We start from the raw sequence: 57,671 nt of genomic DNA, 5'->3' as shown, positions 1-57,671 counted from the left end.
ATCGCTTTGCGCATTACCTTTTCATACAAGGTTATGCCATTTTCATCTTTTAATTGCTGAAAATCAGTACTTCCGGGATTAGAAGTTAAGGCCAAAAGAATCACCCATTTAGCTGAAAACTGCAAGAAAGGACTCACGGAATCCTCTCCCATGTAGGGTGCAACTGTCACCGAATCGAAGTCGAAGCCAGCAAAAGCTGGATCGAAGAAGGTTTGAGCGTATTTAGTAGCCGTATTTCCGATGTCTCCCCGTTTCGCATCTGCAATGGAAAACACGTCTTTAGGCATATATTCCATCGTTTTCTGCAAACTTTCCCAGCCAGCAGGTCCCAATGCTTCGTAAAATGCAATATTAGGCTTATAAGAAACTGCATAAGGCAAAGTAGCATCAATGACAGCCTTATTAAAAGAGAAAATGGGATCCTTTTCCGTTTTAAATCGACTCGGAATTAACGTGATATCGGTATCCAAACCCACGCACAAAAAAGACCTCTTCTGTTCAATTTGCTTAATTAATTCCGCTGAATTCATGTGAAAGAAGGAAAATAGGATTAATTTTACAACAAATCTATCCCTTTCCCCGCCAAAAACCAACGAATGGAATTCATTAAACACAATTTATCTGGAGTCATTGAATGCGTACCCACAAAATTTCACGATGATCGCGGATATTTTTACGAATCCTATAATCAGAAGCGCTTTGCAGCTAATGGAATACCGGAGGACTTTGTGCAGGATAATTTTTCTTACTCTACGAAAGGCGTCCTGAGGGGACTTCACTTCCAGAACCATCCCGAAGGACAAGGCAAATTAGTTCGAGTAATGACGGGTAAGGCTTTAGATGTGGTGGTGGATTTACGCCAGGACTCCCCTACCTTTGGACAGCATGAAACATTCGTTCTAGATGCAGATAAGGGCAATATGCTCTATGTACCTATTGGGTTTGCACATGGTTTTATGGCCTTAGAAGAGACTATTTTTGTCTATAAATGCACGAATTTTTGGAATAAAGACGCAGAATCAGGTATTCGCTGGAATGACCCTAATTTAGGTATCGATTGGGGTATTAAAAATCCAATTGTATCTGATAAGGACCAAATACTACCCGATTTCGACCCTAATCAGGTAATCTTTTAAAAAAAATTATATTATCTTTGCAATAATGACTCGTAAGCTGATTTTATCAAGCCCATTACTCGAAATAACCATATCTCGGTTATGCCAAGAGCTCATTGAAAATCAAATCAAAGACGTTGAAACAGTTATTTTAGGCTTGCAGCCTCGGGGTATTTATTTTGCCGAGCGTATTGCTAAAGAATTGAGTAAACACCTCGAAAAAGCGCCTAGTGTAGGAAAAATAGATGCTACGTTCTTCCGGGACGATTACCGCCGCAGAGAAACCGTATCGCCTAATTCAACCGATGTTCCCTTCCTGATCGAAAATAAGCGTGTCATTTTAGTGGATGACGTTTTAGCCACGGGCCGGATGGTTCGGGCGGCGCTAGATGCGATGAATAGTTTTGGGAGACCTGCTAAAGTAGAATTATGTGTCTTAATAGACCGTATATATAATCGTGATTTGCCTATAAACGCAGATTATGTAGGTAAAAGTGTAAATACCTTACCTACCGAGAAAGTACTCGTAGAATGGACGGAACAAGGCCATGAAGCGGATAGAATTTGGTTAATTCCTCAACAACCCTGATAAGAACTATGCTAAAGTCGCCACATTTATTAGGAATCAAAGATCTGGATGAAGAATCCATTCAATTGATTGTTAAAACGGCCAGAGAATTTAAAGAGGTCCTAAATAGACCGATTAAAAAAGTTCCTTCTCTACGTGATGTGACGATTGCCAATATCTTCTTTGAGAATTCCACCCGGACCCGTTTATCTTTTGAACTAGCGGAGAAAAGACTTTCAGCCGACACCATTAACTTCTCTGCATCAGGGAGTTCGGTAAAAAAAGGAGAAAGCTTACTCGATACGGTCAATAACATCTTAGCCATGAAAGTGGATATGATTGTGATGCGCCACGCGAGTCCAGGGGCCCCACATTATTTAGCGAAACACATTAAGGCGAATATCATCAACGCAGGTGACGGAACGCATGAGCATCCCACGCAAGCCTTATTAGATACCTTCTCCCTACAAGAAAAATTGGGAGATTTAGCCGGCAAAAAAATCGCCATCATCGGGGATATATTGCATTCCAGAGTTGCCTTATCTAACATTTATGCCTTGAAGAAACAAGGAGCTGAAGTTCGTTTATGCGGACCTAGCACCTTAATTCCGAAGCATATACAAAGCCTAGGCGTGGAAGTTTCACACGATGTAAAAAGTACACTAGCTTGGTGTGATGCGGCGAACGTCCTTCGCATTCAACTAGAAAGACAGCAAATCAAATACTTCCCTAGCCTGCGCGAATACTCACAATTCTTCGGGATTAATCGCGCAATGCTAGAAGAACTGCCTAAAGAAATCGTTTTGATGCACCCTGGACCGATTAACCGCGGGGTGGAATTAAGCTCAGATGCGGCAGATTCACCGCATTCGATCATCTTAGATCAGGTAGAAAACGGGGTTGCGGTCAGAATGGCCGTGCTTTATTTACTCGCTTCGAGAGCTTCGTAAGCCAATAACATTTTTTGGGAGGAGATATTATTTCCACAGGCATAATGACCTAGTGGACAATTTTTCTTGCCGTGGTCGCCACAGGGACGGCAATCTAGTTTCTCTGTTACTTCGATGATTTGACTATGCTCTGCTAAAGGTCCAAAGCCAAAATCAGGTATGGTAGAGCAAAAAACCGCGACAGTAGGCGCATTTACCGCAGAAGAAAGGTGCATCGGACCAGAATCGTTGACGAAATTACCCTTACTTTGGGCAAAAATGGACGTAGAAGCTAATAAAGCGTGTTTTCCCGTCTCATTAAAAATGGGCCATCCTGGGCAGGCTTGTTCGATTTCATCTGAAGGAGACTTTTCAGTAGGCGATCCCATCAAGACAATGGCCTGATCTCGAGGCAATAAATGAATAAAATCAATCCACTTCTGAATGGGTAAACGCTTTGTCTCCCAAACACTCCCGGGAGAAATGCAGATATAATTCGTGGCCGGGGCTTGGACTTTTAAAGGATTCAAAAATGGTTTATGGACCTTATTTCCTAACCAATCGCTTAATAGAGCCGTATTTCGCTCCACTTCGTGGATACCAGTACCGAAAGGATGAGGGAAACTCTTCGTAAAAAACCAGGAAAGTGGATTTTTTGCGAAACCCAAAACCTGCTTCGAACCTATCATCAGACTCAATAAACCCATCCCGAAAAAGCGTTGAACCACGAAGACTTTATCGAAGGATTCGTGCTTTAAATTTGATTGCAATTCTAGCCAAGAAGCACGCTTATTTGCTTTATCATAAGCCCAAACGCGCTGTAAACACGTATGTGTGTAAGCTTGAAAAATGGATTCATTTCCTTTCCTCACTAACAAATGAATGGCCGTTTCGGGGGATTCCATTCGAATCTTTTCCAATAACGACGTCACTAAAACAGCATCCCCAAGGAAAGCGGTTTGAATAATTAATACTTTGGAAACTGGATTCATGGCAGAAAAGGAAGCAATTAGCCATAAAATTACTTATTTTTGGGATATTTTTCATTAAAACCCCTTACATGAATTCGATTCACCTGCATACCTTATCTAACGGAATCACCGTGGTTCACAGACAAGTGCTTCACACAGAAATTTCGCATTTAGGGATTATGTTAGACATTGGAAGTCGGGATGAACTAGCAGGAGAAGAGGGTTTAGCTCATTTTTGGGAGCATTTAGCCTTCAAAGGGACGAAGAAAAAAAGTAATATGGAAATCATTAACCGCCTAGAAATTTACGGCGGCGAATTGAATGCCTATACCACGAAGGAAAAAATCTGTTTTCATGCGTCCATTTTGAGCCCCTATTTCGAACGGGCTTTGGAATTATTAACGGATATCACATTCGAATCTGTTTTCCCAGAAAAGGAATTAGAGAAAGAAAGATCAGTCATTTTAGAGGAGATGTCGATGTATTATGACGCTCCAGAAGAGGCTATCCAGGATGATTTTGATGAACTATTATTCCCCAATCACCCGCTAGGAGTGAATATTTTAGGTACCACAGAAACGGTTCAATCTTTCCAAAAGAAAGACCTAGAAACCTTCATCGAACGAAACCTAGACACCTCCCGCATCGTCTTTTCCTCCATCGGAAAATTAGACCCTGCTAAGGTATTCGCCTGGTCAGAAAAGCATTTAGGCGTAATTAAGGCAAAAAAACAGATCGTAAAACGCATCGAGCCGAGTCCCATGATTCCGCTAACCAAGGTAATCAAAAGGGGAATTACGCAATCCCACGTAGCTTTAGGCCGCCAATCTTTCGCGATTGAAAACCCGAATAGACTGTCCTTTTTCTTATTAGTCAACCTACTCGGTGGACCTAGCATGAATTCCTTGCTAAACGTATCCGTTCGCGAACGGCACGGCCTAGTATATTCAATTGAAGCTAGTTTGACCTCTTTTTTGGATTCTGGTTTCTGGGCGATTTATTTCGGAACAGAACCAAATCAGGTGAACAAATCGTTGAAATTGATTCAAAAAGAGTTCACGAAACTACAAGAGAAGGAATTAACGGCCTCTTCATTGAAAAAGATTAAAAGCCAATTGAAAGGTCAATTAGCCATGGCAGAGGAAGGAAACCTTAATTTCATGTTGATGATGGCGAAAAATCTTTTAGATCGAGAAAAAATCGAGAGCCTAGAAGAGATTTTCGAACAAATTGATTTAATTGATAGCGCTCATATTCAATCCCTTGCAAATGAAATGTTGAATCCAGATTCGCTAAGTTATTTGATTTTCGAACCTTAATACGGTGCACCTCTACCTCCATATCCCTTTTTGTAGGCAAGCTTGTCATTACTGTGATTTTCATTTTTCGACGAATACAAGCCGAAAAGAGGAAATGGTACAGGCCTTGTGCCGCGAAATAGCCGCCCAGAAAGACTATTTAGAAGGTACTGAGCTACAAACGATCTATTTTGGTGGTGGAACCCCTTCCCTATTGTCAGCTACGGAATTAGAGGCCATTTTTAAGGCAATTCACGTATACCATAAAGTTGCAGCCGGAATAGAAATAACGTTAGAAGCTAATCCAGAGGATTTAAGCCTAGAATATTGCCAAATGATAGCCTCAAAGGGCATTAATCGGCTGAGCATCGGCATTCAATCTTTCCAAGAGAAAAACCTTCAATTGATGAATCGCAACCACAATGCTGACGATTCCGTTCAAGCCATTAATAATGCCCAAAATGCAGGCATACACAATATTAGTATCGATTTAATCTATGGAATTCCGTCGAATTCATCCGATGAACTACAAACTGATCTAGACTTAGCCACCTCATTCGGCGTCCCACATATCTCGGCTTATAGCTTAACAATTGAGCCTAAAACGGTATTTGGAGTACAAAAAAAGAAAGGCGATTTCGTTGAAATTCCTGATTCTGCCATGGCATCTGCCTTTCAACAAGTACGTAATTATTTAGAATCTAAAGGTTACGAAGGCTACGAGACCTCTAATTTTGCTAAAGACGAACAATATTCTGTCCATAATACCAGTTATTGGCAGCAAGAACCCTACCTAGGTGTTGGCCCATCTGCACACAGTTTCAACGGACATTCTAGGCAATGGAACGTCTCTAATAACGCCAAATACCTCAAGGATGGACATGCAATCGCCGAAAAAGAGGAGCTCAGCCCAGCTGATCAACTGAATGAATACCTGATGGTTCGTTTACGCACTAAGTGGGGAATTGACTTATCATTTGTCCGCAAATCCTTTCAGCTACTAGATCAACCTTATCCTGAGAAAGAATTTCAAGACTGGATTAATAAGGGTTTAGCCTATCTAGATGGCGCAAATTTAATTCTAATCGGTGAAGGTAAATTAATAGCTGACCGTTTGAGTAGTGATATTTTTGTGGTCTAAAGCCTTTTAGTAAATTTACATATCCATGGCAAAACGAATTGAATATACGAAGAAAACACCCGGCGCATCTAGCGGCGGCAATAAGTTTGAACGCCTTTCTAAAAAGAGCCCCAAGAAACAATCTTGGCTAAAAAAAATAGGTTTCTTCTTTCTTTATCTTTGGATTCTCAGCCTCTTTTCGGTCGTATTCCTGAAATTTTTCCCCGTTTATTTCACTCCTACCATGGTATCGAGAAAAATAGATGCATTATTGGATGGGAATCCTTCCAAGATTCATAGCCAATGGTCATCGTATAAAGAATTAGATAAAAATGCAGCTATTGCTGTGATTGCCTCCGAAGATCAAGCATTTCCTGATCACCATGGATTTGATTTTGACGCGATGTACGGAGCAGTAAAGCATAACATGAAGGGCAAAAAAATTAGAGGAGCCAGCACCATTTCTCAGCAGGTGGCTAAGAATGTCTTTCTTTGGCAAGATCGAAGCTATATTCGTAAAGGTCTCGAAGTATACTTTACCTTCTTGATTGAATTGATTTGGGGCAAAGAACGGATCCTTGAAGTGTATTTGAATGTGGCGGAGACAGGTCCGATGACTTTTGGTGTAGAAGCTGCCTGCAGACAGTATTATGGACACAGTGGAGCTGAAATAAGTACCTCAGAAGCGGCCAGAATTGCGGCAGTATTACCTAGTCCTAATCGATTCTCCATAGAACATCCGTCTGCCTACGTACGTAAACGCACTTCGACTATTCAACGACAAATGAGAGGTTTGGGTGGCGTAAAGTACCTAGATAATTTAAATTAATTCGATAGTGGGATCCCAAAAGTAGTTTCTAAAATCTTGAATTTGATCGTCTTTAATGATCAGTCCTTCGGCTTCTAATAATTCTTGCATCCGATTTCCGCCAAAAAAATTCTTTCCAGTCAAAACGCCATTTCTATTCACCACTCGATGAGCAGGAATCGACGCCTGACCGTGTGAGGCGTTCATCGCCCAACCTACTAACCTTGCCCCGCCTTTAGAACCTAAATAACCTGCAATAGCCCCATAAGAGCTTACTCGTCCTACGGGAATGAGGGAAACTACCTGGTAAATTACTCCAAAATCGGCCATTATTCTTCCTTACGCTCTTCGATTTCTTGACACAATTCTCCATACCATTTTTCGCCAAATTTGCGAATCAACGGTTCTTTCAAGAATACATAAATAGGGACTCCTAAAGACGCTCCATTAGAACAAGCATCTGAACAGATGGACCAACGATCGTAATTCAAAGCCGTATAATCGGCTAATTTAGCTAAGCGAATCGGATATAAATGGCAGGAAATAGGTTTTCTGAAATCGGTTTTACCCGCAAAATAAGCTTGTTCGATTCCGCACTTTAAATGACCTTTTTCATCGTATAAAGCATAGGCGCACTCGCGTCCTTCAATCACCGGAGTGGAAAAATCCCCCTCATCATCCTTCACCCAAGCACCCGATTTTTCTATTTCTTTCAGCCCTATCTCCGATAAAAAAGGTTTTATATCAACTTGGATTCGTTCCAAAATCTCTAATTCCTCTTCCTCCAAGGGTGCTCCTAAATCCCCTTCTACACAACAAGCGCCTTTACATTTAGCTAAATCACAAACAAAAAATTCGTCTGCAATGTCTGAGGAGATTACGGTATCGTCAATTAAAATCATCTGCTTTTTTTGAACCACAAAGGTACAGATTATAGTTTATATAGGTAATTTTACCTTATGAAATCCATTTGGATACTTTTGTGCTGTTTACCTGTTTTTGCGAAAACTTCCTTTCCTGACTCTTTACTGATAGGGAATGTTAAAGTATTCATACACCCTTCGGCTAAATCCATTTTAGATGCTGAACAAAAGCGATTAGGTGGTAACAAAAGATTCGTGGAGGGAATGAAAGAGAAAATGCGTTTCTATTTCCCTGTGATGGAGCCATTATTAGAATCTGCAGGTATCCCCAATGAATTCAAATACCTTTCTGTTCAAGAAAGTGGACTAAATCCAATCGCCGTATCAAGCTCTCAAGCGGTAGGCTATTGGCAATTTAAAGCCACTACTGCCATTGATGTGGGAATGAAGGTAAACGCGAACGTGGACGAAAGAAAGCATATTATAGAGGCTACAAAAGGGGCTGCGAATTATTTCACGCGTAATAACCGGGTATTAAATAACTGGGTGGGAACGCTTCTATCCTATCGCTTGGGTCTCGGGGCTGCGAAAAAAACGGACTATGTGATGGATTGGGTGGGTAAATCCGATATTCGGGTAGATTCGAGTACTGATTGGTATGTACTACGATTTTTAGCTTACCAAAAATTTTGGGCTGATGAATTCAAAAAAGACGATTCCTTGGGAATTAAACCCATAAACCAAGCAGAATTAATTTGTTACGGCAATTCTTGCGGTAAAAATCTTTATCAGATCGCAGACGAGTTAAATGTCAGTTACGATGATTTGAAGAAATACAATCCTTGGATATTGACTGATTATGTACCTGATGACAAGAATTATATTTTGTATCATCCATCGAACGCCACCTTTTTCGATAATTCACTGATAATTCCGGAGATTATGCCGGAGGAGGATTTTTTATTACCTCCTAAAAAGAAGCTAAAGAACCCGCAAAAGGAATAATCCATCGCGAATAGGCAATAATAAGGGCTCTACTCGGGAATCAGCAGCCACTTTTGTATTAAAATCACGCAAAGCCTCAGTTGATTTATCCTTCGCAGCTTCATCAATAATTTTACCACTCCATAACACATTATCCACTAGAATTAGCCCACCAGGCTTCATTTTATCTATCACTAGATCAAAATAAAGCGCATAATTACGTTTATCAGCATCAATAAATACGAGGTCAATAGGACCAGCGATAGAAGAAATTTCGACTGCCGCATCCTTAATTCGGTAATCAATTTGAGCCTTATACGGCGAACGATCAAAGAAAGAACGCGTAAAGCTTTCTAATTCTTCGTTCACATCAATCGTGATTAATCGTCCACCTTGTTGTAATCCTTCGGCTAAACAAAGTGCAGAATAACCCGTATAAGTTCCGATTTCAAGGATTAAGGAAGGTTGATAGACTTTGGAAATAAAGGACAAAAAACGACCTTGTAAATGGCCTGAAAGCATCCGTGGCTGCAACACCATCGCGTGTGTCTCCCGAACCAACTCCTTCAACAGGTCATTTTCAGGCTCAGAATGCAAACGAGCATATTCCTCAATACCTTCGTCGATGAATTCCATCTATTTAATACCTGTATAAAAGAAGTCCAAAGAATTATCCGGATCCTGACTCAAGAAATAGTCATCCACCTGTATCGAACTCACGAGTGAATCATTCGACTTAGACAAGGATAGACGACTCATTCGATTCGCGATATCGTAAGGAACCTGCAACCAGGTTCTTGGTAATTTATATTGGAGATTGAAAATATCAAAGCGGGTAATTTTCTTCACCGCCACCTTATTCTCTTCGTAATAATCCATCACTTTTTGATTCCCATGAACCCCTTCTGTGATTACTTCAGAAAAGTGTTTTTTCATCAAATCACGTAATTCAGGGGCTAAATATTCTCTTACATGCCACGGATTACGTGTCAAAGAGAATTTCTTATTCACCGTAGTTAAGTATAATTTACCTCCTGGCTTTAACACGCGAGCCGCCTCTGCTAAGAAAAAGTCATCATTTTCAATGTGTTCAATTACCTGAAAAGTAACCACATAATCAAAGTGATTAGAGGGTAAATCCTGCAAGGGAGGTAAAAACATATCGATAAACTTGAACTTCGGATACGTCTTTGATAGACTTTCCATCAATTCTGTATTCTTATCGACACCTGTATATGCACTTATTGCATCTGCTAACACAGCTACACCACGTCCTGTGCCACATCCAATCTCTAATAAATTGCCTGAAAGCAATTTGCTAACGTGGATATAGGGATATAATAAACGTTGATGAACGGGATTATCTGAGGGAATATCAGAGGACGCAATTTCGGTAGTTTTATACATTCTAAAAGGATTAAGACTCATTCAAGTTCAAAGGTAAGGAATTATCTAGCTGAAATGTTAAAAAAAATGCCGACCTTCGTGCAAAATTTCAAGCAACGACGTGTCAGAAGAAAACGAATCAAGACCCCCATTTAAGCGACCATTTAGGCATTTTACAGCGCCCGTAACAGACAATAAAGAGTTTGTATTTGGGGTGCAATCTGTACTAGAAACCCTTCGTTCGGGGAAGGAAATTGATCGTTTATTAGTTCAAAGAGAACTTGGAAACACGGAAATCCTTGATTTAGCCAAAGAAAAAGGCATACAAGTACAAAAGGTACCTTTGGAAAAATTAAATCGCATCACGCGTAAAAATCACCAAGGGGCTATCGCCTTCGTTTCTGCTATTCATTATGCGAAATTAGAAAATGTCATCGCAGACACATTTGAAAAAGGAGAAATTCCTTTCATTTTAATCTTAGACCGTATTACGGACGTTAGAAACTTTGGTGCTATCGCTCGTACGGCCGAATGTGCTGGTGTTCACGCGATTGTTTTACCTTCTCGCGGTGCCGCTCAAATCAATGCGGATGCCATGAAGACCTCTTCAGGAGCATTGAACTTTATTCCGGTTTGTAAAGAAGATAGCCTTATTCAGACCATCGATTTCTTACAAAACTCGGGTTTACGTGTGGTGGCGTGTACGGAAAAAGCAAAGAGTAGCATTTACGAAATCGACTACAAAGACCCCATTGCGATCATTATGGGATCTGAAGAAGATGGAATCACCGACGAAATCATCCGTAAATCAGATGAAATCGCTAAAATTCCTCAAACAGGTCAAGTAGGTTCTTTAAATGTTTCTGTGGCGGCGGGTGTCATTATTTTCGAGACCGTTCGCCAGCGCTCTATTTAATTTTTACGAAGAATTTGGAAGGCTGAAGCTTGCGCTTTAGGCAAAATAGTCACGTCCGCAATATTCACGTGTGCCGGTGCCATAATAATATAGTGAATTAAATCCGCCACATCTTCAGCCACTAAAGGTTCGTATCCAGCATAAACGGAGGCTGCTTTCGCCGAATCACCCTTAAAACGTATTTCAGAAAACTCGGTGTTTACCGCACCCGGAGCTACATTAGATACTTTGATGCCAAATGGATTTAAATCTAAGCGCATACCAGCAGATAAAGCTTCCACAGCGGCCTTAGAGGCACAATAGACATTTCCATTCGGATACGTTTGTTTACCCGCTATGGAGGATAGATTAATGATATGACCTGATTCGCGAGCTACCATTCCCTTCATTACCTCTTTCGATACATATAATAAACCTGTCACATTAGAGGACATCATCGCCTCCCAATCAGCCACGTCTCCATCTTGAATTGCGGACATGCCATGCGCATTTCCGGCATTATTTATCAAGACATCAATATTTTTCCAATCGGCCGATAAAGAATCAAAAGCTGAAATAACCGATTTCTGATCCGTCACATCAAAGACCAAAATAATTGATTCAACACCTAAACTTACCTTTAATTCCTCTAATCGCTCTTTTCTTCGACCACAAAGAATTAAACGAAAACCGTCTTTAGCTAAGGATTGGGCAGTGGCGCGGCCGATTCCGGAACTCGCACCTGTGATGCAGGCAATTTTATTCATACGATTAATTATATGCGAAGGTAAGCGCAAAGAGGTGTTCTAAAAAATTTGAACGTAATTTGTAAAAAAAATCGCTTACCCGCATGAACTTTTTAATCGTTGGACTGGGCAACATAGGCCCACAGTATTTATTTACACGGCATAACATCGGGTTTATGGCGATAGATTATTTAGCCAAACAAAAAGAGCTATCCTTTAAGACAGACCGGCTAGCTTCTGTTGCCTCCTATAAGTTAAAAAGTCACACGATCTATTTGATTAAGCCCACCACTTTTATGAACCTAAGTGGAAAAGCGGTGAATTATTGGTTGTCCTATTATAAGATTGAAAAAGAAAACATGCTCGTTTTAGTGGACGACCTGGCCCTACCCTTCGAGACCTTGCGATTAAAGCCCAAAGGTTCACCTGGCGGACACAATGGTTTAAAAAGTATCGAAGAAGTTCTAGGTGGATCAGAATACCCTCGTTTGCGGATGGGAATTGGGAGTGATTTTCCTAAAGGTCGACAAGCAGATTATGTCTTAAGTAACTTTCCAGAGGCAGAATTAGAAGTGATTCCCTTCATTTTGAACAAAACCGTGGAGATAATAGAAACATTCTGCTCCGAAGGCCTCACCAAAACAATGAACAAATACAACCAATGATTGTACTATTTAAAGAATATTTGAATTTTTCCGTAATTTTATAATAAGAATTATTCAAATGTATTAAAATAATATGCCAAATATTATTTTGTATACGTATCAAAAATATACTTTTTATTCTGATCCTTGTCCCTAATTCAGAATTATTCAAAAATTAAACACCGAAATAGACTAAAATAAAGTTTTGTCATATTAAAAAAATGCAATAATTTTGTATTGTTGATTTAGATAATAAATATAACAAAAATATGAAGAAGACATTATTATTAGCTAGTTGTTTAATTGGATTAAACCTAGTCGCGGTAGCAGGAGAAAACGCACGTTCATTGAATCGTTCAAACGATTTATCAGTACAATCAGAAACATTATCAGAAGTGATCACCTCATTGATTCGCAAAGACGCTCAAGTTAAGAGTGCAAGCGCAGCGAGTTTGACAATATCGATTTTAGAAGATTTTCAAAATAACAAAACACAATACTTAAAGGTATCTGAAACAGAAAAAGTGGTTTTCAACCAAACCATCAAAACTATTTCTGAGCAGGGACAAAATTTTTCAGACGGCAATACGTTAAACTGGATCAAGGAAATTAATCAAGCAGCAAAAAAGATCAACATCGTTTGGTCTATTGTTAGCACGGAGCCCGTTATCGACATCAATTTCGATAATAGCTCTGAACAACAAGAGCACTTGATTGTGATGTTATAATTAGATTGTTAGTAGTTTTCATAGTTAAATAGGTTTAGAGGTAAACAGAAAAGGTGAAGTTTTTAACTTCACCTTTTTTTATTTTTTTGCACTAAACTCATAAAATATGGAGAAAAGCATTATATTTGTATAAATTTTCATAGTTAAATAGGTTTAGAGGTTAAACAAATAAGGCCAGAAGTTTCTTCTGACCTTATTTTTATTTAATCCCTGTCCTGATTTAGAGGCCTAATTAACGGTTCCTCCATTCCAAATTTTCTTATGAGGTTGCACTAATGCGAGACTTCCATCCGCATCTTCGGCCAGTAGAATCATTCCTTCGCTATCGATACCCATCATTTTACGCGGAGCCAGATTAGCTAAAAAAGTCACCTGCTTACCTAAAAGATCCTCAGGCGCAAAATGCTCTGCAATGCCACTCAGAATGGTTCGAGTCACAAAACCATCATTCACCTGAAGTTTTAACAACTTCTTACTCTTCTCCATCTTCTCTGCTGAAATGATTTCACCAATACGAATATCCATTTTGGCAAAATCATCAAAGGCAATGGTCTCTTTCAAGGCTGGTACCGATTTCGATGCTAAATCCATCTGTGTTTTTGTTTGAACTAATTTATCAACTTGTTTTTGTACGGCCTCGTCCTCAATTTTCTCAAATAACAAACCTGGATTCTGCAAAGCAGATCCTGCCGAAATCACTTCGAAATCACCCAAACTCGACCACTCAAAACTAGTCATCCCTAAGGCTGAGCGTAATTTCTGAGCGCTGAATGGAATAAATGGCTCCAAGGCAATACTTGCCTGCGCAACCAGCTGAACCGCATAATTCAAGACCGTTCCTGCTTTAGCCGGATCTTCCTTCATTATCTTCCAAGGCTCTGCTTCTGCTAAATACTTATTACCCAAACGGGCAATCTCCATAGCTAAAACAAGCGCATCGCGGAATTTATAATTTTCTAAAGCCGTCTCTAATTTTGCAGGAATTTCCGCCATAGCTGCCATTAAATCAGCTTCTAAACCAGTGCCCTCCCCTTTCGGCGGCACCACTGAATTAAAGTTCTTATCAATTAAAACAAAGGCTCGATTCACGAAATTGCCTAAAATGGCGACTAATTCGGAGTTGTTTTTGGTCTGAAAATCTGCCCAAGTAAAATCCGCATCCTTTGTTTCTGGACTCGATGCCGTTAACGCATAACGTAAGACGTCTTGCTTCCCTGGAAAATCCACTAAATATTCATGAAGCCACACAGCCCAATTGCGTGATGTCGAAATCTTATCCCCTTCAAGGTTCATAAACTCATTCGCCGGCACCTGATCCGCTAATTGATAGCCTCCATGCGCCATACACATGGCTGGGAAAATCAAACAATGGAAGACAATATTATCTTTTCCAATAAAATGTACAATGCGACTATCCTTCGCTTTCCAATAGGTTTCCCATTCCGGCGTTAATTGCTTCGTCATGGAGATATAACCGATAGGAGCATCAAACCACACGTAAAGCACTTTCCCATCCGTATCCGGCAAAGGAATAGGCACACCCCAGTTTAAATCACGCGTCATGGCACGAGGTTTCAAACCTTCTTGCAGCCATGACTTCACTTGTCCCGTCACATTCGATTTCCATTCCGGATGTGAGGCGACATATTTTTCTAATTCTGGCTGCCATTTATCTAAGGGCAAAAACCAGTTTTTAGTAGGCCTTAATACTGGCTGAGATCCACTCAATGCAGATTTAGGGTTCAATAATTCAGTCGGAGAAAGCGTCGTTCCACATTTTTCACACTGATCACCATAGGCGCCAGCTTGCTTGCAAGACGGGCAATCCCCTGTGATGTAGCGATCCGCTAAGAATTGTTTGGCCTCTTCATCGTAAAATTGTTCCGTTACTTCCTCAATGAATTTCCCTTCCTTGTATAATTTCAAAAAGAACTCTTGGGAAACCTCGTGATGTATAGGATCAGAAGTACGACCATATATATCAAAGGATATGCCAAATTGCTCGAAAGAATCTTTGATTTCTGTATAATAATAATCAACCACTTGTTGAGGTGTTTTTCTCTCTTTAGCTGCCTTAATCGTAATAGGAACCCCATGTTCATCTGTTCCAGACACGAAAATTACGTCCTTTTTCTGTAGTCGTAAATACCGAACATAGATATCTGCTGGCAAGTAACAACCAGCTAAATGACCAATGTGTATGGGTCCATTCGCATAAATTAACGCTGCGGTAACCGTTGTCCGGGAAAAGTCTGACATAAAATTCTTTAAATTGAAAGAACAAAAATAGGTAAAAACATTCATTGAAATAATTGATTCACCTATTGCGCATCAAAAAAATATGATTATCTTTGCACACAATTTAAAAAAACAGACAAAAGAAAATGTTAATTATTTCAATAAAAGAGAACGAATCAATTGATAAAGCTTTAAAGCGCTTTAAGAAGAAATTTGAAAAAACAGGAGTAGTTAAAGAACTACGTAGAAGATCTGCTTTCGAAAAACCTTCTATAGGTCGTCGTAAAGAAATGATTCGTGCTGCTTATAAGCAGATTACTTACGGAAATATTAATAACTAATTTCCTATAAATTCTTTACAGGAATTGACTAATTTCGATTATGAATCGTGAATTAGTCAATTTTTTTTTGGACCACCTGTCCATAGAAAGGCGTCTCAGCCCGCACACGATTACCTCCTATTCAATTGATTTAGAGCAATTTATCGCTTTTATAGAACCACGGAAACTCCTAGAGGTTCAAGCGATGGATGTACGCAAGTGGCTCATTAGTCTATCAGATGATACCATTCAAAACCGGAGCATAAATCGCAAATTAGCCACTTTACGCACCTTCTATAAATACTTATTGAGAAGCGGAAAAGTGGCTGAGAATCCCATGACATCCATCCGGATGGTGAAAACCACGAAGAAATTGCCGCACTTTGTTCGGGAATCAGAGATGGAAAACTTGGTGGAGAACCGAAAAATAGCCAGCAATTTCAGCGAAGCTAGAGACCAACTCATCCTATTTTTACTGTATGGCACTGGAATTCGACTCGCGGAATTAATTTCTTTACAGAATAGTCAGGTTAATCTAGCGGCAAAAACGATTCGAGTGATTGGTAAGCGCAATAAGGAACGTGTTATTCCGATTCCACAGCTTTTAATAGAGCTTATCCAGGCGTATCGGGGCTTTTGCACCTTCGAAAACTCCCAATTATTACTCACAGATAAAGGTGATCCACTATATCCAATGTTTGTTCAACGTTTAGTTAAAAAAAATCTAGGGGAATTTAGCCAACTAGAAAAGTTGTCGCCACACGTTTTACGACATACGTATGCTACGCATCTATTGAATCGAGGGGCAGATTTAAATGCCATCAAAGAGTTATTAGGTCATGCTAATCTAGCGGCGACACAGGTTTATACCCATAATTCGATGGAAAAAATGAAGGCGATCTACCTTCAAGCGCATCCTAAAGCCTAATCAGCTAATACAACTGGGCCTTTTTGATTAATTTGAGAGACATACTGCTCTGAACCTATGCCCAAAGCAGCGAATTCCGCGGCCATGGCTTTAGCTACTTTTTTAGCGGTTTCTTCTCCTTTAGATAAGGCGAAAAGAGAGGGACCCGAGCCAGAAATCGAGCAACCTAACGCTCCATTCGAAATCGCAGCAGCTTTTACTTCCGCGAAACCAGGTATTAAGATGGCGCGTGACGGCTCGATAATTACATCCACGAGGGAACGTCCGATTAAGTCATAATCAGGCAATAAGAGACCGGCTACGAGCCCTGCTACGTTACCCATTTGGGTGATGGTAGTTGATAAAGAAATCTCTTTATCTAAAATTCCACGGGCATCTTTCGTATTCACCTCAATTTGTGGATGGACGATACTCGCATATAAATCTGCCGGAACAGGTACTTGAATGATATCTAAAGGATCGTAAGAACGAATGATAATAAAGCCGCCTAATAGCGATGGACCCACATTGTCCGCATGCGCGGAGCCGCAGGCGACGCGCTCGCCTTCCATCGCGAAGGGCAAGAGGTCTTTTGTGGATAGTGGGCGGCCCATTAATTCATTTACCGCAAAAACGCCCGCTACGGCGGATGCCGCAGAGGAACCTAAACCAGATCCTAGCGGCATATCCTTGTGCAAGGAAAGCTCGAAACCTTGGTCTTCGCGACCGATGAATTCTAAATATTTTTGGATGGCGATACCGGCGGTATTTTTCTCTACTGCCTTAGGTAAACGTCCCTCATCACCCGTAATTTCATTAATGATAATCCCAGGTGTAGACTTCTTTTCTAATACGACCTCATCACCTGGATGATTCACTGCAAAACCGAAGATATCAAATCCACAAGCCACATTCGCTACCGTTGCAGGCGCATATACGCGTATCTTTTCCATATTATGCGAGATGACTACCGATGGACACAATATCTGCGAAAACTCCTGATGCTGTTACTTCTGCACCCGCCCCAGGCCCCTTAATGACTAAAGGACGATCGTGGTAACGTTTCGTTGTAAAAGCGATGACATTATCTGCTCCATCCATTTGATAGAATGGATGAGACGAGCCTACAGAACGTAAACCGATGGTTATTTTTTGATCCTTTAAACAAGCGATATAACGCAAGACTTCTCCTTTAGCCGCGGCCTCATTGACTAATTTCTCAAAGAAATCATTCGACTTATCTATTTCCTCAAAGAAAGCTTCCACCGTAGGTGCCGCCTCACAAGCTGGAGGAATAATTTTTTCAATCGTAATGTCCGAAAACTCTAATTTCAAACCGATTTCGCGGCTCAAAATCAATATTTTACGCGCCACATCCATCCCACTTAAATCTTCCCGCGGATCTGGCTCGGTATATCCTTTTTGTTTGGCAATTCTCAAAACCTCTCCAAACGATTTTCCTGGCTTAAATTGATTAAACAAGAAAGATAAAGTTCCCGAAAGTATCCCTTCGATTTTTTCAAAACGATCCCCTGAGGAAATCAACCCTTGCAAAGTATTAATAACCGGCAAACCCGCTCCCACATTCGTCTCATATAAGAATTTAACTCCTTTAGCCAGAGCCGTTTGATGCAATTGCGCATATAAGTCATACGGACCTGAATTCGCTACTTTATTAGGCGTGACTACCGAAATATTCGACTGAAACAAGCCTAAATAATTTGTATATATTTCTTTACTTGCTGTACAATCCGCAAAGATGGAATTGGGCAGGTTTAAGGTTTTAATTTGGTCAATAAATTGGGCTAAATCAGTGGGCTCACCTACCTGATCTAATAAGGTTAACCCGTGTTTTAATTCGATGCCATCTTCCTGAATTAATTGCTTGCGACTGTTCGCAATTCCTGTTAATCGGATACGCACCCCCTTGTATTTAGTCAAATAATTTTCCTGACCAATAATTTGCTTCAATAATGTCTTCCCTATTAATCCAGCTCCTACTAAAAAGAGGTTCAATGTTTTGATTTGGGAAAAGAAAAAAGTCTCGTGAATTACATTTAAGGCCTTTGAGAGGTCTTTCTGTTCAATCACGACCGAAATATTTAATTCCGACGATCCTTGTGCCGTAGCGACAATATTTATCCCATTTTTTCCCAAAGAAGAGAATAATTTACCACTCACACCGGTATGCTTGCGCATCCCTTCACCTACAACCGCAATCACAGAAAGATCGTTTTGAATATCAATTCCCTCGATATCTCCAGAAGCCATTTCTGCTGCAAATTCTTTAGCCAATACCTTGCGTACCTTTTCAGATACCGCAGGATCAATCGCAAAACAAATACTATGCTCAGAAGAAGCTTGTGAAATCAAGACTACTGATATTTTTTCGCGCGCTAAAACGGTAAATAATTTGGCCGAAACCCCGGCCACACCGATCATACCAGAACCTTGCAAATTAACCAACGCTAATTGATCGATGGAAGAAATTCCAGTAATAATATAAGGACTTCCCGTAGGCTCTTTACTCACAACTGTTCCTTTAAAACCTGCATTAAAAGTATTCAAGACCCGAATGGGAATATTCTTAGCAAACGCTGGCTGCAAAGAGGGTGGATAAATGACCTTAGCTCCGAAATGGGTTAATTCCATCGCTTCCGCATAAGAAATCGACGGAATCGTAAAGGCAGATTTCACTTTTCGGGGATCTGCGGTCATCATTCCATCCACATCCGTCCAAATTTCAATTTCCTTTACGCCTAAGGCTGCCCCTAGAACAGAGGCCGTATAATCTGATCCACCACGACCTAAGGTCGTCGTTTCCCCTTTCGAATTCGAAGCAATAAATCCTGTCACAAGTCCTATTGAACCTTTATTGGTTTCAAAATAAGCAGAAATCAAGGAATTAGTCACCGAAAAATCAACTTCTGAATGACTAAAGGCGCTATTCGTTTTAATAATATCCCGAGCATCTACATATACGACAGGAAGACCCTTTTCATGTAAAATAGCGTACACTAAATAGGTCGATAGGCGCTCGCCAAAACTAACCAACAGGTCAGATGTCTTAGGAGAGATCTCCTTAATCAAATTGATTCCTTTTAAAACATCCCGTAATTCATTCACCAACGTACGCACGTGCGCAATCACCTGACTTTGTCCCTTAACAGGAATAAAGTGCTTAATTACATCGAAATGACGTGTTTCAATCGTTTCAATCAGTGTATTGATTGTGGTTTTTGGCTGAGCCGCAAGGGCGCCCGCTTCCAACAATTGATTGGTCACACCACCCATGGCAGAAAAGACAACGGCAAAGTCTGAGGAGGATTTCCAGTTTGACTCTATAATAGCCAAAACGGATTGAATACTTTCGATGCTTCCACAACTTGTCCCACCGAATTTTAGGATTTTTTCCATTAATAAAGAAAACAAAATGATTCTCAACTCTACAAACAGCTGAGATATAAGGACAAATATACGAATTTAGGCCGTATTTTGACCAAGAATTCGGTGAGCTTTATGCTTTCTTTTACTAGAATTCCTGTAATTATCTGACAAAACGGATACTACGATGAACACGTAAACGGCTATTGATTTGAGGGCGATGATAACATAGCCTCCCATAGTATTTTTATTTTTTCTTTTCCGCCGCCATCACCATGGCTAATTTTAATTTAGCTGCCAGGTCATAGATATTGGTTAATTCTTGTACTGTCTGATTACGATCCATCCGAACCACTAAAGTCACCGCTTTCTTCGAAGTCGCTTCCTTCGTTAATTCTGCCTCTAAATTCGCAAAATCCACTAAACGATCGTCAATATAGTAATTTAGCTGCTCATCCACTGTCAAGCGAATCACCTCATTAGCTGGCGTAGGCATTGGCTTCGCAGTTTCAGGCAAAAGCAATTTAATCGCATCTGGTGAGGCAAGCGTAGAAATCATTAAAAAGAACATCAATAAGAAGAAAAGGATATCCGCTAGGGCTCCTGTTTCTACCTCCGATGCTTCTCTTGCTCTTTTTCTAAAGTTCATCGAATTATGATTTAGACGCTGGTTTGTGAAGAATATCTAAGAAATCAATCGCCGTAATTTCCATCTTATTAATCGTACGATCAATCATCGTCGTTAATAAAGTATACAAGACATACGCAATGATACCTACAATTAAACCTGATGCCGATGTCACCATTTTCTCATAAATACCACCAGCAATCGTTGAAATATCAATTTTATTCGAGATTGAAATATTGTGGAAAGTACGAATCATACCCGTTACCGTACCTAAGAAACCAAACATAGGAGCAATACGAGCAATCGCACTTAGAATACCTAAATTCTTCTCCATATTATAAATTTCTACTTTGGCCTTATTCTCTATAGCCGCTTCAATATCACGGATAGGAGAACCTAAACGAGATAATCCTTTTTCCAAAAGCTTCGCAATCGGATACGAATTCGTCTTACAGAAATTAATGGCACCCTGCACATTACCCGCTTGCAACATATCATGAATCGTATGCAAGAAATTCTCATCTAACTTAGCCGTCTTGCGGATGTATAAATAGCGTTCTATGAACAAGAAAACCGCAGCAGCGAATAAGAAACCGATTGGATACATCACATATCCCCCTTTTCCTAATAAATCCAAGACTGAAAATTCCTCCACGACTACTTTCGTAACCTCTTGAACAGGAGCTGAATTAACAATAGAATCTGCAATAGCTGCAGTAGAATCGACGGTCACTGAACCCGCCTGAAGTAAAATAGTTGCTAGCGAAAAAGCCATAGGATGAGGTTGATTAATCTTATTTACTACAAGTTTACAATTTTTTTTTTACAATCTCTACGGTTGTTTAATCGAAGGTGAGAGTTCTTTAAACCAAAATCCTTCCTTTAAACTATAGGACGAAAACCAAAGTTCGTTAATCCTTAATTCCCGCAAAACTTTCTCCACTAAAAAAGTCGCATAAGGGAAAATATTTGCTCTAAAAGCCTTCATTCCCGGGTATCCTACCCTATCCTGATAAGGCAAACTATCTAAATTCCTTTTATGTAATCGAAATTGAGCTAAGTCTATTTCGCAGGAAGCCGGCGCGAAGCCTGGTCTATTCTCTAAGTCTAAAATCGTCTCGAAAGCTCCCGCTGCTCCTATTAAAACAGCAGGCTTCGCCTTCTTACATTCGCTAAATAAAACTTGCATTTCTTTCGTCACATAGCTATTTAAATCTTCCAGAAGAGCTAGATGAAATTCATTATTCACGGAAAACATTGATTTTAATCGCAAACCTCCTAGTTCCAAACTCACCCGGTAAAGCACTTCCTTACCTTTAAACAAGATAAATTCCACACTTCCTCCACCAATATCCATCACTAAACTAGTTTTCTCCCAACGTTCAGGCAAGGAATTTCGTATACCTGAATAGATATATTCTGCCTCTTGCATTCCATCAATCACTTGAATCTGAATCCCTAATTCCTTTTTAACACGTTGAATAAAAGCATCCGCATTCGAAGCACGTCTTATTATGCTTGTTCCAATGGCTCGAAAATCAGACAAATCTCCACCTTTGGCCAGAAAAAGGTCACTAAATTCCTTCAAACAAACAAAAGCACGATCCATGGCATCCTCCTGCAATGTCACCCTTTCCATTGCTCCCATCCCTAAGCCCACTGGCCTTTGCAGCTGATTCAAAACTTGAAATTCATTCTTAGGTGAAATTAGTAATTGAAAAGTATTCGTACCGAGGTCCGCAATCGCACAGATTTTTGACATTATCATTTATTTGGAACAAAAATAAGCCGAAAAGGCGTTCAAGAATAAATAATATTCTTTATTTTAGTAAAAATGTATTCTGAAAAATGCTAGATCCCGAATTCGACGAGAATAAAGAAGACATTCACTCTTCCGTACAACGTTACGAGAACATGTTAAATCAGCAAGAAAACGCGTTTTTCGATGCAGAAACCTTGGAACAAATTGCTGAACATTATTTTGTTCAATCGCGTTTTGACCAAGCTCTAGAGGCCGTAAATTTAGGTCTGACTCACTTCAGTTATTCGCTGGAGTTGATTACGCTGAAAGCACAAATTTTAGGCGAAATGCAGAAGCCGGAAGAGGCGATGGAATTAATTGAAAATGCCATCTTGCTTTTCCCTAACGACATCGAATTAACGCTCGTTAAAGGCTATTTATTAAGCCAAATGGGCCAGCACGAAGAATCCATCCAACTTTTTTTAGCCTCCTTAGACCGAACAGAGGAAAAAGACGAAGTCTATTTTCGAATCGGATTAAGTTACCAAGCCTGGGGTAAACCTCGGGAGGCGGTCGACATGCTAAAGAAATGTCTAGAAATGAACCCAGAGAATGAAAATGCGCTGGTGGAATTAGCTAATTGTTTGGACGAAATAGGTAAAATCGATGAAAGTATCCCCTATTACAAGCAATTCATAGATTCTGATCCCTTCTCTTTTACGGCCTGGTATAATTTAGGTATTGCCTATTCTAAGCTAAAACAATACGAAAAGGCGATCGATGCTTATGAATATTCGCTGGCGATTGAACCTACTTTTGGGTCGTCTCTTTTTAACCTGGGTAATACCTATATGAATATTCAGGAATACGTAAAAGCAGAGGAGTCCTACCTATTATGTTTGAAATACGATGACCCTAATCCAGAACTATATTGCTGTTTAGGGGCTAGTTTAGAGCGTCAACGTAAATTTGAGGGGGCTTTAGAAAACTATAAAGAAGCGATTAAGGTCGACCCTCTTTGGGATGAAGGCTATTATGGCTTAGCTGTTTGTTTAACCGAGATGGACAAATGGTTTGAAGCCCTACATTTTCTAAAGAAAGCACTGAAATTAAATGACCTAAATCCACTTTATTGGACTGGTTTAGCCGATGTGGAATCCTATTTAGGCAATCCTGTTTCTGCGGATGAGGCTTATGCCAAATCCGTTGATTTAGATTCCTTTTTCGCCCCTACCTGGGTCAAATGGGCACAATTGCATTATGATTTAGATGATTTCGAAAAATGTGCTGAAATCATGTTATCTGCGATCGATGAACTTCCGGAGGAAGCCGACTTATATTACCGAGCAGCCATCTTTTTAATAAAAGCAGGTCAATTCAAAGAGGCCTTTCATTTCCTAGAATCAGGTTTGTTATTAGATTATGACAAACACGAAATTATTTTCGAATATTTCCCTAACATGGAAACAAAAAAGGCGATTTACAAGTTAATCCAACAATACAAGAAATAAATTCAACCGCTCATCACATTAATCATACACTCAATTCAATAATCTTTTAAATTTCCAGTCAATAAACAAAATACCCCTATGAAGAAAATTATTCTTTCGGGTTTACTGCTTTGTCTTTTACAACCAGCCATCGCACAAACTAAACCCGCTCCATCCACACTAAAGGCATCCGCCAGCCTTCCTATCCCTGAAAAGGTAACAGAAGCGGAAGGAATTACGGAATATAAATTAGCCAACGGCTTAAAAGTTTTATTATTCCCCGATCCATCGAAACAAACCATTACGGTTAATATCACTTATTTAGTAGGATCTCGTCACGAGGGCTACGGTGAAACAGGTATGTCCCACTTATTAGAGCACATGGTGTTCAAGGGAACTAAAGAGAAGCATAAAGAAGTCGCAAAAGAAATCTCAGATCACGGAGCTCAATTTAACGGAACGACCTGGTTAGATCGCACCAATTACTTCGAGACCTTTGCTTCCTCAGATGAAAACTTAGATTGGGCTTTAGATATGGAAGCTGATCGTATGATCAACTCCCGCATTGCTAAAAGCGAATTAGAAACCGAAATGACGGTTGTACGTAATGAATTCGAACGGGGTGAAAATGACCCAGGAAGTGTTTTAATGGAGCGTGTCGTTTCTACTGCCTTCTTATGGCATAACTATGGAAACTCTACGATCGGAGCTCGTTCTGATATCGAAAAAGTGCCTATCGAGAATTTACAAGCCTATTACCGCAAGTATTATCAACCTGATAATTCCGTGTTATTAGTAGCTGGTAAGTTCGATCCGATTAAGACATTGAAATTAATCAATGAGAAATTTGGTGTAATTCCACGTCCTGAGCGTGTTTTAACGCCTACTTTCACGGCTGAACCTACCCAAGATGGTGAAAGAGAGGTAACACTTCGCCGCGTGGGTGATGTACAAGTTTTGGGTATGGCTTACCATATTCCATCTGGCTTACACCCGGATTATGTTGCGGTAGATGTCATGGCTGATTTATTAACTGATGCTCCGTCTGGACGTTTATACAAGGCCTTGATTGATACGAAGAAGGCAAGTAGCCAGTTTGGATTCTCTTTCCAATTGAAAGAGCCAGGATTGATTTATTTTGGCGCAGAAGTATTGAAAGAAAAATCGGTGGATTCAGTTCGCCAGATTATGATTAATACCATCGAAAATTTTGCCAAAACTCCTCCAACGCAAGAAGAGGTAGATCGTATCAAAACGAAAGGCATTAAGAACATCGAGTTATTATTAAATAATGCACAACGTGTAGGTGTGGGAATGTCTGAGTACATCGCTCAAGGAGATTGGCGTTTATTATTCCATACGCGTAATCAATTAGAGAAAATTACTCCTGCGGATATTCAACGTGTGGCTTCCACTTATTTCAAAACATCTAATAGAACCTCAGGTACTTTCTACCCTACAGAGAAGCCTGAGCGTGCGGAGATTCCAGAATCGAAAGAAGTAGCAGTGGTATTGAAAGACTTCAAGCCAAAAGCAGCAGTTAGCCAAGGTGAGGCATTTGATCCATCTCCAGCGAACATCGATGCTCGTACTAAAAAAGAAAAAATTGGGGGTATCCAATTAGCGCTTTTATCTAAGAAGACAAGAGGTAACTCGGTTTATGCTCGTATGACTTTACGTTTTGGTGATGAAAAATCCTTAATGGGTACAGTAACTGCAGCCGATTTAGCGGCAGACATGTTATCTAAAGGAACAGCGAAACATACACGTCAACAATTCCAGGATGAATTAGACAAATTAAAAGCCCGTGTGAGTATCAATGGTGGACCTACTCAAGCAAGTGTTTCTATTGAAACAACTCGCGAGAATTTAATCCCAGCGATGAAATTAGTGGCTGAAGCATTAAAGCAACCGGTATTCCCGGCAGCTGAATTCGAGAAGTTAAAGCAAGAGAATTTAACAGCCATCGAAGGTCAAAAAAGTGAGCCTCAAGCAAAAGGATCTGATGCATTAGGTCAATTGAGAACAGGTCACTATGACAAGAAAGATGTACGTTACCAGCCTACTATGGCAGAGCAAACGGCTAATTATGCGGCTGCAAAATTAGAGGAGTCAATTAATTTCTACAAGAACTTCTACGGAGCATCGGATGCAACATTCTCTGCCGTAGGTGATTTTGATGAGAAAGAATTAAAGGATGTAATCACGGCGGAATTTGCTAACTGGAAATCCCCTAAGCCTTACAAACGTATTCCAGATGTGTTCAAAGAGACAGGTGGCAAAGCCATTTCTATCGAGACGCCTGATAAGGCAAATGCCTTCTTCTTAGCTTACCAGCCATTGAAGATTTCTGATAGCGATCCTAATTACGCTGCATTAGAATTGTCTAACTATATGTTAGGTGGTGGTAGTGGATTAAGCTCTCGTTTAATGAACCGTATCCGTCAAAAAGATGGTTTATCTTACGGTGTTGGATCGCAATTCGTAGCTAGTCCATTAGATCAAAGTGGTGCCTTCATCGGATATGCTATTTACGCTCCAGAGAATTTAGCTAAGCTAGAGTCTGCTTTCAAAGAGGAAATCGAGAAAGTATTAAAAGAAGGTTTTACTCAGAAAGAAATCGATGAAGCGAAGAAATCTTGGTTACAATCACGTCAAGTGACGCGTTCTCAAGATAATGCTTTAGTAGGAAGCTTGAACAGTAACTTATACTTAGGCCGTAATATGAAATGGTCTGAAGATTTAGAGACTAAGGTGAAGAGCTTAACTCCAGCTCAAATTCAAGAGGCTACTCAGAAATCAATCGACTTATTGAAGATGTCCTTCATTAAAGCGGGTGACTATGAAGGCGCTGCGAAGAAAATGGCAGAGAAAGCTAAGAATAGCAGTTCAGAATCAGGAGCAATGGGCGGTGCGCCCAAGCAATAATCCTTCCTGAAAGGAAACAAAAAAGGGAGCCCGAATGGAGCTCCCTTTTTTTATGCTGTATAGAATTAGCAAAACTCATCAAACACACCTTCTAAGTGTCCTGCAATCATATCAGCAGAACGACCCTCTATGTGGTGACGCTCTACGAAGTGAACTAATTCACCATCTTTGAATAAAGCTATCGATGGGGAAGATGGAGGATAAGGTAGGGTGTATTCACGTGCTTTTTGAACCGCTTCTGGATCTACACCAGCGAATACTGTCACTAAGTTTGTTGGTTTCTTTTCAGAAGCTGCTACGGCATTTTTAACACCTGGGCGAGCCGTAGAAGCTGAACAGCCACAAACAGAATTAAAAAACACCAAGGTTGTACCTGGTTTTGCCATGACGTCTTCCACCTCTGAAGCTGACTTCAATTCTTGAAATCCTCCGGCCACGATATCCATCCGCATAGGATGTACTAAATGTTCTGGATACATCTATTTTTCTATTTAAATTTTATAATTAAAACGATAACGCAATTACATAAATCCAAGTTCCAATTTTGCCACTTCTGACATCATATCTTGCTCGTAAGGTGGGTCAAAAGTTAATTCAACTGACACTTCAGCTATACCTTCTACTTCTCTCACCGCCTTCTCAATATCTACCGGAATACTTTCCGCAGACGGACAAGAGGGCGAAGTTAATGTCATCAAAATATAGACATTGTTCACTGGAAAAATCTTGATTTCATAGATTAATCCTAACTCATACACATCAACTGGAATTTCTGGGTCATAGACGGTCTTAATCGCCTTTACCACTTTTTCCTTTAATTCTACCTCATTCATTTGACTTGAATTTTCCATACTGAATAATCGCTTAAGAGAAGGCCAAAGCATAATGTTGCATTTGTTTTACCATGGAAACTAAACCGTTTGATCTGGTTTGGGCCAAATGCTGGCTCATTCCGATTTGATCAATAAAATATAAATCTGATGCCAAAATTTCTGCAGGGCTATGATTCGATAATACCCGAATCAACATCGAAATCATTCCTTTCACAATAATTGCTTCAGAATCAGCTTGAAATACGACTAAATCACCTTGCTTCTCGGCATGTAACCAAACGCGGCTTTGGCAGCCCTTAATCACATTCTCCTCTGTCTTAAAAGTATCTGACATAGGAGCTAACTTCTTCCCTAAATCAATCAAATACTCATATTTATCGGCCCAATCTTCAAAAAGACCAAACTCCTCTATTAATTCCTCCTGTATATCGTTTATCGCCTGCTCCATTATTGTAACATCTGTAAAGTCTTCTCTAAACATAAAACAAATCGATCGATTTCTTCGAACGTATTGTAAAACGAGAAAGAGGCACGACAAGTCCCCACAAGGCCATATCGTTCCATCAAAGGCTGTGCACAATGATGACCCGTACGAATCGCAATGCCAAATTTATCCAATAAAACGCCAATATCCTGTGGATGAACACCATCCACCACGAAGGAAATCACAGCAATTTTTTCAGGTGCTGTACCGACGATTTTTAAACCCGGAATAACCTGTAGCTTCTCCGTCGCATAAGCTAGAAGTGCTTCTTCTTGAGTCGCTAAGGCATCAGCTGGAATTGCTTGCAAATAATCTAAAGCAGCTCCTAGAGCAATCACATCAGCGATATTAGGGGTTCCTGCTTCAAATTTATAAGGTAATTCATTATAAGTCGTACCCGCAAAGCTCACCTCTTTAATCATCTCCCCGCCTCCTTGGTAAGGTGGCATATTTTCTAGTAATTCACGCTTTCCGTACAATACGCCTACGCCAGTCGGCCCAAATAACTTGTGTGCAGAAAATACAAAGAAATCCAAATCGAGCGCCTGCACATCCACAGCTAAGTGCGCCACCGATTGTGCACCATCTATTAGCACTTTTGCACCTACAGCGTGTGCAAGTGCTATGATTTCAACAATGGGATTAATCGTGCCAATCGCGTTAGAAACGTGATTGACAGCGACTAATTTAACTTTAGAATTTAATAATGCTTTGAAAGCTTCGATATCTAAAACTCCTTCGTCGCTTACCGGAATCACTTTTATCTCTGCTCCTTTTTCCTGGGCAATCATCTGCCAGGGCACGATGTTCGAGTGGTGTTCTAGGTTAGAAACGATGATTTGATCTCCTTTTTCGATGTTAGCACGTCCAAAAGTTTGGGCTACTAAATTAATCCCCGCCGTCGTACCTGATGTGAAAATAATCTGATCTGAAGAGGGTGAATTAAGGAAGGACGCAAGCTTAGTTCTAGTTAATTCATAAGCGGTCGTTGCACGTTCAGCTAAGGTGTGAAGTCCTCGGTGAATATTGGCATTATCCCGATCGTAATAGTCTTGTAAAGCATCTATGACAACTTTCGGTTTCTGGGTAGTCGCCGCATTATCAAAATAAATCAAAGGAGCTTTGTTCACCTGCTGATGTAAAACAGGGAAATCCGCTCTAATTTGATCTATATTTAATTTTTCCGCCATGATTAAATCGCTAAGGAAGTCTGGATTTTTGAAATGATTTTATCTGTCAAACGTAGTTTCGTCTCTTCGTGTGTAACACGATCGATTACTTCTTGAACAAAAGCTAATAACAATAAAGTTCGTGCGTTTGCTAAAGAAATACCTCTAGACCGTAAATAAAATAAAGCGTCCTCGTTCAATTGACCTGTCGTGGTTCCATGAGAACACTTAACATCATCTGCCCAAATCTCTAACTGAGGCTTCGTATTCATGGTGGCACGCGTAGAGGCTAAGACGTTTTTACAGCTTTGGAAAGCATTCGTTTTCTGAGCATCAGGACGCACAAAAATCTTACCATTAAACACCCCAGTCGCATTCCCCATTAAAACCCCTTTGTATAATTCATGGGATTCTGAATTCGGTTTACGGTGATCCACAACCGTATGAGAATCCATTAATTGGTCCTCTCCTGGCACATAGAGTCCATTTAGATTGGACATTACGCGTTCTCCATCACTGTAGAAATGCAGGTTATTACGTAAATATGCGGCATTCAGAGAGAACGTAAATAAATCTACTTGACTATCTGAAAGCTGCGTAATGAAGGTATGATCGATGTGGGTGGTGTTTTGGGCCAAATCTTGTTCCTTCACATAGGTCAAATTAGCCTTTTCACTCACATATATTTCTTGCACAAAATTAGACAAGACTTCTTCTGAACCTGCTGAAGTATAAGCTCGCTCAATCAAAGTTAAAGAAGCATCAGCCTCCAAGAACACAATTAAACGGCTTTGAATAGCCGACGCTTTTTTCACCGATAAAATAAAATCATGCGATATGGCATCGTCCACAGAAACACCTGCCTTTACCCACAAAACTTGAGTATTAGCAACGAGTGCTGCATTTAAATCATAGAGTGAATTTTGATCAAGGATCGGAAAACGCTGCTCCCATTTAGCAGCCATCGCTGGATTAGTAGCTAAAAACTGATCAAAAAGTAGAAATTCTACACCTGCTGGCAAAATACCAGTAAAGGTGGTATTTCCATTTTGGGTTTGTAAGCTAGCCTCTGAAGCCTCATTCAAGGCTGAAGGGGTCCACTCTACTTCTCTCTCATTCCATGATTTCAAGGAAGCATACTTCCATTCCTCCCATTTGTTGGTAGGAAAACCTTTGGCCTTAAAACGCTCCAAAGCCTCTTTCTGAGTTGATGACGTTAATTCTGTATACAACATCTTATTCTCCTAAAGCTGAAATGATCCAATCGTACCCACGCTCTTCTAATTCAAGCGCTAATTCTTTCCCTCCTGATTTCACAATCTTTCCCTTGTACAAAACGTGCACAAAATCTGGAATAATGTAGTCCAAAAGACGTTGATAGTGAGTCACCACGATCGTCGCATTGTCTGGGGATTTCAATTTATTTACTCCTTCTGCCACGATACGCAAGGCATCAATGTCTAATCCAGAGTCTGTTTCATCCAAGATGGCTAACTTCGGCTCTAACACCGCCATTTGGAAGATTTCATTTCTTTTTTTCTCACCACCTGAAAAGCCTTCGTTTAATGCACGAGACAATAAACTTTGGTCTATATTCACATAGCTCATCTTCTCTTTAAACATTTTCAAAAACTGAACAGCGTCTAAAGGTTCTTCACCACGGTATTTACGAATTTCGTTGACAGCTGACTTCATAAAATTAGTAGTCGAAACACCTGGAATCTCTATCGGATACTGAAAAGCTAAGAATAAACCCTCTGCAGCACGTTCCTCAGGAGCTAATTCTAATAAATCCTTACCTTGAAATTCTACAGTTCCACTTGTTACTTCATAATCAGCGCGGCCAGCTAAAACAGACGCTAAGGTAGACTTTCCAGAACCGTTCGGCCCCATAATCGCATGAACCTCACCGGCTTTAACTTCTAAATTAATCCCTTTCAAGATTTCCTTCTCTCCTATACTTGCGTGTAAATTCTTAATTGAAAGCATCATATTGTATTTGAATCTGCATTTAAAACACAAAATTAAGACCAATGGTTTTGAAAAACTAGCCTTTATTTAGATTCACTCTAAATAAATGAATTTTTTATCGAAAAAATTCTTAATTTTGTAGCAGAATTATTTCAAAAACATCGATCATGATCACGATAACGGATTTAGCAGCCAATAGAATTAAAGAATTGCGTTCTAAGGAAGGTTTAACGGAAGAATTTAACATCCGCGTGGCAGTAGAAGGTGGCGGATGCTCAGGCTTAATGTATAACTTAGATTTCGCCGCAGAAGCTCAACCAAATGATATGATTATCGAAGACAAAGGGGTAAAAGTAATGGTTGATAAAAAATCAATCTTATACTTAGCGGGCACCGAATTAGACTTTTCCGATGGCTTAAATGGCAAAGGATTCCAATTTAAAAACCCCAATGCAAGTCGTACTTGTGGTTGTGGAGAAAGCTTCTCTATCTAAGGCTTATTTATCTTATAAATAATTGTTTCCCGTCTAAAATATAAGGCTTCATTAGTGAGTAGACCTCATAAATAGGTAAACCCATGACCGTATAGAAAGAGCCCTCGATCGATTCGATTCCTACCATTCCTAGAAAATCTTGTACGCCATAAGAACCGGCTTTGTCCATGCAAGCACCCTCCCGAACATAAAAATCAATTTCCCAATCCTCCAAGGTGCGAAATTTAACTAAAGCTGAATCCGCTTTCGTAAACAGTCCATGTGGAGTCTGTAATGCAATCCCAGTCACCACTTCGTGTGTTTGACCAGATAATTTTTGTAGCATTTGAATGGCCTCCGACTTATCCTGTGGTTTATTTAAGATTTCGGTTCCCAAAATCACGACCGTATCAGCGGCTAAAACTAAGGCATTAGGAGAAATTTTGGCTAATTCACTGGCTTTACGTTCCGCTAAATGGACAGGAACGTCTTGGGCTTTCATTGTTTCATCAAAAGATTCATCCACATCACTCGGCAATACAGAAAATTCAAAGCCGGCGGAACGCAAGATATCTTTTCGACGTGGCGAATTCGATGCTAAAATGAATGGGTATTGAAGGGATAATAGATTCTGCATCTTCAAAAATAGCCCAAAATTTAAAATTATCAGGGTTTTAATAAAAATAAATTTAATTTCCTTTGTATTTAATGTAATTACATTTAATTTTACGACATCAAATTTTAATCATGGGTATTTCCGAAGATTTAAAGCAAACAAAATTTCCTTCTGAGGCCTCTAAAGCCGTTGTGAATGCGATCTTTACAGGCAACTGGATTGTTCAGCAACAGCAGGAATTGCTTAAACCTTTTGGACTTACCGTACAACAATACAATGTACTACGTATTCTGCGAGGACAACAAGGAACTCCAATGACCGTTCTGGCTATTACGGAACGAATGTTAGATAAAATGTCCAATGCCTCTCGCCTAGTAGATAAATTGCTGGAAAAAAAATTAGTTCTACGCCGTGAATGCCCGAAAGATCGCAGAGCAGTGGATATTTTAATTTTACCTTCCGGACTAGACTTATTAACACAAGTAGATCAAGTTCAAAATGACTGGGGAAAACATTTCGACATTTTAGGAGTTAGAAAACTCGAAGAAATGAACCAAATTTTGGACGAATTTAGAACCGTATTTTCTCACAATTAAACAATAAATTATATGAAATCTGTAAAAGTAATTATTGCAACTTTGGCTTTAGGCCTAATCTCAATTGCTGGTGTTGCCGCACCTAAAATTGTCAACTTAAACAAGACAACTAGTTCTATCGCTTGGTTAGCCAAGAAGGTAACTGGAGAGCACAATGGTACTGTAGGAATCTCTGCAGGCGCTTTAAATGTAGATGGAAACAAATTAATCGGAGGAAACTTCACCATTGATTTGAAAACCATTAAGGATTTAGATATCACGGATGCAGGTTACAACCAAAAATTCATTGGACACATCTCTTCTGGTGATTTCTTCGAAGTAGAAAAATTCCCAACGGCTTCTTTCGTCATCACTAAGGTAGCAGGTAATCAAGTAACTGGTAACTTAACCGTAAAAGGGATCACAAAATCAATCACTTTCCCAGCAGAAATTGCGGTTAAAGGCGGTAAAGTAACTGCGAAGGCAAACATTACGATCGATCGTACTGACTTTAACATCCGTTACGGTTCTAAGAAGTTCTTTGAATCAATTGGTGATAAGGCGATTTATGATGATTTCGCTCTCACAGTGTCTTTAGTTAGTGAGTAATTTCAAAATGTAATCTCTAAAACTGCCTTACGACAATGTTTTATGAGATTACATTTTGAAATTTCACACTACTATACGAACTCTTTCGCTCTCTTAATTAGGCGCAGGAGTAAAAGAATTTGAATTATTTATTTGATAAATTATCAAGGCTTATTCGCAGAAAATATGTCGTAGACCATTTTCTGGAGTAAGCCTTGAAATTTACCATTCACCATTCACCATTCAACTTATGTCTTTAATTGACTCATTATCGTGGCGCTATGCCGCAAAAAGAATGACCGGAAACAAAGTTTCCGCAGATAAAATTGATTCTTTATTAGAAGCAATCCGCCTTTCAGCATCAGGTTTTGGTTTACAACCCTATAAAGTGTTAGTAATCGAAAACCCAGAATTAAAAGCAAAAATTCAACCAATCGCTTATGGTCAACCACAGGCTGTTGAATCATCGCATTTATTGGTTTTTGCAGCTTGGAATGATATTACTGAAGTTCAAATCGATGCTTTCATCCAATTAGTAGCTGATACACGTGGTCTTTCACTAGATATGCTAGGGGATTACCGTGGTGCTATTGCTGGTTCATTATTAGGTCGTCCGGTAGAGGCGAAAAGACATTGGGCAGCACGTCAAGTTTATTTAGCGATGGGTACAGCCCTTGCGGCGGCGGGTGAATTACAAATTGATTCCACGCCAATGGAAGGATTTATTCCAGCGAAATTAGATGAATTACTAGGCTTAGAAGCTATGGGATTACATTCTGTATTGATGCTAGCCGTAGGAGAACGTGATGCAGCTAATGACTTTATGGCAAGTGCAGCCAAAGTTCGTTATGCAAAAGAAGATTTTGTGATTAATTTTTAATCCACTTCAATACCTAATAAAAAAGGCTCCGAAATCGGAGCCTTTTTTATTATAGGTCAGTAAGAGATAAGATAGGTTTCAAATCAAGCTTTTTACCCTCATCGAGTAATAAATCCCAACCAGATTCGAAATCATTCCGAATCAAACCCTCTAGGATGGCTTCGCGCATGGCAATTTTTATTAAGCCAATTTCGCGGCCGGGACCTATATCAAAAACTTGCATGATCACTTCTCCAGAGAAAACTGGCTGGAAATTACGCAAAGAATCACTTTCTTCAACTTCTTTTAATTTCGCTTCTACGATGTCAAAATTGCGCAAATAGCGTTTGACTTTATCTCCATTTTTAGAGGTAATATCTGCCCTACATAAGGTCATCAAGGCCTCCAATTCCTCACCTGCTTCAAAGAGCAAACGCCTCAAAGCCGATGCAGTAATTTCTTCTTTAGACAAGGCGATGGGGCGCAAATGTAGACGGACGAGTTTTTGAACCAATTTCATTTTCTCGTTCAAAGGTAATTTCAAGCGCTTGAAGATGTTAGGCACCTGACGGGCTCCCATATCTTCGTGTCCGTGAAAAGTCCAACCTTTTCCTTGAACGAAACGTTTGGTTTGAGGTTTGGCAATATCATGTAAAATGGCTGCCCAACGCCACCAAAGATCATCCGTGTTATCTGAAATGTTATCTAAAACCTGCAACGTATGGTAAAAATTGTCTTTATGCCCTTTACCATCTTCCGTATCAACACCTTTCAATTTCATGAACTCAGGAAAGATGATAGGCAATAGGTCGCAGGCATCCAATAATAAAAAACCATACGATGGCTTTTTACATAAAATAATCTTGTTCAATTCATCCGAAATCCGCTCCATCGAAATGATTTCTAAGCGGTCTTTCTCCGTTTTCAGGGCTTCAAAAGTCTCAGGAAAAATATCAAAGCCTAGCTGAGCCGCAAATCGAACCGCACGCATCATGCGCAAAGGATCATCCGAAAAAGTGATACCGGGGGCAAGAGGTGTTCGAATTAGTTTGGCTTTTAAATCGTCTACACCATGAAATGGATCTAGTAATAATCCCCAATGAGCCTGGTTCAATTGAACCGCCATGGCATTGATGGTAAAATCTCGGCGGTTTTGATCGTCTTCTAAAGTTCCCTCTTCCACCACTGGCTTGCGTGAATCGCGGTTATAGGATTCTTTACGAGCACCGACAAATTCTAGATCCCAATCATCGACTTTGATCATTGCCGTTCCAAAATTCTTAAATACCGACACAGCGTGCTCTGGTAAATCAAATTCTTTAGCCACTTCTAAAGCCAAATCAATCCCAGAACCGATACAAACCACATCAATATCCTTGCATTCACGCCCTAAAATAGCATCGCGCACATATCCACCAATGACGTAACAATCCAATCCCAAACGATCAGCTGCTACACCGATTTTTGAGAAAATAGGATCCGCTACAATCTCCGTCCCTTCTTTCATGCTATCCTCTAATTAATTTATAATCGCCATGTAGGCCTAATTGTACAATTTTACTCGCTTTTTTTACTGCCCCCTCTCCTGCTGGATTCTTTAATATCCCGGCCACTCCAGCCACAATAGAAGGCGCAATGCCTGCAAAATTAAGCGGAGATGGCTCGCCTGAAAGGTTAGCCGATGTAGATACAATTCCTCTTTGGTAGCGATAAACTAAGCCTTTACAGAACTCATCCTTCAAAAGTCGAATGGCAATACTTCCATCTGGGCCTAGTAATAAAGGGCTTACATTCTTCCCTTTAGGATAGATGACCGTCAATGGATCTTCCGCAAATTCCACTAAATCCCAGGCGATTTCAGGCACCTGCTCGACATATTCGCTCAATTGCTCCATTTTAGAAATCAATAGAATCAAGCCTTTATTAGCTGGTCTATTTTTTAGTTCCAAAATTCTCTCAATCGCCTGCTCATTCCGAACATCACAGCCTAAACCCCAAATCGTGTCGCTGGGATACAACAACACTCCTCCGGATTTTAAAGTTTGAATCGCCTCGTGGTACATATTTTGCATAATAGCGACAAAGGTAAGATTAATTTATTCATTTCTGAGCATGAGAGGCAAGGTTTAGAGCGAATTTAGCTACCTTTGTAGATTGACAAATCAGACCATTTTTAATGTCGACTATTCAACAAACATTACAAGAACAACTAGCTAAAGGACTACACGAATTATTTAGCATCGAGGTTTCCGAAATCGTTTTACAAGAAACGAAAAAGGAATTCGAAGGTGCCTATACTCTAGTTGTTTTCCCTTATACAAAACAAGCTGGAAAGGCTCCTGCAGCCATTGCAACGGACTTAGGAAACTATTTACTCGCTAATTGTACCTTGGTAAAGGCATTTCAAGTGGTTCAAGGTTTCTTAAATATTTCAATTCACGATTCAGCTTGGTTAGGTTTATTATCAGCGGTGGCATCCGATAAAAATCCATTTCAAATCGAGTCGAAAGGCGAAAAAATTCTCATCGAATACTCTTCACCTAACACGAATAAGCCTTTACACTTAGGCCATTTAAGGAATAATTTTCTGGGTTTTTCTGTGGCTCAAATTTTAGCAGCGGGTGGATATGAAGTAGTTAAAACAAATTTAGTGAACGATCGAGGTATTCATATTTGTAAATCAATGCTGGCTTACCAGCTTTTTGGCAAGGAAGAAACTCCCGAATCGACTGGATTAAAGGGCGACCATTTAGTAGGAAAATATTATGTGGCCTTCGATGTGGCTTATAAGGAAGAAATCGCCGATTTAAAGGCTAATGGACTCGAAGAAGAACAAGCGAAAAAACAGGCTCCTATCCTATTAAAAGTGCAAGAAATGCTCTTAAAATGGGAACAGGGTGATGCGGAGGTGATGAAATTGTGGAATGCGATGAATGCCTGGGTATTTGCTGGTTTTGAGAAATCTTACCAAACCATGGGGGTTTCTTTTGATAAAATTTACCGCGAATCGAATACCTATTTATTGGGAAAGCAGATTGTGGACGAAGGATTAGCCTCTGGGGTATTTTTCCAAAAGCCCGATGGCTCTGTTTGGATTAATTTAGAGGCGGAAGGATTAGATGAGAAATTAGTCTTGCGTAAGGACGGCACCTCCGTTTACATCACTCAGGATATGGGAACGGCCCAATTAAAATACGCAGATTTCAAAGCTAGCCAATCGGTTTATGTTGTGGGAAATGAGCAGGATTACCACTTTGAAGTGCTTTTCCATATTTTGAAAAAATTAAATAAACCCTTCTCTCAAGGTAATTTTCACCTCTCTTATGGCATGGTGGATTTACCTAGCGGCAAAATGAAATCCCGTGAAGGAACGGTGGTAGATGCCGATGATTTAATGGCGGAGATGATTCAAACGGCGAAAGATCGCACGCTAGAATTAGGGAAAATTGATGGTTTCACGGAGGTGGAATCAAACGAATTATTCCATAATCTTGGATTAGGTGCTTTGAAATATTTCTTATTAAAAGTAGAGCCTAAGAAAAGAATGCTATTTAACCCAGAGGAATCCATTGATTTCCAAGGAAATACGGGGCCATTTATTCAATATACTCATGCTCGGATTTGTTCGATCTTACGCAAAGCTGGTACGATTAATCCAATAAATACAGATTCAGAATTAGCAAGCTCAGAACAAGAATTAATCTACCTACTGGGTGAATACAAGGCAATAATAGCTACTGCTGCGGCGAATTTTGCACCATCAGTCATTGCAAATTATGCTTATGATCTTGCTAAAACTTTTAATAAGTTTTATAATGAGATGACTATTCTTTCAGAAGAAAATGAGGTGAAACGAAACATTCGAATTATCTTAGCTGACCTTACAGGTAAAACAATTCAGCATGCCACCTCGTTATTAGGAATAGTTTCACCTAATCGTATGTAATTTGAAACGTAAATATATTTACCTCACCATTTTAATTATTATCATCATGATCGCAAGTTTTATGAAAATCGGATCGTTATTAACGGCTTTGGCCCTACCATTCACCCAAAAAACAGTCTTAAACAGACCAGAAAAAATGGAAATCACAGCAGCTTCGAATTTCCACTCCTTCAAAATGAAAGGTATTGATGGAAAAGAAATTGACTTCTCGCAATTTAAAGGCAAGAAAATCATCGTATTAAATACAGCCTCTAAATGTGGTTATACACCACAATATGCAGACTGGGAGAAATTCCACAAAGAAAACAAAGACATCGTGATCTTAGGTTTCCCTGCTAATGAGTTTGGTGGACAAGAGCCAGGATCAAATGCGGAAATCTCCTCTTTCTGCTCTCTAAACTATGGCGTTTCCTTCCAAATGATGGAAAAAGTAGTTGTGAAAGGTTCAGAAAAATGTAACTTATATCAATGGTTAACAGATAAGTCGAAGAATGGCTGGAATGAAAAAGAGCCTAGCTGGAACTTTTGCAAGTATGTGATCAACGAAAAAGGGGAATTACAAAACTTCTTTGCTTCAGGAATCAAACCAAATAGCCCTGAATTTTTAGCTGCTATAGGTAAGTAATAATGAATAGATGGGTAGATGCGGCAAGGCCTAGAACCTTACCGCTAGCAGTGGGAAGTATATTATTAGGTAATTTTCTAGCTTATTCTGCAGGAAAGTTTAATCTATTGATTGCCGTACTTGCCACCTTAACTACCCTATTTTTACAAATACTTTCCAACTTCGCGAATGATTTAGGCGACTTCTCTAACGGAGTCGATAATCAAGATCGAAAAGTGGCTTTAAGAGCTGTTCAAACAGGAAAAATTAGTCAACAAGAGATGAAAGCTGCTGTGATTTACACGGCAGCTTTCTCATTTATTTCTGGTATCTCCTTATTATTTTTCGGACTCAAGAATGCCCCCATTGAAGTTTGGAGCACATTTTTAGCCTTGGGAGTCGCTTCCATTGCTGCAGCCGTTGCCTACACCGTAGGAAAAAGACCATATGGTTATATGGGCTTAGGGGATTTATCTGTTTTTCTATTTTTCGGTCTAATCGGCACACTGGGAACTTATTACTTACAAACCTTTACTTTAAATGTAGCCATTCTTTTCCCAGCCGCAGGATGCGGATTTTTGTCAGTAGCCGTGTTGAATTTGAATAATTTACGGGATATCGACAATGATATCAAAACGGAAAAAAACTCTATTCCGGTTCGCATAGGTAAAACGTTCGGATTTTATTACCAAAAAGCACTCTATATATTAGCCATTGCCTGCTTCTATGCCTATCCTTTTGTAGCTGGGATGAAAATAGGTATAAATCAGCAATTACTTATCGTAGGTATTTATCCGATCATTCAACTTTTCCGCGAACTACACTCAGAGATGAGCTCTGAGCAAATAGACCCCTATTTGAAAAAAACGGCGTTGAGAACCCTATTTTTAATTATCGTTTTTGGGGTCATCCAAATTTTAACAAGCCAGTAATTTCGCTTATTTTTACAAAAAATAATAGCGAAATGAAATTCAGAATTTGCCTACTAGTCTTCGCCTTTGTAGCAAGCAGTTTATCCTTATCAGCACAGACAACTGAAATCAATTACTTGGAGATTGGTTTAAATCAGAATAAATCTGGCAACTATGCAGATGCCTTACGCAATTTCAGTTTGGAAATTGAAAAAACGGCAGCCAATCCTAATCCAATCGCTTATTATAACCGAGGATTTGCAAAATACAATTTAAAGGATTTCCAAGGCGCTATTTTGGACTTTAATAAAGCCATCGAGTTAAAGCCCATGTACTTCGAAGCCTTTATTGCCCGCGGCCAAAGCTATAGCAAACAAGATAAACATCCCTTAGCCATTCAAGATTATAACGAAGCCATTCGTTTAAATCCTTTAGAGGGAACGGCCTATTTTAGTCGCGGAATTTCCAAAAACAAAATTGAAAGCTACCGAGCAGCCATCACAGACTTTAATAAATCATTGGAATTAGTACCCGATTATGCCCCCACACTAGCCGCTAGAGCCGAAAGTAAATCAAAATTAGGGGATTTTGCGGGAAGCATTGAAGATTATAATAAGGCCATCGAAATTACACCAAAGCGCACGAATTATATGTCCGGACGTGCCTTTGCAAAAATGAAAACCAATGACTTTAAGGGAGCATTAGCAGACTTCTCTGAGGTGCTAAAATTAAGTCCCGAGAAAGCTGATGATTGGTATTATTCTGGTTTGTGCAAAACTCAATTAGAAAATTACCGAGGCGAAAATGGAGAGAAAGGCGCATTAGAGGACTTCAATAAAGCTTTAGAATTAGATCCGGAGAAAATAGAAGCTTTATATGGTCGAGGATTCGTAAAAGCGAAGCTGGGGGACCAAAGAGCTGCGATGGAAGATTTTACTCGGGCTATTGATTTTGGCAATAATGAAAATGCGAAAATTCTCTATACAGCGAAACTTGGCAAAATTCAATTAGACGAATTACGTAATGGTTTAGTGGATCGCACGAAAATGACAGATATGAGTGTGGAAAGGGCGGAAGTATTTTTTCACCGAGGATTAGCTAAATCAAAATCTGGAGATCCTAAAAATGCGATGGATGATTACAACAGAGCCATTTCACTTCAACCTACCTATGCTGAAGCCTATTTTCTGCGAGGAGTAGCGAAATCATCTTTAGGTGATCAGCGTAATGCCATCCAAGATTGCAGTAATGCCATCCTTTTAAATCCCAAATATGCAGAAGCCTATTTCATTCGTGGAATCATAAAACTAGCTCTTAATGATTCTTCTGGCTGTTTAGACCTAAGTAAATCCGGAGAACTCGGCTATGCAGGAGCCTATAATGTGATTAGAGATTTTTGCAATTAAAAAAAGGCCTTCGATAATGAAGGCTTTTTTTTTAGTCGAATCTTAAGTGTTTTACCGATTCGCCAGAATTCGCTAATTCTTCCAAGGCATCGATACCGATTTGTAAATGTTTATTCACAAAATTGGCTGTGACATTCTTATCACTTGCATCCGTTTTAACCCCATCAGGAGTCATTGGATTATCAGATACTAATAATAAGGCTCCATGTGGTATCTTATTCTTAAAACCGACCGTAAATATCGTGGCAGTTTCCATGTCAATTCCCATCGCCCGAATATCAGATAAATAGGTTTTAAATACTTCATCATGCTCCCAAACACGGCGATTAGTCGTATAAATTAAACCAGTCCAATAATCTAATTCGTGTTTCTTAATCATGGAAGAAACGGCACGCTGCAAGCGAAAAGAGGGTAAGGCTGGCACTTCTTTAGGCATATACTCATCTGATGTCCCTTCTCCACGAACTGCGGCTATAGGTAAGATCAAATCCCCCAAAGCCAAATTCTTCTTCAAACCACCGCATTTCCCTAGAAAAAGAACCGCTTTAGGACTAATGGCAGATAATATATCCATCACGGTAGCCGCCATAGGTGAACCCATCCCGAAATTAATGATTGTTATATTATGCGCTGTTGCAGTCTGCATCGGACGATCCTGACCCAATATTTCAACGCCAAATTTCTCCGCAAACATATCTACGTAATTCTTGAAATTAGTCAATAAAATATATTGCCCAAATGCATCTGAATTCGTCCCCGTATACCGAGGCAACCAATTCTGAACAATTTCCTCTTTCGTTTTCATATTTATACGCTTCTTTGTGATGAATTAATTAAGCAAAAAGATTAATTTAGAGCTTATATTGATAAAGATGACAACATCTCCGGATCTAAACCTAGTTTTTCCTGCCTATTCTCACAAAGTAAAGAAAAATGAAGGAAAACTATATATTTTCGAAGAGATCTCTACTAAATATCGATTACTTACACCTGAAGAGTGGGTCAGACAACATTGCATTAATTATTTAGTAAAACACTTGAACTATCCCGCCAGCCTATTTCAAATTGAAAGGGGAATGAAGGTAGATAAATTGAACAGACGAACTGATATTCGTATATATAATGCTCAAGGAGAGGTTTTTATGTTAATTGAATGCAAAGCTCCTCAGGTAGAATTAAACTTAGAAACACTACAACAAATTAGTCAATACCAAAAAACCCAACAAGCTAATTATTTAGTTATAACCAATGGACTTCATTACCACATTTTCAACAAATCATCCGAAATCCTAAGCGATTTCCCCTCCTATTCATGAAAAAGATTATCATTCTGTCACTCGCTTTATTATCACTAACAGCTACAGCACAAAAGAGACCTGCACTCGTTGTAGGCATTGTAGTTGATCAAATGCGTTATGATTATTTAAATAGATACTACGACCGTTATTCTAATAATGGGTTTAAACGCCTCATGAATGAAGGTATGAATTGTACGGATAATCACTATAATTACGCTCCTACGGTGACGGCAGCTGGACATGCTAGTGTGTACACAGGAACGGTTCCTGCGGTTCACGGCATAGTAGGCAATGAATGGATAGAAGTCTCTAACGGAAAAAAAATGTATTGTACTGATGATTCTACCGTTCAAACCGTAGGAAGCAAAAGTAAGGCGGGTATTATGTCCCCTAAAAACCTTTGGACTTCTACCATTACGGATCAATTGAAAATGGCACAGAATTACAAATCAAAAACAATTGCCATTGCACTTAAAGACAGAGGTTCTATTTTGCCAGGTGGGCACACGGCAGATGCAGCCTATTGGTATGACTCTGCTGATGGGTACTGGATAAGCTCGTCCTTTTACCTGAAAGAACTGCCGACTTGGGTTCAAAAATTCAACCTAGAGGGTCGCCCTCAAAAGCTCGTTAGCCAAGGATGGAATACACTTTATCCGATCTCTACTTACACGAGATCAGCTGAAGATAATAGCTTGTATGAAAGTAAATTACCAGGTGAAAAAACGCCGACTTTCCCACATGACTTAAAGGGAGGAAATGCATTAGAAGTTCTTCGTACAACCCCCTATGGCAATACACTAACAAAAGATTTTGCACTAAAAGCGATTGAAGACGAGCATTTAGGAAAAAATGGCACGACCGATTTTTTAGCGATAAGTTTTTCATCACCAGACTATGTGGGACACTCTTTTGGACCCCAATCTATTGAATTAGAAGATACCTATTTGCGTTTAGATCAAGATATCGCTGAAATTTTAAGCTATTTAGATGCCAAACTAGGAAAGAATCAATACTTAGTGTTTTTAACGGCGGATCATGCGGTGGCAGAAATTCCTGCTTACATTCGAAGCAAGCGTATGCCGGGTGGTGTGTTTGATAACGGAAAAGCGATTAACGATGTGAAATCGGCTCTAAAACAAGCTTTTGGCGAGGTGGATATCATTTTAGGAACCGATAATTACCAAATATACCTGAATCAGGCTAACCTAGACAGATTACAGATTTCGAAGGAGGCTGTAGGCAAGGTTTTGGAAAAATCATTCAAAAAACAACCTGGTTTTGCTGAATTAGTGGACATGAGAGAAACTGCTTCCAGCCCAATACCTTCGCTTTACCGCGAAATGATTGCTAACGGCTACAATCAACACAGAAGTGGGGACTTTATGTATTTATTAAAACCTCAGTGGTTTTCAGGCAACAAAACAGGTACTACACATAGTAGTTTATATGCCTATGACACCCACGTCCCGTTATTATTTTTTGGATGGAATGTAAAACCTAGAGAAGTGAGTCAAAGAACGAGTATCAGTGATATTTCTAGCACCTTAGCCAATTGGTTAAAAATAAATGAACCCTCGGGAAGTATTGGTAAAGTAATTCAGTAAAAATATGAAAATAGCTGTTGTAGGAACCGGATATGTAGGTTTAGTAACTGGAACTTGTTTCGCAGAAACAGGAAACCACGTTACTTGCGTAGATATCAATGAAGAGAAAGTAAAACAAATGCAGGCTGGTATAATCCCTATCTATGAACCTGGTTTAGAAGATTTGTTTAAAAGAAACACCGAAGAAGGGCGTCTGGATTTTACCACTTCTTTACAAGAGGGTATTGCTGGAGCAAAAGTCATTTTCCTAGCTCTTCCCACCCCTCCTGGCGCGGATGGTTCGGCAGATTTAAAATACATTTTGCAAGTGGCGGATGATTTAGGCCCACTCCTATCAGAATATGCGGTTATCATTGATAAAAGTACCGTTCCAGTAGGCACATCCGAAAAAGTACATTCCGCTATTGCTAAGCAGGCCAAAGTGGATTTTGATGTCGTTTCCAATCCGGAATTCTTACGAGAAGGTGTAGCCGTAGAAGATTTTATGAAACCGGATCGTGTCGTTATAGGTACGCAATCAGAGCGAGCAAAAGACTTGATGTCGCGCTTATATGCGCCCTTAGTTCGCCAAGGTAATCCGATCATCTTTATGGATGAACGTTCGGCAGAATTAACTAAATACGCAGCAAACGCATTTTTAGCGACTAAAATCACCTTCATGAATGAGATCGCTAATCTCTGCGAACTCGTAGGTGCTAATGTGGATGAGGTGCGCAAAGGAATCGGAACAGATTCTCGGATCGGAAAACGCTTCCTATTTGCAGGAATCGGATATGGAGGAAGTTGTTTCCCAAAAGATGTACAAGCTTTAGCTAAAACATCCACCGAGAACGACTATGAGTTTAAGATTTTGGACTCCGTGATGAAAGTAAATGAGAACCAAAAAACGAAGTTAATCCCCCAGATTCAAAAACACTTTAAAGGTGATCTACAGGGCAAAAAAATTGCCATGTGGGGCCTTGCCTTCAAACCCTATACCGATGACATAAGAGAGGCGCCGTCCTTGTACAATATTGATGCCTTATTAGGGCTTGGGGCCTCTGTAAGTGCTTATGATCCGGAAGCGATGAGTCATGTCAAAAATATATTAGGTGATAAAATCACCTTCACAAAGAATCCATACGAAGCCTTAGAAGGAGCTGATGCCCTTTTAATCGTTACCGAATGGCCACAATTCAGAACGCCAGATTTCGACCGAATGGATAGTTTATTAAAAAACAAAGTCATATTTGACGGAAGAAACTTATACGAATTAAACCAAATGGCAGAATTAGGCTACACCTATTATTCGATAGGCCGTCAAACGATAAAATAATATGAAAAGAGTTTTAATCACCGGCGGAGCTGGATTTCTAGGATCCCATTTATGCGATCGTTTTATCAAAGAAGGATATCACGTCATCGCGATGGATAATTTGATCACTGGCGATCTAAAGAACATCGAACACTTGTTCAAATTAGAGCACTTCGAGTTTTATCATAACGACGTATCTAAATTCATCCACGTACCTGGCGAACTAGATTACATTCTACATTTCGCCTCCCCTGCTTCTCCTATCGATTATTTAAAGATTCCGATCCAAACCTTAAAAGTAGGATCTCTTGGAATACATAATTGCCTAGGTTTAGCTCGTGTGAAAAATGCGCGCGTATTGATCGCCTCTACTTCAGAGGTTTACGGAGATCCTAATGTGCATCCTCAGCCTGAAGAATACTGGGGGAATGTGAATCCGGTGGGACCTCGTGGCGTTTATGATGAGGCCAAACGTTTTCAAGAAGCCATGACCATGGCCTATCACACCTACCACGGCTTAGAAACACGCATTGTTCGGATATTCAATACCTACGGTCCACGCATGCGATTGAATGACGGACGTGTATTGCCTGCCTTTATAGGACAAGCGTTGCGTGGCGAGGATTTAACGATGTTTGGCGATGGTTCACAGACGCGTTCGTTCTGTTATGTAGATGATCTAGTGGAAGGCATTTATCGTCTCTTATTGAGCGATTATGCGCAGCCGGTAAACATCGGTAATCCGGATGAGATTACGATCAAAGAATTTGGCGAGGAGATCATCAAATTAACGGGGACATCACAGAAGCTTATTTCCCTTCCATTGCCTACAGATGATCCCAAACAACGCAAACCAGACATCACCAAGGCGCGCAGCATTCTAGGCTGGGAACCTAAGGTTAATCGCGCTGATGGCTTAAAGATTACCTATGAGTATTTCAAATCGTTGACTAAGGATGATTTGTTTAGAATGGCGCATCATAAAACGTTTTAGTCGCGAAGCGACTAAAATGTTTTGTCAATGAGTAGTTGCTTCGCAACTTAGTCGACTTCGTCCTAGTCGCCTACGGCTTAGTCAAATAGTCCGGAGGAAATCAGTCGGAAGTCCGAAGGAAATCAGTCCGGAGGAACATATTTACTATACAACAAAAAAGGCGCAATCTGCGCCTTTTTTGTTAACCAACTCTCTACTCTTTACTCTATTATCTCTAATCTAAAACAATCAGTGAGTCGTTGCTTCGCAACTTAGTCGACTTCGTCCTAGTCGCCTGCGGCTTAGTCAAATAGTTCAGAGGAAATCAGTCCGGAGGAACATATTTCCTATACAACAAAAAAGGCGCAGATTGCGCCTTTTTTGTTAACCAACTCTATTCTTTGTGCTTTATTCTTTATAAAGACTCTTTGACCCTCTGACTAAAAAACAAAAGGGAGCAAATGCTCCCTTTTGTTTTGACTTAAAACTGAATTGGCAAAGCCAATTAGTTTTAGTTAAAGATATAACGTACACCAAACTGTGCTTGCCATCTTGATCCTAAACCAAAGCTACGTTGGAATGAATCTGTCAAAGGCACAGATGAAGTAGGGTTACCAGTATATCTGTAAGGGAAGTTGAAACTAGGCTTGCCAGTCGTTACATCATTTCCTGTGTAGTTTAATAAACTAGCACGGATAGCTGATTGGCCTAAGCCCCACTGTGGTGAGACATAGTTACCTAAGTTAAATACATCTAAAGTAAATTGTAATGTATTTTTCTTACCACCTACATTGATATAGAAATCTTGAATTACTTTGAAATCAAAGTTAGCTGACCAAGGTAATTCAGCACCGTTACGCTCAGCATATTTACCACGACGAGAATTCAAATAAGGATCTTGAGAGATAAACTTATCTAAATCTATCCATTGCTGTGCAGCAGTGTAAGTAAATGTCTGAGAAACGTTATAAGAAACAGCTAAGTCTTTTAATAAGATGTCTCCTTCTCCATAAGGAACATACATCAAGTCATTATTTTGACCATCACCGTTCATATCACCTGAGTAGGTATAAGAATAACGTCCTGCAGGAGCAACTGAATAGGTAAATCCAAACGTAGTTGCTGCTTTCTCATTCAAGTAATTCAACTTGTAAGATCCGTACGCATTGATACGATGTGCTTGCATGTATGATGAATAAGATGCTACGTTCTCATTAGGATCTCCAGAAACTACACGGTCTCTCCATTGTGACTGAGCGATAGAACCACCGTCATTTACTGAACGAGAATCAGAATTAGTGTATGATAAGGAAGCAAATAAGCCATTATCAAATGCTTTTGAAACCGTTGCAGTTAAAGCATAAGAATAACCTAATTGCGTATTCTTAATTAGAATCGCATCAGAAATGTTTGGATTTAAACCCGTATTTCCTGTTGTTGGAGCATTTAAGCCTCTAGTTCCACCATAAATTTGGTTATTTTTAGTCGAGCTAGGTAAACCATTAGCACCTAAAGTATAATAAATCACACGGCTATCAGAACCCACCGCTTTCACTTTCGAATCTGGTAAGTTTATGTTCTCTAAGTAAACAGCATTGATATCTTTTGTGTAGATACCTTCTAACGATACTAACCAGCCATTTCCTAAGCTTTTATCCAATGCTAAGTTAGCGCGGAATACTTGAGAGAATTTAAAGTTAGGATCAGTTACCGCTAAGTTATACGAGGTAGGAATGATTGAAGTTGCAACAGCTGGACGATATGCGTCTACGTTCGCATTGAAAGGGCGATTAGTCGGATTAGCCAAACGCTCTGATCCAAATAATACACCATTATTTGATAATTGATTTGACAACCAAACGTAAGGAACACGCCCTGAGAATACACCTAAACCACCACGAACCTGAGTCGTCTTATCATCTTTCACATCCCAGTTAAATCCGAAACGTGGAGACCATAAGGTGGTGAAATCTGGCAATTGATTTGTTCTTAATACCGTATTATTACGGAAAGTTAAGCTAGGAACATAAGCATTATTATACTTCGCATCGTCAGCTACTGGGAAACCAGTACCATCTGCACGAAGACCAAATGTTAATTTCAAACCTTTCGCTGCAGTGAATTCATCTTGCGCATACAATGATGCCGTATAACCTTTCATCTCCGCAAAAGGGAAAGTTGAGTAGTTAGACCAAGATTGTTGATATTGTAGTGCGTTTGAAACATCTGTATTAACAGATGCAATGAAATCATCTACTGATTTGAATTGGTAACCACCATAGTAATTAGGAGCAAAACCATTTCTAAATGCATTTGTTTCATACGCAGCACCTAAAGTAAATACGTGCTTACCTGCATAAACTGTCAAGTTATCAGATGCTTGGAAGATATCGGAATCCAAGATATTGTTTGCAGAGAATGGCTCGAAACCAAAAGCAGTAAGAGAGTTGTTGTTATTGTTTCCAATATCAACTGTAGGGAACGGAGTGTTGTTTACAGGTGATTGACGGAAGTCACGCATCTGAGTATAACCAACAGTTAAGTTATTCGCCACTGTAGAAGAGAACGTAGAGTTCAATTCAGCTATATACGAATCTAAATTATTGTTGATACGGTATAAAGATCCTTGAAAAGGTAATACCGTAGCAGAAGGATTACGTCCTCCGTTTAATGATCCAGATGAAGATGGAGGAACATCAGCGTATGAACGAAGGTAGTTGTATTTCAAGTTAAATTTGTGCTTGTCAGAAATATTCCAATCAAAACGAATGTTCGCCTTTTGTGAATAATTCTTTCTATCCCAACCTTCATATGCACCTGGATCGTAGTTAAACTTCGATTTCAGTAGGCTTTTGATACTTTCCAATTGTTCAACAGTTGCAACAGATTGGTTAGCGGCATTAGAACCACCACGTCTTGCGATAAAGTTAGAACCTGGCTGAGTTTGTAATTCCTGCTCGAATGAAGCAAAAACAAATAATTTGTTCTTAACTAAAGCACCACCGATACGACCACCGAATTGACCTCTAGCGAAGTTACCATATTGGTTAACTACATCGCCAATCTTGTTTCCTACTTGGTTTTGGTCTGTACCAAAATAGTAAGCAGAACCAGTCCAATCATTTGTACCTGATTTCGTTACTACGTTGATGTTAGCACCCGTTGCCATACCTTGACGTACGTCATAAGGAGCAATTAAAACTTGGAACTGATCAATCGCATCTACTGAGATAGGAGAAGCACCTGCTTGACCACCAATCGTAGGGGATAAAGCGAAAGCATTGTTAAAGAACGCACCATCAACGGTAACGTTATTATATAATGCATTACGACCTGCAAAGTTTAAACCATTTGCACGTGGATCTAAACGAGCAAAATCACCTAATGAACGGTTTAATGTAGGTAAGGTAGTGATTGAACTATTAGAAACTGTTGTAGCAGCACCCGTACGACCTGAGTTAATCACAGATGAACGAGACGCAACCACCCTAACTTCTTCTAATTGAGCTTGATTTAATTCTAATTTGAAATTCTGGCTAAGCTCTTGAGCTAAGGTTAAAGAGATTCCTGTTTGAACAGATTCTTTGTATCCTACGAATGAAATAGTCACTTTATAAGGACCACCTACACGCATGTTTACAATGTTGTAACGACCATCACCACGAGTAGATGCACCGTAACGTGAACCCGTAGGTTCGTGAATTGCGATTACCGTAGCACCTGGTAACCCTTGTCCTTTTTCATCCACAACGGTACCCGACAAAGCGGATGTTGTAGACCCTTGAGCAAAGGCTTGCCCAACAGGTAGTGCCATAATAAAAGCAAAAAACGCTCCTAATAACACTGATTTAGTAATAAACCTTCTTTGCATAAAATTGAAATTTAGTTATAAAGTTAATTAAGTAATGCAACCGCAAAATAAGGGAGAAAAATCAAATACTCCAAAATATCTTTAAAAAGTATTTTGCCTTTTATCGGGGTAATTGATTGATATATAGGACTAAAATGTAAAAAACGTGCAATAACCTAAGAGAAGCAGCCTCTTATAGTCCTATAATCTGCATTAATTTAACAGAAACTTAATTTTTAATTATTTAAAGAATAATTTTGCAGTAGAAAAAACACATCATGTCAGAAAATATCAAATTAACTTCATTTAGCCACGGCGCGGGTTGCGGATGTAAAATATCGCCACAGATTTTAGATAAAATACTAAAATCAGACAAACCCAAGGCTAATCACCCCTTATTATTAGTCGGAAATGAGAGTCGGGATGATGCAGCAGTATTTGATTGGCAAAATGGCGAGGCAGTCATTTCGACGACGGATTTTTTCATGCCAATTGTCGATGATCCTTTTGATTTTGGGAAAATTGCAGCCACTAATGCCATTTCTGACATATATGCCATGGGTGGAAGCCCTTTACTGGCCATTGCGATTTTAGGCTGGCCTATTGATAAGTTAGCACCTGAAATTGCAGCGCAAGTCCTAGAAGGTGGCCGGGCGGCCTGTGCAGAGGCAGGTATTCCTTTAGCCGGTGGTCACTCCATCGATTCTCCGGAACCAATTTTTGGTCTTGCTGTAACAGGTAAAGTTCGTAAAGAACATTTAAAGCAAAACGATACGGCCACTAAAGGCTGTATGCTCTATTTAACAAAGCCATTAGGCGTAGGTATTTTATCTACAGGCCAAAAGCGAGGTATCGTTAGCCCTGGCGATTTAGGCCACGCAGTGAAGCAAATGAGTACTTTGAATAAGTTCGGAGAGAAGCTTGGGCCTTTGAGCTATGTAAAATCGTTAACGGATGTGACTGGTTTTGGTCTTTTCGGTCACTTGGTAGAAATGGCGAATGGATCAGGTTTAAGTGCTAAAATTGCTTTTGAAAATCTACCGCTTCTCCCTAATATAGATCATTATTTAGACCAAAAGTGTTTCCCTGGTGGCACTGCTCGCAATTTAGCGAGTTATGGAGATCGCCTAAGTGAGGAATTCTCTGAACGCCAGCGCTACATTGGAGCAGATCCCCAAACATCGGGAGGTTTATTAATTGCAGTGGAAGCTGAGCACACGGCTGAATTTGAAGCCTTTGCAAAAGAAAATGGATTTGATTTAAGTCCCATTGGCGAATTAACGGAGCCAAAAGAAAAAGCTATATACCTTTCCTAAATGAAATTATTTTATCGCGCACTAGGAGAAACAGGAACACCGGTAATTATACTACACGGAATTTTTGGCACCTCTGATAATTGGCTAGGATTTGGAAAAGCGATATCAGGGGATCACCGGGTTTTTCTTTTGGACCAAAGAAACCACGGCCAATCTCCATGGGATGACGAATTCGATTACCAAGTGATGGCAGCCGATCTTTTGGAATTCATTCAGGAACATCAATTAGAAAATCCAATCCTCATTGGTCACAGCATGGGAGGCAAAGTGGTCATGCAATTCGATTTATTACATCCAGGCCTTGCTAGCCAAATTGTCATCGTTGATATTGCGCCTAAATTCTATCCGGTGCACCATACGCACATTTTAGAAGGATTAAATAGCTTAGATTTAACCACACTGGAAAGTCGACAAGCAGCAAATGATCATCTGAAACGATTTGAGGAAAACGAAGGAGTTCGTCAATTTTTGCTTAAAAATCTCTACCGAAATGCAGAGCAACAATTCGCCTGGCGCATCAATCTGAAAGTTATCACTAAAAACATCGACGTGGTGGGTCACGAATTATTCGTTCCTAACGCCTCAAATACGGAAACACTATTCATTAAAGGAGCAGATTCCCATTACATTCAACCCGAAGACGAGCGATACATTGCAGAAATTTTCCCTAATTTTGAAGTGGTAGAAATTCCTGGAGCTGGCCATTGGGTGCAAGCAGAACAACCTGAGCTATTTTTGCAGGCGCTTCAATCGTATTTATGAAAATTTACCTCATCCCCTGTCCGATTGCTGAAAATACGTCCTCCGATGTATTGAGTCCACAAATCTTAACGGCCCTTCAGCAGACAACGCATTTTTTAGTCGAAAATGTACGTACGGCCAGGCGATTCATCAGTGAATTAAAATTAGGGATTATAATAGACGAATTGATTTTTGAAGTACTAGATAAGGATACCGAAGCTAAAACGGTTAAGAATTTTTATGAAAAACATAGTTCTGTCGAATATATCGGCGTTATTTCCGAGGCAGGGTGCCCTGGCGTTGCCGATCCTGGCGCCTTAGCGGTTTCCATTGCTCAGCAACTAGAAATTGAAGTTATACCTTTAGTAGGCCCCTCTTCCATCCTATTAGGCTTGATGGGATCTGGTTTTTCTGGCCAAAGTTTCGCCTTCATTGGCTATCTTCCTATCGACAAAGCCGCTCGCATTCGTAAAATCGAACAATTAGATCGAGATGTGGCCAAATGGGGTCAAACTCAAATCTTTATAGAAACTCCTTATCGAAACAATGCCCTGCTAGAAGATCTGATTGCACAATGTGCGCCGGATTCCTTAATTTGCATTGCCTGCGAAGTGACAGCGCCTGATGGATTTGTTCAAACAAAGAAGGCAAGTGATTGGGCCAAAAACCAACCAGATTTACACAAAAAACCATGTATATTCCTTTTAGGCAAATAAATAACGTATGATTTTCCACCAAGCCTTCACCGTAAACCAATTTCGAGAAAATACCTATATCATTTGGGATTCTCAGGGTATTGGCATTATCGTAGATCCGGGATGCTACACTTTTGAGGAGCGCCAAACCCTAAAAAGCTTCATTGAAGAAAAAAACATTACGTTAACACATATTCTCAATACCCACGCGCACATTGACCATGTTTTAGGTGTGGAGTATTTTAGACAAGAATACAAGATCCCATTTTACCTTCATCCAAAAGATGAACCTTTGCTTAAAGATTCAGCGAATCGGGCTCAAGTGTATGGTTTTCCTCATTATCAAGCTTCTGAGGTAGATGTTTGGTACGAGGACAATCAAATTCTACAGATTGGCGAAATGGAAATCAAGATTTTATTCGTGCCAGGTCACGCGCCTGGACACGTGGCATTGTATTTTGAAAATGAAGGTCTATTATTTGATGGAGATGTGTTATTTAGACAAAGTATCGGTAGAACTGACTTCGCTTTATGCAATCACGCTGATTTAGTTCATAGCATTCAAACGAAATTATATACCTTACCTGAATCAACGATTGTTTACCCTGGACACGGGGGAAGCACGACCATAGGTCAAGAAAAAGTATCCAATCCATTCGTAAAAGCATGAAAAAAGAAATCCCTAACCTATTAACGCTCGGCAATTTGCTGGCTGGCTGCATCGGACTTTGGTTCGTGATGCAAAGCGATTTAGTGAGTGCCTCCTATTGCATCTTCATTTCACTCATTTGTGATTTTTTCGATGGATTTTTAGCGCGTGCTTTGCAGGCTTATTCAGAACTAGGAAAACAGTTGGACTCTTTGGCAGATATGGTTTCTTTCGGGGTATTGCCCGCTTTTATCTTGTTTTCTTTAGTGGAACAAAGCTGCGGGACACAATGCACCGTCGGTTTATTCGGATTCTATAAGCCGTTTATGGTTTTTGCGTTGGTATTGATGTCAGCCTATCGTTTGGCAAAATTCAATATTGATACACGCCAAAGCGATCAATTCATCGGAGTCCCTACCCCAGCCAATGGCCTTTTAATTGCTTCTTTACCTTTAATTTTGCGCTTTCAACCAGAATTCAGTTCGTATATTCTTCAGTTCCAAGGCTTATTAATCTATGCAGTCATCATGAGCTATCTTATGGTCTGCGAATTACCACTTTTAGCATTTAAGTTTAAAACCTGGGATTGGAAAAGCAATCAAGTAAAATTCATTTTCCTTATTTTTTGCATTGCTGCCCTTGTTATGCTTAAATTTGCAGCAATTCCGGTTTTAGTGATAACATACATCCTGCTGTCCGGCCTTATTTTCCTTTTAAATCCCAATAAATAATGAAATTCTTAGCTGAAATCAACGTAATGCCTCAAAAAGAAATCCTTGATCCTCAGGGAAAAGCCGTACTTATTGGCTTACAAAACTTAGGTATTAACCAAGTGGCTGGCGTTCGTATTGGCAAGCATATCACATTAAGTGTGGACGCATCATCCGAGGCTGAGGCAAACGAGGTAGTAACTAACGCTTGCAATAAGTTATTAGCGAACTTGATTATGGAGGAATTTGAGTTTACGTTAACAGCTCAATAAGATCTTAAAACTGGCCTGTGTGCAATAAAACCAGCGTGCAGGCCTCTTCTGTTAGAATACCCACTTGTTCTAATTCCTTTTCCAAATCCGGATTTTCAGTTCCTGGATTGAATATTACACGTCTGGGTGATATGGCTTGAAGATAGTCAAAAAGACCCTCCTGATTCGCAGGGGCTACATACAAGGTAACTGTGTCGATATCTTTCAACAAAGGTTGATCTTGTTGAATAATGAGACCTAAGACTTCCCCTTTTTTTATTCCGACAAGTGAAACATCGTGCTTATGTTGCAATAATAATTCGGTGGCGATATAGGCATATCGACTCGGATTCGTACTCGCACCATAAACTAAGACCTTCATTAGAATAATTTTTCAGCGATGGCGCGAACGCTATCAGACTTACTCATCGTATAAAAATGCAAGGCAGGAACACCAGCTTGAATTAATTCCTTGCCTTGTTGCACCGCCCATTCAATACCTAATTGCTTGATTGCCGCGTTATTTGCACATTTACGAGCCTCAGAAACAAATTCATTGGGAATTTCTAAATGAAAAATCTCCGGCAGAATCTCTAATTGACGCTCAGTTGCTAAAGGTTTTAATCCTGGGATAATAGGCACTTTAATGCCCATTTCGCGGCATTTTTTAACAAAATCAAAGTATTTCGAATTATCAAAGAACATCTGCGTCACGATATAATCTGCACCCGCATCTACTTTTTGCTTCAAGTAACGCAAATCTTGGTCAAAAGAAACCGCGTCAATATGCTTCTCTGGATAACCAGCAACCCCTATACAGAAATTCGTAGGTAAGGATTCCGTTTCTTCGTGCAATAATATTCCTTGATTCATTGCCGCCGCTTGCGCCACTAATTCGTTCGCATAAGCATGCCCGCCCGGTTTAGGTGTAAAATGGCTTTCTCCTTTTTCTTGATCACCGCGCAATAATAGCACGTTTTCGATCCCTAAATAGTGTAAATCGATTAAGAAATCCTCCGTCTCTTCCTGCGTAAAACCACCACAAATAACGTGAGGTACTGCTTCGATTTGAAAACGTTGAATGATAGACGCACAAATCCCTAAAGTCCCCGGACGCTTGCGGATAGGAATACGCTTAGAAATGCCATCCACGACTTTATCGACATATTCTTCGCGATGGTACGTCACCTCAATAAAAGGTGGCTTAAACTCCATTAAAGGCTCAATGTGCGACATTAACTCGCCCAAGTGTTGGCCTTTCATCGGTGGAATAATCTCGATCGAGAAAAGGGTTTTCCCAGCCGCTTGCTCAAAATATTTCGTAATCTTAGTCATAATTCAAAACCGGGCTTAACCATTTTTCGATGTCGTCTAGGGACATGCCTTTACGTTTCGCATAATCTGTTACCTGGTCTTTGGCAATCTTACCTAAACCAAAATACGTACTCTCCGGATGTGAGAAATAGAATCCAGACACCGCAGAGGCCGGATACATCGCATAACTCTCCGTTAATTGAATTCCAATTTGCTTCTCCGCATCCAATAATTCGAACAATCGCTTCTTTTCGGTGTGATCGGGGCAAGCCGGATAACCTGGAGCAGGACGAATGCCATCGTATTTTTCTGAAATCAACTCCTCATTGCTTAAATGCTCTTCAGAAGCATAGCCCCAGAATTCCCGACGAACACGCTCGTGCAATAATTCAGCAAAGGCTTCCGCTAAACGATCCGCTAAAGCCTTCACCATGATCGAATTATAATCGTCATGTTCTTTTTCGTATTTGTCCAAAAGCACTTCAATCCCCAGACCCGTAGTAACCGCAAAAGCACCCACATAATCTGTTTCTCCTATACTTAATGGTGCTACAAAATCACTTAAACAGCGATTCGGCAGGGTACTTGCTTTCTGGCCTTGCTGGCGCAAATGGTGTAACCACTGACTCTTATCAGAAGATTCATCCTTCATTTCAATCTCATACGAATTCTGCTTGTGCGAACCATGCTTTTCACAGGCCACTTCTAAGGCCTTCTCAACGTAATCATGTAAAATAATATCGTCACCTAGTGAATTGGCTGGGAAGAAACCCAAGGCTGCCTTCGCTTGCAGCGATTTATTCGCAATAATTTCACTCAATAAGGATTGCGCATCATCAAACAATTTCTTCGCCTCTATTCCTACCACCTCGTTATCAAAAATACGCGGGTATTTACCTGATAATTGCCAAGTCGAGAAGAACGGTGTCCAGTCGATGTATTTGGCGATTTCTTCTAAGGAATAATCTTCAAAATACTTCACGCCCAAGAAGGATGGCTTTTTCGCTTTAAATCCCGTCCAATCAATTCCACTCGATTTTGTCCGAGCCTGATCGATGGATAGGTAATTTTTCTCTTGTTGACGAGCTGCATGAGCCGTTCTCAATTCGGCGTATTCCGTTTTAATCTCGCTAAAGATTTCTTGAGAAGTTAATTCACTTTGCAATAAACGACCCGCCACAGGTACAGAACGGGAGGCATCTAAAACGTGAATCACAGGTCCTGAATAATGAGGATCAATTTTTACGGCCGTATGAATGCGGGACGTTGTGGCCCCTCCGATTAAAAGAGGAACTTTGAAACCAAGTCGCTCCATTTCTTTGGCCACATACACCATCTCATCTAAGGATGGCGTAATCAGACCCGATAGACCGATAATATCAACGTTATGCTCTTTCGCTGCCGCTAAAATTTTATCACAAGGCACCATCACACCGATATCGATCACCTCGTAATTATTACAGGCCAAAACAACGCCCACAATATTCTTTCCAATATCATGCACATCGCCTTTCACTGTTGCCATTAATATCTTTCCGGCGGAAGAACTCTCCCCACCTTGTTTTCCTGCCTCAATAAACGGCAATAAATAAGCTACCGCCTTCTTCATCACCCGCGCAGATTTCACGACCTGAGGCAAGAACATTTTTCCTTCTCCAAACAAATCCCCCACCACGTTCATTCCATCCATTAAAGGACCTTCAATCACCTGAATCGGGCGCTCCACTAATTGACGCGCTTCCTCAACATCTTCATCAATAAACTCCGTCAATCCTTTAATTAAAGCATGCTGTAAACGCTTATTAACCGGTTCTTTTCTCCAAGCATCATCGATAACTACCTCTTTA

General features: G+C 39.9%; 59 protein-coding genes (2 of these 59 running past the window's edge). 32 read left to right on the top strand and 27 right to left on the bottom strand.

The features are described 5' to 3' along the window. Nucleotides 1–530, bottom strand: the 5' portion of a protein-coding gene (pyrF, locus tag ACST13_RS01775) for an orotidine-5'-phosphate decarboxylase (protein ID WP_459521502.1). The gene continues 295 nt to the left of window position 1, outside the view; 530 of the gene's 825 nt are visible here — the first part of the coding sequence; its start codon is at nt 528–530; its stop codon lies beyond the left edge, outside the window. A gap of 66 nt (nt 531–596) precedes the next feature. Between pyrF and rfbC the strand changes: the two genes are divergently transcribed. Genes rfbC through ACST13_RS01760 form a run of 3 tightly spaced genes read left to right on the top strand, consistent with a single transcriptional unit; the run spans nt 597 to nt 2,633 of the window. Then, on the top strand, nt 597–1,136 hold the full coding sequence (gene rfbC, locus ACST13_RS01770; RefSeq protein ID WP_459521501.1) for a dTDP-4-dehydrorhamnose 3,5-epimerase: 540 nt from the start codon (nt 597–599) through the stop codon (nt 1,134–1,136). Between the two features lie 25 nt (nt 1,137–1,161). Further along, nucleotides 1,162–1,704 carry a bifunctional pyr operon transcriptional regulator/uracil phosphoribosyltransferase PyrR gene (gene pyrR, locus ACST13_RS01765; RefSeq protein ID WP_459460287.1) on the top strand — a complete coding sequence of 181 codons (543 nt, stop codon included), beginning with the start codon at nt 1,162–1,164 and terminating at the stop codon, nt 1,702–1,704. An 8-nt stretch (nt 1,705–1,712) separates the two neighbouring features. Continuing rightward, nucleotides 1,713–2,633, top strand: coding sequence for an aspartate carbamoyltransferase catalytic subunit (locus ACST13_RS01760; protein WP_459521500.1), 921 nt, complete (start codon nt 1,713–1,715; stop codon nt 2,631–2,633). Here ACST13_RS01760 and ACST13_RS01755 read toward each other — a convergent pair. Further along, entirely contained in the window at nt 2,606–3,604 is a 999-nt protein-coding gene (locus ACST13_RS01755; protein WP_459521499.1) for a glycosyltransferase family 9 protein, read from the bottom strand. The two genes, ACST13_RS01760 and ACST13_RS01755, sit on opposite strands and share 28 nt — an antisense overlap. 68 nt (nt 3,605–3,672) lie before the next feature. Between ACST13_RS01755 and ACST13_RS01750 the strand changes: the two genes are divergently transcribed. From ACST13_RS01750 to mtgA, 3 genes are read left to right on the top strand one after another with little or no spacing between them, the layout of a single operon-like run. Beyond that, nucleotides 3,673–4,902 carry a M16 family metallopeptidase gene (locus ACST13_RS01750; RefSeq protein WP_459521498.1) on the top strand — a complete coding sequence of 410 codons (1,230 nt, stop codon included), beginning with the start codon at nt 3,673–3,675 and terminating at the stop codon, nt 4,900–4,902. Between the two features lie 4 nt (nt 4,903–4,906). Next, entirely contained in the window at nt 4,907–6,022 is a 1,116-nt protein-coding gene (gene hemW, locus ACST13_RS01745) for a radical SAM family heme chaperone HemW (RefSeq protein WP_459521497.1), read from the top strand. Nucleotides 6,023–6,047: 25 nt separating this feature from the next. Further along, nucleotides 6,048–6,830 (top strand): monofunctional biosynthetic peptidoglycan transglycosylase, encoded by a 783-nt coding sequence (mtgA, locus tag ACST13_RS01740; protein WP_459521496.1) that lies wholly within the window; start codon nt 6,048–6,050, stop codon nt 6,828–6,830. Here mtgA and ACST13_RS01735 read toward each other — a convergent pair. Beyond that, entirely contained in the window at nt 6,822–7,139 is a 318-nt protein-coding gene (locus ACST13_RS01735) for an MGMT family protein (RefSeq protein WP_459521495.1), read from the bottom strand. The two genes, mtgA and ACST13_RS01735, sit on opposite strands and share 9 nt — an antisense overlap. Continuing rightward, nucleotides 7,139–7,711, bottom strand: a complete 573-nt coding sequence (locus ACST13_RS01730) for a DUF3109 family protein (protein ID WP_459521494.1) — start codon at nt 7,709–7,711, stop codon at nt 7,139–7,141. Before ACST13_RS01730 ends, ACST13_RS01735 begins: the two co-directional genes overlap by 1 nt. A gap of 57 nt (nt 7,712–7,768) precedes the next feature. On the opposite strand from ACST13_RS01730, the gene ACST13_RS01725 reads away from it, so the two are divergent. Further along, nucleotides 7,769–8,677, top strand: coding sequence for a lytic transglycosylase domain-containing protein (locus ACST13_RS01725; RefSeq protein WP_459521493.1), 909 nt, complete (start codon nt 7,769–7,771; stop codon nt 8,675–8,677). Here ACST13_RS01725 and ACST13_RS01720 read toward each other — a convergent pair. Together ACST13_RS01720 and ACST13_RS01715 are read right to left on the bottom strand one after the other, a co-directional pair. After that, complete coding sequence (locus ACST13_RS01720) at nt 8,654–9,292, bottom strand: O-methyltransferase (RefSeq protein WP_459521492.1); 639 nt, start codon at nt 9,290–9,292, stop codon at nt 8,654–8,656. The two genes, ACST13_RS01725 and ACST13_RS01720, sit on opposite strands and share 24 nt — an antisense overlap. Further along, nucleotides 9,293–10,063, bottom strand: coding sequence for a class I SAM-dependent methyltransferase (locus ACST13_RS01715; RefSeq protein WP_459521491.1), 771 nt, complete (start codon nt 10,061–10,063; stop codon nt 9,293–9,295). A gap of 100 nt (nt 10,064–10,163) precedes the next feature. Here ACST13_RS01715 and rlmB point away from each other — a divergent pair, with 100 nt between their 5' ends. Then, the gene (gene rlmB, locus ACST13_RS01710; protein WP_459460307.1) at nt 10,164–10,958 is read left to right on the top strand and encodes a 23S rRNA (guanosine(2251)-2'-O)-methyltransferase RlmB; all 795 of its coding nucleotides are present in this window, start codon (nt 10,164–10,166) and stop codon (nt 10,956–10,958) included. Here the strand turns inward: rlmB and ACST13_RS01705 are convergent. Next, on the bottom strand, nt 10,955–11,704 hold the full coding sequence (locus tag ACST13_RS01705; RefSeq protein ID WP_459521490.1) for an SDR family NAD(P)-dependent oxidoreductase: 750 nt from the start codon (nt 11,702–11,704) through the stop codon (nt 10,955–10,957). The genes rlmB and ACST13_RS01705 overlap by 4 nt on opposite strands. Before the next feature lie 83 nt (nt 11,705–11,787). On the opposite strand from ACST13_RS01705, the gene pth reads away from it, so the two are divergent. Both pth and ACST13_RS01695 read left to right on the top strand, forming a co-directional pair. Further along, nucleotides 11,788–12,348, top strand: coding sequence for an aminoacyl-tRNA hydrolase (pth, locus tag ACST13_RS01700; RefSeq protein ID WP_459521489.1), 561 nt, complete (start codon nt 11,788–11,790; stop codon nt 12,346–12,348). Nucleotides 12,349–12,596: 248 nt separating this feature from the next. Further along, entirely contained in the window at nt 12,597–13,055 is a 459-nt protein-coding gene (locus ACST13_RS01695) for a hypothetical protein (protein WP_459521488.1), read from the top strand. A 228-nt stretch (nt 13,056–13,283) separates the two neighbouring features. Here the strand turns inward: ACST13_RS01695 and metG are convergent, their stop codons facing one another. After that, nucleotides 13,284–15,314, bottom strand: coding sequence for a methionine--tRNA ligase (metG, locus tag ACST13_RS01690; RefSeq protein WP_459521487.1), 2,031 nt, complete (start codon nt 15,312–15,314; stop codon nt 13,284–13,286). A gap of 125 nt (nt 15,315–15,439) precedes the next feature. On the opposite strand from metG, the gene rpsU reads away from it, so the two are divergent. Beyond that, entirely contained in the window at nt 15,440–15,634 is a 195-nt protein-coding gene (rpsU, locus tag ACST13_RS01685) for a 30S ribosomal protein S21 (protein WP_459521486.1), read from the top strand. Nucleotides 15,635–15,674: 40 nt separating this feature from the next. Next, entirely contained in the window at nt 15,675–16,541 is an 867-nt protein-coding gene (locus tag ACST13_RS01680) for a tyrosine-type recombinase/integrase (protein ID WP_459521485.1), read from the top strand. Here ACST13_RS01680 and ACST13_RS01675 read toward each other — a convergent pair. From ACST13_RS01675 to ACST13_RS01655, 5 genes are all read right to left on the bottom strand, one after another. Beyond that, on the bottom strand, nt 16,538–17,473 hold the full coding sequence (locus ACST13_RS01675; RefSeq protein ID WP_459521484.1) for a homoserine kinase: 936 nt from the start codon (nt 17,471–17,473) through the stop codon (nt 16,538–16,540). The genes ACST13_RS01680 and ACST13_RS01675 overlap by 4 nt on opposite strands. A 1-nt stretch (nt 17,474) precedes the next feature. Further along, complete coding sequence (gene thrA, locus ACST13_RS01670) at nt 17,475–19,937, bottom strand: bifunctional aspartate kinase/homoserine dehydrogenase I (protein WP_459521483.1); 2,463 nt, start codon at nt 19,935–19,937, stop codon at nt 17,475–17,477. Between the two features lie 214 nt (nt 19,938–20,151). Continuing rightward, on the bottom strand, nt 20,152–20,553 hold the full coding sequence (locus tag ACST13_RS01665; protein ID WP_459521482.1) for an ExbD/TolR family protein: 402 nt from the start codon (nt 20,551–20,553) through the stop codon (nt 20,152–20,154). A gap of 4 nt (nt 20,554–20,557) precedes the next feature. Further along, a complete protein-coding gene (locus ACST13_RS01660) occupies nt 20,558–21,307 on the bottom strand; it encodes a MotA/TolQ/ExbB proton channel family protein (protein ID WP_459521481.1) in 750 nt (249 codons plus the stop codon). Between the two features lie 57 nt (nt 21,308–21,364). Then, the gene (locus tag ACST13_RS01655; protein WP_459521480.1) at nt 21,365–22,294 is read right to left on the bottom strand and encodes a Ppx/GppA phosphatase family protein; all 930 of its coding nucleotides are present in this window, start codon (nt 22,292–22,294) and stop codon (nt 21,365–21,367) included. A gap of 86 nt (nt 22,295–22,380) precedes the next feature. Between ACST13_RS01655 and ACST13_RS01650 the strand changes: the two genes are divergently transcribed. Next, the gene (locus ACST13_RS01650) at nt 22,381–23,784 is read left to right on the top strand and encodes a tetratricopeptide repeat protein (protein WP_459521479.1); all 1,404 of its coding nucleotides are present in this window, start codon (nt 22,381–22,383) and stop codon (nt 23,782–23,784) included. A gap of 78 nt (nt 23,785–23,862) precedes the next feature. Beyond that, nucleotides 23,863–26,691 (top strand): M16 family metallopeptidase, encoded by a 2,829-nt coding sequence (locus tag ACST13_RS01645; protein ID WP_459521478.1) that lies wholly within the window; start codon nt 23,863–23,865, stop codon nt 26,689–26,691. A gap of 65 nt (nt 26,692–26,756) precedes the next feature. Here ACST13_RS01645 and ACST13_RS01640 read toward each other — a convergent pair whose 3' ends face one another. The 6 genes from ACST13_RS01640 to sufC are packed head-to-tail and all read right to left on the bottom strand — an operon-like array spanning nt 26,757 to nt 31,166. Then, nucleotides 26,757–27,170, bottom strand: a complete 414-nt coding sequence (locus ACST13_RS01640) for a BrxA/BrxB family bacilliredoxin (RefSeq protein WP_459521477.1) — start codon at nt 27,168–27,170, stop codon at nt 26,757–26,759. Nucleotides 27,171–27,212: 42 nt separating this feature from the next. Continuing rightward, entirely contained in the window at nt 27,213–27,524 is a 312-nt protein-coding gene (locus tag ACST13_RS01635) for an iron-sulfur cluster assembly protein (RefSeq protein WP_459461243.1), read from the bottom strand. A gap of 31 nt (nt 27,525–27,555) precedes the next feature. Further along, nucleotides 27,556–27,972: a SufE family protein gene (locus ACST13_RS01630; RefSeq protein WP_459521476.1), complete on the bottom strand. Its 417-nt coding sequence runs from the start codon at nt 27,970–27,972 to the stop codon at nt 27,556–27,558. After that, entirely contained in the window at nt 27,972–29,198 is a 1,227-nt protein-coding gene (locus tag ACST13_RS01625) for a SufS family cysteine desulfurase (RefSeq protein ID WP_459521475.1), read from the bottom strand. Before ACST13_RS01625 ends, ACST13_RS01630 begins: the two co-directional genes overlap by 1 nt. Before the next feature lie 2 nt (nt 29,199–29,200). After that, nucleotides 29,201–30,412 (bottom strand): Fe-S cluster assembly protein SufD, encoded by a 1,212-nt coding sequence (sufD, locus tag ACST13_RS01620; RefSeq protein WP_459521474.1) that lies wholly within the window; start codon nt 30,410–30,412, stop codon nt 29,201–29,203. A 1-nt stretch (nt 30,413) separates the two neighbouring features. Then, the gene (gene sufC / locus ACST13_RS01615; RefSeq protein ID WP_459521520.1) at nt 30,414–31,166 is read right to left on the bottom strand and encodes a Fe-S cluster assembly ATPase SufC; all 753 of its coding nucleotides are present in this window, start codon (nt 31,164–31,166) and stop codon (nt 30,414–30,416) included. A gap of 149 nt (nt 31,167–31,315) precedes the next feature. On the opposite strand from sufC, the gene ACST13_RS01610 reads away from it, so the two are divergent. Continuing rightward, a complete protein-coding gene (locus tag ACST13_RS01610) occupies nt 31,316–31,642 on the top strand; it encodes a HesB/IscA family protein (protein ID WP_459460346.1) in 327 nt (108 codons plus the stop codon). Nucleotides 31,643–31,649: 7 nt separating this feature from the next. On the opposite strand, the gene ACST13_RS01605 is transcribed toward ACST13_RS01610, so the two are convergent. Continuing rightward, nucleotides 31,650–32,258 carry a Maf family protein gene (locus tag ACST13_RS01605; RefSeq protein WP_459521473.1) on the bottom strand — a complete coding sequence of 203 codons (609 nt, stop codon included), beginning with the start codon at nt 32,256–32,258 and terminating at the stop codon, nt 31,650–31,652. A 110-nt stretch (nt 32,259–32,368) separates the two neighbouring features. On the opposite strand from ACST13_RS01605, the gene ACST13_RS01600 reads away from it, so the two are divergent. The 3 genes from ACST13_RS01600 (at nt 32,369) to ACST13_RS01590 (ending at nt 34,280) form a co-directional block, all read left to right on the top strand. Further along, nucleotides 32,369–32,833, top strand: a complete 465-nt coding sequence (locus ACST13_RS01600) for a MarR family winged helix-turn-helix transcriptional regulator (protein ID WP_459521472.1) — start codon at nt 32,369–32,371, stop codon at nt 32,831–32,833. Nucleotides 32,834–32,845: 12 nt separating this feature from the next. After that, a complete protein-coding gene (locus tag ACST13_RS01595) occupies nt 32,846–33,421 on the top strand; it encodes a YceI family protein (protein ID WP_459521471.1) in 576 nt (191 codons plus the stop codon). Between the two features lie 229 nt (nt 33,422–33,650). Next, complete coding sequence (locus tag ACST13_RS01590; RefSeq protein WP_459521470.1) at nt 33,651–34,280, top strand: NAD(P)H-dependent oxidoreductase; 630 nt, start codon at nt 33,651–33,653, stop codon at nt 34,278–34,280. A 49-nt stretch (nt 34,281–34,329) separates the two neighbouring features. Here the strand turns inward: ACST13_RS01590 and ACST13_RS01585 are convergent, their stop codons facing one another. Together ACST13_RS01585 and ACST13_RS01580 are read right to left on the bottom strand one after the other, a co-directional pair. After that, nucleotides 34,330–35,766, bottom strand: a complete 1,437-nt coding sequence (locus ACST13_RS01585; protein WP_459521469.1) for a CCA tRNA nucleotidyltransferase — start codon at nt 35,764–35,766, stop codon at nt 34,330–34,332. Between the two features lies 1 nt (nt 35,767). Continuing rightward, on the bottom strand, nt 35,768–36,331 hold the full coding sequence (locus ACST13_RS01580) for an L-threonylcarbamoyladenylate synthase (protein WP_459521468.1): 564 nt from the start codon (nt 36,329–36,331) through the stop codon (nt 35,768–35,770). Between the two features lie 104 nt (nt 36,332–36,435). On the opposite strand from ACST13_RS01580, the gene argS reads away from it, so the two are divergent. Genes argS through ACST13_RS01560 form a run of 4 tightly spaced genes read left to right on the top strand, consistent with a single transcriptional unit; the run spans nt 36,436 to nt 41,126 of the window. Next, nucleotides 36,436–38,205, top strand: coding sequence for an arginine--tRNA ligase (gene argS, locus ACST13_RS01575; RefSeq protein ID WP_459521467.1), 1,770 nt, complete (start codon nt 36,436–36,438; stop codon nt 38,203–38,205). Nucleotides 38,206–38,251: 46 nt separating this feature from the next. Beyond that, nucleotides 38,252–38,830 carry a glutathione peroxidase gene (locus ACST13_RS01570; protein WP_459521466.1) on the top strand — a complete coding sequence of 193 codons (579 nt, stop codon included), beginning with the start codon at nt 38,252–38,254 and terminating at the stop codon, nt 38,828–38,830. 2 nt (nt 38,831–38,832) lie between these two features. After that, nucleotides 38,833–39,741, top strand: a complete 909-nt coding sequence (gene menA / locus ACST13_RS01565) for a 1,4-dihydroxy-2-naphthoate octaprenyltransferase (protein ID WP_459521465.1) — start codon at nt 38,833–38,835, stop codon at nt 39,739–39,741. Nucleotides 39,742–39,773: 32 nt separating this feature from the next. After that, the gene (locus ACST13_RS01560) at nt 39,774–41,126 is read left to right on the top strand and encodes a tetratricopeptide repeat protein (RefSeq protein WP_459521464.1); all 1,353 of its coding nucleotides are present in this window, start codon (nt 39,774–39,776) and stop codon (nt 41,124–41,126) included. Between the two features lie 31 nt (nt 41,127–41,157). Here the strand turns inward: ACST13_RS01560 and ACST13_RS01555 are convergent, their stop codons facing one another. Further along, nucleotides 41,158–41,931, bottom strand: coding sequence for an AMP nucleosidase (locus ACST13_RS01555; RefSeq protein ID WP_459521463.1), 774 nt, complete (start codon nt 41,929–41,931; stop codon nt 41,158–41,160). A gap of 67 nt (nt 41,932–41,998) precedes the next feature. Between ACST13_RS01555 and ACST13_RS01550 the strand changes: the two genes are divergently transcribed. Genes ACST13_RS01550 through ACST13_RS01535 form a run of 4 tightly spaced genes read left to right on the top strand, consistent with a single transcriptional unit; the run spans nt 41,999 to nt 46,319 of the window. Next, nucleotides 41,999–42,442, top strand: a complete 444-nt coding sequence (locus ACST13_RS01550; protein WP_459521462.1) for a type I restriction enzyme HsdR N-terminal domain-containing protein — start codon at nt 41,999–42,001, stop codon at nt 42,440–42,442. Further along, nucleotides 42,439–44,031, top strand: a complete 1,593-nt coding sequence (gene pafA, locus ACST13_RS01545) for an alkaline phosphatase PafA (protein ID WP_459521461.1) — start codon at nt 42,439–42,441, stop codon at nt 44,029–44,031. Before ACST13_RS01550 ends, pafA begins: the two co-directional genes overlap by 4 nt. Nucleotides 44,032–44,035: 4 nt before the next feature. Next, on the top strand, nt 44,036–45,346 hold the full coding sequence (locus tag ACST13_RS01540) for a UDP-glucose dehydrogenase family protein (protein ID WP_459521460.1): 1,311 nt from the start codon (nt 44,036–44,038) through the stop codon (nt 45,344–45,346). 1 nt (nt 45,347) lies between these two features. Further along, nucleotides 45,348–46,319: a UDP-glucuronic acid decarboxylase family protein gene (locus ACST13_RS01535; protein ID WP_459521459.1), complete on the top strand. Its 972-nt coding sequence runs from the start codon at nt 45,348–45,350 to the stop codon at nt 46,317–46,319. 490 nt (nt 46,320–46,809) lie between these two features. Here ACST13_RS01535 and ACST13_RS01530 read toward each other — a convergent pair whose 3' ends face one another. Next, a complete protein-coding gene (locus ACST13_RS01530) occupies nt 46,810–50,112 on the bottom strand; it encodes a TonB-dependent receptor (RefSeq protein WP_459521458.1) in 3,303 nt (1,100 codons plus the stop codon). A 314-nt stretch (nt 50,113–50,426) separates the two neighbouring features. Between ACST13_RS01530 and selD the strand changes: the two genes are divergently transcribed. Genes selD through purS form a run of 6 tightly spaced genes read left to right on the top strand, consistent with a single transcriptional unit; the run spans nt 50,427 to nt 54,531 of the window. Further along, complete coding sequence (selD, locus tag ACST13_RS01525; RefSeq protein WP_459521457.1) at nt 50,427–51,464, top strand: selenide, water dikinase SelD; 1,038 nt, start codon at nt 50,427–50,429, stop codon at nt 51,462–51,464. Next, nucleotides 51,465–52,226, top strand: coding sequence for an alpha/beta fold hydrolase (locus ACST13_RS01520; protein ID WP_459521456.1), 762 nt, complete (start codon nt 51,465–51,467; stop codon nt 52,224–52,226). Beyond that, a complete protein-coding gene (locus tag ACST13_RS01515) occupies nt 52,223–52,921 on the top strand; it encodes an SAM-dependent methyltransferase (protein ID WP_459521455.1) in 699 nt (232 codons plus the stop codon). Before ACST13_RS01520 ends, ACST13_RS01515 begins: the two co-directional genes overlap by 4 nt. 7 nt (nt 52,922–52,928) lie before the next feature. After that, nucleotides 52,929–53,570 (top strand): MBL fold metallo-hydrolase, encoded by a 642-nt coding sequence (locus ACST13_RS01510; protein WP_459521454.1) that lies wholly within the window; start codon nt 52,929–52,931, stop codon nt 53,568–53,570. Continuing rightward, nucleotides 53,567–54,280 (top strand): CDP-diacylglycerol--serine O-phosphatidyltransferase, encoded by a 714-nt coding sequence (gene pssA / locus ACST13_RS01505; protein ID WP_459521453.1) that lies wholly within the window; start codon nt 53,567–53,569, stop codon nt 54,278–54,280. The genes ACST13_RS01510 and pssA overlap by 4 nt, the downstream gene beginning before the upstream one ends. Then, nucleotides 54,280–54,531 (top strand): phosphoribosylformylglycinamidine synthase subunit PurS, encoded by a 252-nt coding sequence (gene purS, locus ACST13_RS01500; protein ID WP_459521452.1) that lies wholly within the window; start codon nt 54,280–54,282, stop codon nt 54,529–54,531. The genes pssA and purS overlap by 1 nt, the downstream gene beginning before the upstream one ends. 4 nt (nt 54,532–54,535) lie before the next feature. Here the strand turns inward: purS and ACST13_RS01495 are convergent, their stop codons facing one another. The 3 genes in view from ACST13_RS01495 to metH are tightly spaced (each overlapping or abutting the next) and all read right to left on the bottom strand, a layout consistent with a single transcriptional unit that may run on beyond the window. Further along, the gene (locus ACST13_RS01495) at nt 54,536–54,892 is read right to left on the bottom strand and encodes a CoA-binding protein (RefSeq protein WP_459521451.1); all 357 of its coding nucleotides are present in this window, start codon (nt 54,890–54,892) and stop codon (nt 54,536–54,538) included. Beyond that, nucleotides 54,892–55,845, bottom strand: a complete 954-nt coding sequence (gene metF / locus ACST13_RS01490; RefSeq protein ID WP_459521450.1) for a methylenetetrahydrofolate reductase [NAD(P)H] — start codon at nt 55,843–55,845, stop codon at nt 54,892–54,894. Before metF ends, ACST13_RS01495 begins: the two co-directional genes overlap by 1 nt. After that, nucleotides 55,838–57,671, bottom strand: the final stretch of a protein-coding gene (metH, locus tag ACST13_RS01485; protein WP_459521449.1) for a methionine synthase. Its footprint extends 1,925 nt past the window's final position; 1,834 of the gene's 3,759 nt are visible here — the last part of the coding sequence; the start codon falls outside the window, past its right edge; it ends in the stop codon at nt 55,838–55,840. The genes metF and metH overlap by 8 nt, the downstream gene beginning before the upstream one ends.

This window comes from Aquirufa sp. A-Brett2-W8 (assembly GCF_054558755.1).
This window is presented reverse-complemented; position numbering and strand designations above follow the sequence as displayed.

Coding starts and splice junctions, on each gene's coding strand:
- rfbC (WP_459521501.1), top strand. CDS start 597: ATGGAATTCATTAAACACAATTTATCTGGAGTCATTGAATGCGTACCC.
- pyrR (WP_459460287.1), top strand. CDS start 1,162: ATGACTCGTAAGCTGATTTTATCAAGCCCATTACTCGAAATAACCATA.
- ACST13_RS01760 (WP_459521500.1), top strand. CDS start 1,713: ATGCTAAAGTCGCCACATTTATTAGGAATCAAAGATCTGGATGAAGAA.
- ACST13_RS01755 (WP_459521499.1), bottom strand. CDS start 3,604: ATGAATCCAGTTTCCAAAGTATTAATTATTCAAACCGCTTTCCTTGGG.
- ACST13_RS01750 (WP_459521498.1), top strand. CDS start 3,673: ATGAATTCGATTCACCTGCATACCTTATCTAACGGAATCACCGTGGTT.
- mtgA (WP_459521496.1), top strand. CDS start 6,048: ATGGCAAAACGAATTGAATATACGAAGAAAACACCCGGCGCATCTAGC.
- ACST13_RS01735 (WP_459521495.1), bottom strand. CDS start 7,139: ATGGCCGATTTTGGAGTAATTTACCAGGTAGTTTCCCTCATTCCCGTA.
- ACST13_RS01730 (WP_459521494.1), bottom strand. CDS start 7,711: ATGATTTTAATTGACGATACCGTAATCTCCTCAGACATTGCAGACGAA.
- ACST13_RS01725 (WP_459521493.1), top strand. CDS start 7,769: ATGAAATCCATTTGGATACTTTTGTGCTGTTTACCTGTTTTTGCGAAA.
- ACST13_RS01720 (WP_459521492.1), bottom strand. CDS start 9,292: ATGGAATTCATCGACGAAGGTATTGAGGAATATGCTCGTTTGCATTCT.
- ACST13_RS01715 (WP_459521491.1), bottom strand. CDS start 10,063: ATGTATAAAACTACCGAAATTGCGTCCTCTGATATTCCCTCAGATAAT.
- ACST13_RS01705 (WP_459521490.1), bottom strand. CDS start 11,704: ATGAATAAAATTGCCTGCATCACAGGTGCGAGTTCCGGAATCGGCCGC.
- pth (WP_459521489.1), top strand. CDS start 11,788: ATGAACTTTTTAATCGTTGGACTGGGCAACATAGGCCCACAGTATTTA.
- ACST13_RS01695 (WP_459521488.1), top strand. CDS start 12,597: ATGAAGAAGACATTATTATTAGCTAGTTGTTTAATTGGATTAAACCTA.
- metG (WP_459521487.1), bottom strand. CDS start 15,314: ATGTCAGACTTTTCCCGGACAACGGTTACCGCAGCGTTAATTTATGCG.
- rpsU (WP_459521486.1), top strand. CDS start 15,440: ATGTTAATTATTTCAATAAAAGAGAACGAATCAATTGATAAAGCTTTA.
- ACST13_RS01680 (WP_459521485.1), top strand. CDS start 15,675: ATGAATCGTGAATTAGTCAATTTTTTTTTGGACCACCTGTCCATAGAA.
- ACST13_RS01675 (WP_459521484.1), bottom strand. CDS start 17,473: ATGGAAAAGATACGCGTATATGCGCCTGCAACGGTAGCGAATGTGGCT.
- thrA (WP_459521483.1), bottom strand. CDS start 19,937: ATGGAAAAAATCCTAAAATTCGGTGGGACAAGTTGTGGAAGCATCGAA.
- ACST13_RS01665 (WP_459521482.1), bottom strand. CDS start 20,553: ATGAACTTTAGAAAAAGAGCAAGAGAAGCATCGGAGGTAGAAACAGGA.
- ACST13_RS01660 (WP_459521481.1), bottom strand. CDS start 21,307: ATGGCTTTTTCGCTAGCAACTATTTTACTTCAGGCGGGTTCAGTGACC.
- ACST13_RS01655 (WP_459521480.1), bottom strand. CDS start 22,294: ATGTCAAAAATCTGTGCGATTGCGGACCTCGGTACGAATACTTTTCAA.
- ACST13_RS01650 (WP_459521479.1), top strand. CDS start 22,381: ATGCTAGATCCCGAATTCGACGAGAATAAAGAAGACATTCACTCTTCC.
- ACST13_RS01645 (WP_459521478.1), top strand. CDS start 23,863: ATGAAGAAAATTATTCTTTCGGGTTTACTGCTTTGTCTTTTACAACCA.
- ACST13_RS01640 (WP_459521477.1), bottom strand. CDS start 27,170: ATGTATCCAGAACATTTAGTACATCCTATGCGGATGGATATCGTGGCC.
- ACST13_RS01635 (WP_459461243.1), bottom strand. CDS start 27,524: ATGAATGAGGTAGAATTAAAGGAAAAAGTGGTAAAGGCGATTAAGACC.
- ACST13_RS01630 (WP_459521476.1), bottom strand. CDS start 27,972: ATGGAGCAGGCGATAAACGATATACAGGAGGAATTAATAGAGGAGTTT.
- ACST13_RS01625 (WP_459521475.1), bottom strand. CDS start 29,198: ATGGCGGAAAAATTAAATATAGATCAAATTAGAGCGGATTTCCCTGTT.
- sufD (WP_459521474.1), bottom strand. CDS start 30,412: ATGTTGTATACAGAATTAACGTCATCAACTCAGAAAGAGGCTTTGGAG.
- sufC (WP_459521520.1), bottom strand. CDS start 31,166: ATGCTTTCAATTAAGAATTTACACGCAAGTATAGGAGAGAAGGAAATC.
- ACST13_RS01610 (WP_459460346.1), top strand. CDS start 31,316: ATGATCACGATAACGGATTTAGCAGCCAATAGAATTAAAGAATTGCGT.
- ACST13_RS01605 (WP_459521473.1), bottom strand. CDS start 32,258: ATGCAGAATCTATTATCCCTTCAATACCCATTCATTTTAGCATCGAAT.
- ACST13_RS01600 (WP_459521472.1), top strand. CDS start 32,369: ATGGGTATTTCCGAAGATTTAAAGCAAACAAAATTTCCTTCTGAGGCC.
- ACST13_RS01595 (WP_459521471.1), top strand. CDS start 32,846: ATGAAATCTGTAAAAGTAATTATTGCAACTTTGGCTTTAGGCCTAATC.
- ACST13_RS01590 (WP_459521470.1), top strand. CDS start 33,651: ATGTCTTTAATTGACTCATTATCGTGGCGCTATGCCGCAAAAAGAATG.
- ACST13_RS01585 (WP_459521469.1), bottom strand. CDS start 35,766: ATGAAAGAAGGGACGGAGATTGTAGCGGATCCTATTTTCTCAAAAATC.
- ACST13_RS01580 (WP_459521468.1), bottom strand. CDS start 36,331: ATGCAAAATATGTACCACGAGGCGATTCAAACTTTAAAATCCGGAGGA.
- argS (WP_459521467.1), top strand. CDS start 36,436: ATGTCGACTATTCAACAAACATTACAAGAACAACTAGCTAAAGGACTA.
- ACST13_RS01570 (WP_459521466.1), top strand. CDS start 38,252: ATGATCGCAAGTTTTATGAAAATCGGATCGTTATTAACGGCTTTGGCC.
- menA (WP_459521465.1), top strand. CDS start 38,833: ATGAATAGATGGGTAGATGCGGCAAGGCCTAGAACCTTACCGCTAGCA.
- ACST13_RS01560 (WP_459521464.1), top strand. CDS start 39,774: ATGAAATTCAGAATTTGCCTACTAGTCTTCGCCTTTGTAGCAAGCAGT.
- ACST13_RS01555 (WP_459521463.1), bottom strand. CDS start 41,931: ATGAAAACGAAAGAGGAAATTGTTCAGAATTGGTTGCCTCGGTATACG.
- ACST13_RS01550 (WP_459521462.1), top strand. CDS start 41,999: ATGACAACATCTCCGGATCTAAACCTAGTTTTTCCTGCCTATTCTCAC.
- pafA (WP_459521461.1), top strand. CDS start 42,439: ATGAAAAAGATTATCATTCTGTCACTCGCTTTATTATCACTAACAGCT.
- ACST13_RS01540 (WP_459521460.1), top strand. CDS start 44,036: ATGAAAATAGCTGTTGTAGGAACCGGATATGTAGGTTTAGTAACTGGA.
- ACST13_RS01535 (WP_459521459.1), top strand. CDS start 45,348: ATGAAAAGAGTTTTAATCACCGGCGGAGCTGGATTTCTAGGATCCCAT.
- ACST13_RS01530 (WP_459521458.1), bottom strand. CDS start 50,112: ATGGCACTACCTGTTGGGCAAGCCTTTGCTCAAGGGTCTACAACATCC.
- selD (WP_459521457.1), top strand. CDS start 50,427: ATGTCAGAAAATATCAAATTAACTTCATTTAGCCACGGCGCGGGTTGC.
- ACST13_RS01520 (WP_459521456.1), top strand. CDS start 51,465: ATGAAATTATTTTATCGCGCACTAGGAGAAACAGGAACACCGGTAATT.
- ACST13_RS01515 (WP_459521455.1), top strand. CDS start 52,223: ATGAAAATTTACCTCATCCCCTGTCCGATTGCTGAAAATACGTCCTCC.
- ACST13_RS01510 (WP_459521454.1), top strand. CDS start 52,929: ATGATTTTCCACCAAGCCTTCACCGTAAACCAATTTCGAGAAAATACC.
- pssA (WP_459521453.1), top strand. CDS start 53,567: ATGAAAAAAGAAATCCCTAACCTATTAACGCTCGGCAATTTGCTGGCT.
- purS (WP_459521452.1), top strand. CDS start 54,280: ATGAAATTCTTAGCTGAAATCAACGTAATGCCTCAAAAAGAAATCCTT.
- ACST13_RS01495 (WP_459521451.1), bottom strand. CDS start 54,892: ATGAAGGTCTTAGTTTATGGTGCGAGTACGAATCCGAGTCGATATGCC.
- metF (WP_459521450.1), bottom strand. CDS start 55,845: ATGACTAAGATTACGAAATATTTTGAGCAAGCGGCTGGGAAAACCCTT.